The sequence below is a fragment of the Epilithonimonas sp. genome, from assembly GCF_032054305.1.
GTDB lineage: Bacteria > Bacteroidota > Bacteroidia > Flavobacteriales > Weeksellaceae > Epilithonimonas.
On sequence record NZ_DAMBSX010000001.1, the window covers coordinates 346,030 to 395,190 of the forward strand.

The window sequence follows — 49,161 nt, forward strand, 5'->3', positions numbered from 1 at the left end:
AAGTTTTATTTTGCCTTTGCCAATTATTTTGTCTTTACCAACGGGGATTTTCGGAGCATTTTTATGCCTTTCACTTTTCGGATTAGAGAATAACATTTATGCACAGGTTGCAATGGTAATGCTCATCGGATTACTCGGAAAGAACGCCGTTTTGATTGTCGAATTTGCTGTTCAGAAAAAAGCGGAAGAAGGGCTTTCTACAAAAGAAGCGGCTTTGCAAGGAGCATCTTTAAGATTCCGTCCTATTTTGATGACATCGTTCGCATTTATTGCTGGATTGATTCCTTTGGCTTTAGCAACTGGACCTGGAGCCGTGGGTAACAGAACGATTGGAACTGCAGCAGCAGGAGGAATGCTCATCGGAACTATTTTCGGATTGATGATAATTCCAGGATTGTATTACATTTTCGCCAACATCGCAGCTAAGTCCAAACTGACTTACTATGAAGAAGAAAATCCTTTAACTGAACAAACTGAACCTTACCAACACGATGGAAAATTTGAAGATAAATAGAAGAAATTTTAGAATTTCTAAAACCAAATGAAAATAGTTTTTCTCGCTGATTTTAAGGATGAGGCTGATTTTTCAGCATTGTTAATCTGCAAAATCTGAGTAATCAGCGAGAATTATAAATCAAAAAATAACAGTATGAATAAATTATTTCATAATCATAAAAGTATAATAACCACAATTGCTTTCTCGCTCCTTTTAGCAAGTTGTAAAGCACCAATGGCGACCAAAATTCAGGATAGAGTAAAAGAAACCATTCCTCAGAATTTTGAGAATCAGACTGCTTCGGAAAACAACTCCGGAATTACGCCTTGGAAAGAGTTTTTCACAGACCCCAATCTCGTGAAATTGATTGATGAAGCTTTGAAAAATAATCAGGAATTAATGATTACGCTTCAACAAATCGAAATCGCAAAAAGCGATGTGATGTACAAAAACGGAAAACTAAGTCCGACTGTTGCTGCAAAATTAGGAGCTGGAATTGAAAAAGTCGGCCGTTATACAAGTACAGGAGCAGGTGATGCTTCCACAGAAATAACCGATGGAAAAGAAGTTCCTGAGAATTTAGGAAATTTCGAAGGTGGATTGGTAGCCAACTGGGAAATCGATATCTGGCATAAACTGAGAACCGAAAAACAAGCGGCTGTTGCTCACTATTTGTCAACCGTTGAAGGAAAGAATTTCGTTTTATCAAGTCTGATTGCCGAAGTTGCTGATAATTATTATGAATTATTGTCGCTGGACAATCAACTGGATATCATCCATCAGTATATGGATTTGCAGAAAAAAGCACTTGAAGTGGCTAAAATCCAAAAGCAGGCAATGGCTGCAACGGAATTGGCTGTGAAAAAATTCGAGGCTGAGTTGGCAAAATCCAATGCGACTGAATATGATTTGAAACAACAGATCACTGAAAAGGAAAATCAAATCAATGCTTTGCTTGGACGTTATCCGCAACCGATTGTCAGAACGAAAGAAAGTTTTATGTCGATTGTTCCGCAAACGGTTTATACAGGAATTCCGTCACAATTATTAGCCAATCGTCCTGACATCAAGCAAGCAGAATTGGAATTACAATCTGCCAAATTGGATGTAGAAGCAGCAAGAAAAGAATTCTATCCAAGTCTGGAAATCAATGCGGCATTAGGTTTGGAAGCGTTCAAACCTTCTTATCTCGTGAAACTTCCAGAATCTATGGCTTACAGCCTGGTTGGAGAACTGGCTGGTCCGCTAATTAATAAAAGTGCGATTCAGGCGAATTTCAAATCAGCTGATGCAAGACAAATCCAGGCTTTGTATGAATATGACAAAACCATTCTGAGCGCTTATCTTGATATTACCAATCAAATGTCAGCGATTAAAAACCTCGATAAATATTACGAAATGAAATCTCAGGAAGTCAAAGCGCTTGACCAAGGAATCGATATTGCCAATCAGTTATTCAGAAATATGAGAGCCGATTATCTCGAAGTTCTGATGAATCAGCGTGATGCCTTGGACGCCAAAATGGAACTCATCGAAGCTAAAGAAAGGCAGCTAAGCACAGTTGTCAACATCTACAAAAGCTTAGGTGGCGGTTGGAAATAAACATTCATTATTCTCTCTATACGCGATGCTCTCAGAAATTTTTCTGGGAGCATTTTTTTATGACATATTCAATATTCAGAATATAAAAGATATTTTTTTGAAAAAATATTTACATAAATTTACTGGTTTATAAGTCAATCAGTCAGTTTCGTTTTGAAATTAATTTTAGCAATTTTTCTCGCATTCGGTACAATCATCAAAGCACAAAATAGCCGAGATGCGGAAACTTTGTTCTTAGAATGCAAGGATTTACTTTATAAAAAACCTTCGGAATCTGCTGTTATTTCAGAATTTCTTTTCAAGAACAGTTCTTATAATAATGACAAAATCAAAGCGCTGCTGTTGTTGACTGAAAGTAATTTATTAAGAGGCGATTATAATACAGCAACTGAAAAATTATTTCAATGTCTGGAACTTTCAAAAAAATCCATTCGCCCAGAAAATGAATTTCAAATTAATTATCTATTAGCTAGACTTTGTGACGAATTGGGAATCCAATTTTCTCAATTATATCTCATCAAAGATGAAAAAGAAATCACTCAGAATTATTTTGAAAAAGCAATAAAATCTTACTCGGAATCTAACTGGAATCAAACCATTAAGAATTTAAAACTATTCGAAAAGCAAAAAAACAAAGCCTTTCCAGAACTGAGCAATTTCTATTATGCACTCTCTTATTCTAATCTTGGAAAGCTGGATTCAGCGCAATATTATGCTCAGAAAATTCAGCGTTACGAGCCTTATTATTTTTACGCAAAAGCAAAGATTCAATCTTCAAGAAAAGAATCTGATAAAAATATTGATTACGTCGAATCTTTGAAACCAATCAATAAAAAAGTTCAGGATGTTTGGCTGAGAGAGGAGATTTATAATTTGGCGGTAAAAAATAACGAATCAAAAGACCAAGAAAAATATAGGAAGTTTTATCAACTTCAAACTGCCCTGCAGGATTCTTTGAGTTCAGTAAAAGAAAATGCCAGAATCTCTTTTTTAAATAAAATAGGTCAAAAGCAAGATGAAATTTTAGAAGGAAAATCCGAACAACAGGCAAAGATAATTTACTTCATCGCCATTGCGATTTTGCTTGTGTTCATCATTGGATATTTTATCAATCGGAAATTAAATCAAAAACAAAATGATTACGAAAAATCCAAACAAGAAGCCGAAGAAAGAGAAAAATTCATTGCGGAAAACAAAGCATCGGAAAGTGCCGGAAAAATTGTAATTCCAGATAAAACAATTACTTTCTTGTTGGAAAAATTGGAAAAATTCGAGTTGAATAATGACTATCTTGACCCAGCAATTTCGCTCAATCTTCTTGCTGAAAACTTAAACACCAATACCAAATATCTATCTGAAATCATCAATACTTATAAGAATAAAAATTTTCACACTTACATCAATGAACTGAGAATCAATTACATTATCAACCAATTAAAGACCAATCCGGTTTATTTGAAATACAAGGTCAGCCATCTGGCTGAAGAAGCCGGATTTTCTTCACATAGTTTGTTTTCTACTGTGTTCAAGCAGGTTACAGGGCATTCGCCAGCCTCATTTATTAAAATTATTAAAAGTGAATAAAATGACAGTTTTGAGAATTTTCTTTGTGATGATTTTTGTTATTTCTGCAAATTCACTTTTTGCACAAGAAGGCAATAAAGAAGTTGACAGTCTGATTGGTTCTGCCAATTCTTTTATCTTCAAAAATCCGCAAAAAACCATTGATATTGGCAAGGACATTTTGAAGAAAAAAAACATTGATTCTCCTTATAAAATCTCATCTTATATTTTGATTTCCAACGGTTATTCGGGTTTGAATGATTATCAAAAATCAATTGAATTTGCTTTGAAAGCCAACGAATTATCTGAACAGACAAAAGATATTGCCAACCAAATCAGAACTTTAGGACTCATTGGAAATCAATACATTCGTATAGAAATGCGTGATGAAGCCTGGCATTATCTTGACAAAGCAGATAAATTGTCACAAACCGTTTCTCTGCCTGGATCTAAAAAATATCTGATTGGAAATATCAATCTTCTGAAAGGATTTCTGTACAAAAGAAGTCTGGATTGTGGTTATGCGATTAAACATTTTAACAAAGCTATTAACGAATTCAAAAAAGATAAAGACAACGGGTTTGCCAAAGCTAATCTCGGGCAGGCTTATAACCAGAAAGCTTATTGCTACCTCAAAATCAACAAAGATTCTGCGCAGGTCAGTTTTGAAAATGGATTAGCCGACGCCAGAAAAAATGGTGCAAAATCTCTGGAATGTAATGCGTTGATTGGTTTATCTGAAATCAAAAGCTCCAGAAAAGATTTTGACAGTTCTAATGAAATGTTGCTATCAGCACTTCCACTTTCTAAAGAAGCTCAGCAAATCGAAATGGAAAGCAGGATTTACAAACTCTTGGCAGAAAACTTCATCGAGCTGAATGATTTTGAAAATCATCAGAAATATCAAAAACTATTTGATTCTACTCAATCTAAATTTGCTTTGGAAGATGTAAAATCTGTTAACGAATTGATTCAAAAAAGAAACGAATTCAAGCAGAAAAATTTTGAATCCGAACAAAGAAAATATGTAGTTATCATTTATGTTCTTCTTGGGATTTTAATTTTATCAAGTGTAATTTTATCTTATTTTTTGGTCAATAAGTCGAAAAAAATCAATAAAAACGTCAAAAATAAAATTTCTTAATCTAAAATTAATTCAGTAAAAATTACCTGATTTTCAATTAATTAAAATTAAAAAACTTTTGTTTTCTTGAAATTTTCGGATATCTAATAGCATATCTCTGCGCATTCTGAAATTAAGGATCTAATTTTACTTAAAAGAAATTATCTATATGAAGAGTAAATTTATCCTTGCGGCATTATTGGTATCATTTTTGGAAATCAATGCTCAGCAGACGCCAGTCTTTAAATTGGTCAAAGACATTAATCCTACGGGCGATTCTTTCCCGGAAAATCTCATCAAAGTAGATTCGAAAATATATTTTTCTGCAGATGACGGCGAACATGGAAAAGAACTATGGGTCACCGACGGTATGGAAACCAAACTGGTCAAAGACATCAATCCAGGAAGCAATGGTTCTGATATTTATAACTTTAAGGTTCTGAATGGAAAACTTTTTTTTACCGCGACTGATGAAGCTAACGGAAACGAGCTTTGGACATCAGACGGAACTGAAGCCGGAACAGTCCTTGTAAAAGATATGTATCCGGGAAGTGGCGGTTCATATGCTTTTGAATTTGTGGAATTCAACAATGCTTTATACTTTAGGTCAGAAGATGGTGTTCACGGAACCGAGCTTTGGAAAACCGACGGAACAACGGAAGGAACCGTAATGGTAACAGATTTGCGCGAAGGTGAATTTGGTTCTAATCCTTCTTATTTTACCGTTCTTAATGGTAAACTTTACTTCAACGCGCTGGATGGATTTGATTTTGATAACGGTCAGCACGGTTTTGAACTTTGGGTAACAGACGGAACTGCGGCTGGAACACAATTGGTAAAAGATATCCACGCAGAAAGTTCCAATCCTTCCAACCTGAAAGCTTTTGGTAATAAAATCTATTTCAATGCCGATGACGGAACAAACGGCATCGAACTCTGGACAACGGATGGAACCAGCGCGGGAACCCATATGGTTAAAAACATTAACACCGATGGAAACGGCAACTCTTTACCATCTGATTTTATCGACTTTAATGGAAAGTTATTTTTCACAGCATACAGCAGTGACACAGGAAGAGAAATATGGACAACAGACGGTACCGAAGCTGGTACTAAAATCCTAAAAGATGTCTATGAAGGAATTGAAAATGGCGTAATTCCACAGTTTAAATATATCATTTATAACAATAACTTATTTATGACATTGAGAGATGCGGAACATGGCGGAGAAATCTGGGTAACTGACGGAACACCAGAAGGCACTCAATTATTTATGGATGTTTTGCCTGGTCCTGGTGATTCTATGGGCATTACTATTTCGCCAATGCTTTTCCAGGTGATGGGCGGTAAACTATACTTCAGAGCTGTCAATAATGAAGAATATTATCAGTTATGGAAATCTGACGGAACACTGGCTGGAACTCAAAAAATAACAGCAGATCCGCAGAATCCGTCGCAGGATGCATTGGGTTACACGCCTTACTTTACGGCGATGGGGGACAAATTATATTTCACGGCAAAATATAATGACAGCGGTTATGAACTATGGACTGTAGCTGCTGATGAAGCAATGGCTGTAACAGATTTTAGTAAAAATCAATTTTCAGTTTATCCAAATCCGGCTGTTGATTTCATCAATATTTCCGGAGATTCTCAGATTTCTTCTGTTCAGATTTATGATTATTCCGGAAAATTATTATTGAGTAATCCTGCCAATTCGAAAAAACTGCAACTAAACGTTTCTTCTTTACCAAAAGGAAATTATGTAGTCAAAGTTTTATCTGAGCAGAAAAGTAGTTCTTATAAAATCATCAAGAAGTAAAGTTTTTCAATTTTTAAGTTTAACCCGAGAGTTTTTTGACTTTCGGGTTTTTTATTTGAACAAAAATTATTTCTGAAAAAACTATTTTCTGTCTAATTTTACAATGCAAAACTTAAAAACTTGATTTATATTCAACAGATAGTCCGTAATTTTAAAATAATCTTATTTATTTTTTGTTCTTCTACAATATCAGCGCAAGGCGAGATTGAAGTGGATAGTCTTTTGGTGACTGCGTCAGAATCAATTTACAAAGACCCAGAATTATCAGAAAAGATAGCCAAGCTGGTCTATGAAAAAAATACAAGTTCTGATAAAAAGTCAAGAGCATTGTTTCTACTGAGTCAGATTAATTATCTAAAAACCGATTACAAATCATCTCTCTCCAATCTCTACGAGATAGAATCTTTGAATAAAAACTCTTATAAACAAGCCAATTGGAGTGTAAAAATTAATTTTTTCCTTGCCAGAATTTACCGTGATTTACAAATACAGAATTTGACAGAATTACATTTTCAGAAAGCTAACAAAGCATTTACCCAAATCTCCAATCCAGACAAAGAATTATATTCTATTTACAATTATGAAAATGGACTGAGTGAATCTCAAAAGAAGAACTATCAAAAGTCTAACACATTTTTCAAAAACAGTTTAAGCCAATCAGAAACTGATTCTCAGTATCGATATCTTAATTATTTAGGATTAGGAGGCAACTTTGATTTTGAAAAGAAGCAAGATTCGGCAGTATTTTATTTTTCGAAAATCCCTAAAGACAATGAAATCTTATATGCACAAAGTCAATTGGGCTTGGCTGAGATCGCTTTATCAAATTCTGATTGGAAAACAGCTGAACCATTATTATTAAAAGATTATCATTCCGATATTCTTACACAAAAACAACGCTTCAATTTGCTTTCTCAGGAATATCTGAAGTTGGGAAACATTGAACAGCACGAGTTTTATAAAAACAAGACCGATTCTTTGGAACTTAAAATCAACCAGAATCAGGAAGCCGCCAAAAACTTTGTCATCCAGCATATCGAAGAACAGGAAAACAACCATTCGCTTTGGAAAAACCGAGTATTAATAGTCATTGGTTTAATTATTCTATTATTAATTCCGATTGTCTATTATTATTTCAAAACCAAATCCGATTATCAGAAATACCTTTTGGTTCTGAATGAGATCAAACCTGAAAAAGTCTCAACAGCAATCATTCAAAAAGAAAAACAAATTCTAATCCCAGAAAAAGCAGAACAAACTTTGCTCAAAAAATTAGCTAAATTTGAAGAAACGGAAGCTTATCTCAATAGTAAAGTTTCATTAACAACCTTGGCAAAACAATTGGAAACCAACACCAAATATCTTTCCGAGGTTATTAATAACAGTAAAGAAAAAAAATTCAATTCTTACATTAATGATTTAAGAATCAATTACATATTAATGAAATTAAAAACCGACAACAAATACAAAAACTATAAAGTAGCATCTCTTGCAGAAGAATGTGGCTATATTTCGCACAGTACATTTGTAGCGGCTTTTCGCGCTGTGACCGGACTTTCCCCTGCATCTTTCATTAATTTTTTGAAACGTGAAAAAAGTCTATGAAAAAAAATCTGCCTCGATTCTTGAATATTTTCTTTGTTTTCCTAATCTGTTTTGTTTCGGGACAACATCCTGATGCGGCCAAATTAATACGAGAAGGTAATCATCTCATTTTTAAAAATCCAGCTAAGGCAAAAGAGATTGCTAATGACCTTTACAAAACGTCGGGAGAAAGTATTCCTCAAAAAATCAATGCTCTACTCATTTTAGCTCAATCTGATGCGTTGTTGGCGAATTATGATAGCAGCCTACAATATGCCTTGGAAGCAAAAAATCTTTCCGAAACTTTATCCGACGAAAGTTTCAAAATCAGAATCTATGCTTATCTGAGTTATCATTATTACAGACTGAATGTCAACGACAAAGCTTGGAGCTATATCGACAATGCTGAGAAAATATTGAAAACTTATAAACTACCAGATTCATTAGGTTATTTGAAAGGCAATATTTTTTTTACTAAAGCATCAATGTATCAAAAGGAATTGGATTGCACTTATGCCATCAATTATTTCAATGAGGCTATCAAAGCTTATAATGAGTCCATCAAAAATGAATATGCGAACACCAATCTCGGACTCGCTTACAGTCAAAAAGGTTACTGTGAACTGGAGCTAAGCCAATTATCCGAAGCTCAAAACAGTTTTAAACGAGCGATTTCAAATTCTGAAAAAAACCACGACATCAGAAATAATATCTATGCCGTGACAGGTTTGGCAAGAGTTGATGCCTTGAGAGGGAATTTTGCAGAATCTAACAGAGTACTGCTCCAAGAATTACAAAAAACAAAGGAGGGAAATCTGAAGCATCTTCAAAATGACATTTATAAATTCATTGCTTACAATTATCTTAAACTGAAGGACACCAAAAACTATGAATTCTACGACAAGCTTTATAAAAACAGTCAGTCAGAATTTAGCAAAACAGAATCTGGTTCCATCAATCACATCATCAATGATGCTTCCAAAAATAAGGAAGAAGATACGCATCCCAAATATTTAATTGTAGGGATTATTATCATTTTTGTACTTGTAATTTTAATTATTTTCATCATTTTTAGAATCAGAAATATGAAAAAAAGGATGAAAAACACTCAAAGTGATTCTTCCAGTATTAATTAGAAAATTAAATTTAATTAATTAAAAATCAATCAATTAAGTTAATTAAATTTATATCAAATTCTTGAAATATTTCTAAAATCCGTTCATTCTTTCCTTTCAATTGGTAAATGTTGGGGCTAAATTGCAGTGTAATTATAAATTTAACTCTAACTAATTTTTATCAATGAAAAGACTTTTATTATTTGTCCTTACTGTTGTGATGATTTCTGTTCAGGCTCAGAAACAACAAATCTACTTTACAACTTTTCCTCAAGCTAATCCTCCTTCCGGATGGGAAAGAGAAATTCTTTTAGGAGAATACAACTGGTACTATGGCGAAATGGTTTTGCCTGGTTCTACGCTTTTTAGCAAACCTGCTGCGGTTTTTAATGATGACATTACTGGCGAAGAAGGAAATCAAGCAACTCTGACCTCTCCTAGTTGGAATGTAGCTGGTTATGACACTGTTTGGTTGACTTATGAATATGGCCTTAACCGTGCTAACGAAGGCGGAACACTCGCAGTAGAAGTTTTCAACGGTTCATCTTGGCAACAAGTGGCATTTTATGACCAAAATCAAGCGCCAATTACAATTGAACCCATCAATGTTACAGCTTACAAAAACGAATCGTTCAAAGTACGTTTCACTTTTGATGATGAGTACACCTACTCTATGGGCGCTGGGATAACCAATTTCCTGATAGAAGGAACAGCAAGCGTAGCACCTAACTCAGAATGTTGGAATGCGGTTTTACTAAACTGCGGCGCAACTGGTGGAGGTTCAACTGTTAATGCAACTATTAAAGATGAATTGGCACCATTCGGAACTCTTAATCCTAATGGTTCTCACGGGGTTTGGTACAAATATTCTGATATCGGTAATCAGTCTAATGTAACTTTCAGCTTATGTGATACAACTGCAGTTTTTGATAGTAAAATTATTGTTTATCAAGGTGCTTGTGCCGATTTGTTCCCTATTGCGGGCAATGATGATACTTGCGGAACTTTGAGTGAAGTGACTTTCCATAATGATGGAAGTTCAACTTACTACATTCTGGTTTTTGGTGCGGAAGAATCTACAAGTAATTTTTCTTATAAATTCAATTGTCTGAGTAATGCTCCAGCAAATGATGATATCGAAAATGCTATAGATGTCAATCTTTTCGAACAACCTTATACAGACCCAGCAGTATCATTAATAGAAGCTACAGTAGAAGCTGATACAGCAGATTTCTTAGAAACTGGTTGTGATATGAGTGGCGGTTGGTACCCGAATGTATTTTACAAATTCACTGCTGAGAAAAACGGTACAGCTACAGCTACTTTTAAAACACCTAATGAAGGTGGATTCCAACTTATCGCATTCTACAGTGCTCCAAATAAAAATGCCGCTATCAAAGATCTTAGTTTCGTAGTGCAGTCCACTAGTGGATGTAATCAAATGAGCGAAACAAAATCTATCGATATTACAGCTGGGACAACTTATTATGTCGTGATGATGAGTCCTTACACCAATTCTGATATTGTAATTGATTTACAGTACGAAACAATGGCGGTAGATGAAAACAAGCTTTCAAAAACGATAATTGCTCCGAATCCTGTTAAAGATATAGTTAACCTAAATTCAAAATCGACAATAAACAAAGTTGAAGTTTTTGACTTAGCTGGAAAATTAGTTTACAATAATACAATTGGTAAACAACAAACACAACTTAATCTGTCTTTCCTTGCCAAAGGAGCTTATATTATGAAGCTTAAAACAGATAAAAACACAGAAACTTTTAAAATCATCAAAAAGTAAAAATTTCAAATTATTAAGTTTAACCCGAGAGTTTTTTGACTTTCGGGTTTTTATTTTTAAATAAATTTATAAAATATACCAATTGGTATATGATTTATCTATCTTTGCAGTGTCAATTCAAATTTAAAATGTCAAAAGCAGAAAAAACAAGACAGTTCATTATCGAACAAACCGCAGAACTCTTCAACAAGAAAGGTTATGCCGGAACGTCTTTGTCCGACATTACTTCTGCAACGGGATTGACGAAAGGCAGCATCTACGGAAATTTCGAAAATAAAGACGAAGTTGCCAAAGAAGTTTACCGCTACAATGCCAAAAGATTGCAATCCAATTTCATTAATGAACTTAATGATGCGATGACAACCCGCGAAAAGCTTTTTGCCATCGTCGATGTTTATAGAAAAACCTGGGAAACTAATATCTCTCGAGGTGGTTGTCCGCACCTCAACACAGCTGTAGAAGCCGATGACACAATGCCTATTCTTAAATCTGAGGTCAACAAAAATTTTCAAAATTGGGCCAACATGTTTGTCCAAATTCTGGAAAAGGGGAAAATTAAAAACGATATCACAGAATCTGTTGATTCATCACAATATGCCTACCAGTTTATCGCATTGATAGAAGGTGGAATTTTGCTTTCGAAAACAATGAACAATAAAACTCATCTTATCAACACATTACAAAGAATCGAAACAATCATCGATAACGAACTTATCAAATAAATTTTTTTAAACAAAAATATACCGATTGGTATATTTATAAAATAAACACGCTCAATTATGACACGGATTTTTCTCATTATCGTTGTTATCTCGGTCGCAATTATGGAATTGATTGACATCTCCATAGTGAATGTTGCGCTGAATTATATGAGCGGAAATCTCGGCGCAACTATTGAAGACACATCTTGGGTTGTAACGGCCTATGGTATTGCAAATGTAATTGTTATCCCGATGACAAGTTTTCTGGTAAACAATTTGGGAAGACGGAATTATTATATCGGTTCGATTATTTTGTTCACGTTTTGTTCGTTTATGTGTGGCAATTCATCGAATATTTGGGAATTGGTCGGGTTTCGATTTTTCCAGGGAATTGGTGGAGGTGCTTTGCTTTCGGTTTCTGCAATGGTTGTTTACGAATGTTTTCCAAAAGAGAAACAAAATGTGGCAAGTGCATTGTTCGGAATTGGGGTTTTCATTGGTCCGACAATAGGCCCGACTTTGGGCGGATTTATTACTGACAATTATTCCTGGCCCTGGATTTTTTACATTAATATTCCGATTGGGATTATTACAACAATTCTGTGTTTGCGATTGCTCCCAGAATCCCCTTTTAGGCAAAAAGTTAAACAAATTGATTATCTCGGTATTTTGCTCCTGATTATCGGCATAGGTTCTCTACAGACCGTTTTGGAAAGGGGAGAAACAGAAGATTGGTTTGCTACAAATTACATTGTTTTCCTTTCGATTTCTGCAGTTTTGGCACTACTTCTTTTCGTTTGGCGAGAACTTGTTACGCCACATCCCGTTGTGAAATTATCGATAATGAAAAATCCATCGCTGAGCATTTCTGCAATTTTGACCTTCATCACAGGCGTTGGAATGTTTACTTCAATCTACCTGACACCAGTGTTGTCTCAGCGGCTTTTGGGATTTTCTCCTGCACAAGCCGGGTTGCTGCTTTTGCCGGGTTCTATTGTTGCAATTTTCGCGCTGATAATCACAAGAAAATTATTACAAAATGGCGTTTCTCCTGCACTCATTGTTTTACTTGGATTTTGCAGTTTCATCTATTTTAATTTTGCGATGTCTCGGGTGACTTTAGAAGTTTCATTTGGGACAATTTCCTGCAATTTGATTTTCCGGGCAATCGGGATGGCACTGCTCACAGTTCCGCTTTCTACACTGGCGATTTCTTCTTTGTCTTCGCAAGATATGCCACAGGGAACAGCCATTAATAATATGATGAGACAACTTGGAGGCTCTTTCGGAATTTCTATTATCAACACGTATGTCACCAGAAGAACTGCAGAACACAGGATGATTCTGGTTTCTCATATCACAGCCGACAATCCTACAGCAATGGAACGATTACAAAAATACACGTCCTTGTTTTTGAGCAAAGGTTATTCAGTTTCCGATGCTTCACAAAAGGCTTTGGCATTGATAGAAAAAAACATTGTGAAACAATCGCTTTTTACGAGTTATCTGGACGCATATCTTTTCATAGGAATTGGCTTTGTTTCGGTTTTGCCGCTGCTTTTTTTCTTCATTCGGAAGAATAAAAACAAAACGATAATCATTGCTGCATCTGACCATTAAAAAAAATCATCATCAATAGAAAAAATACCACAATTGGTATTACAATTAATAAATATTTTAAAAAAATGTCAAAAACAATTTTAATTACAGGCGCTTCCAGAGGTTTTGGAAGATTATGGGCAGAAGCCTTTTTGAAACGTGGCGATAAAGTCATTGCTACTGCAAGAAACATTGAAACGTTAGATGATTTGTTGGAAAAGTATGGGAATTCAGTTTTCCCGGTCCAGCTGGATGTCAACAATCGTGAAGCTTGTTTTGATTCGGTAAAAAAAGCCTTCGACCATTTTGGGGCAATCGATGTATTGATTAATAATGCGGGTTACGGATTGTTCGGCGCAGTTGAAGAAACTTCCGAAGAAGAAGCGAGAGCTCAAATGGAAACCAACTTCTTTGGAACTCTGTGGATGACACAAGCCGTTCTGCCGATTATGAGAGAACAAAAAAGCGGTCATATTATACAAGTGTCGAGTTATCTGGGCTTAGTGACTTTGCCGGTTTTAGGATTGTATAATGCTTCTAAATTTGCCGTAGAAGGATTCAGCGAAACCCTTGCAACAGAAGTAAAGGACTTTGGTATCAATGTATCGCTCGTGGAGCCGAATGGTTTTGCTACGGACTGGGCTGGAGCTTCCGCTTTTCAGACAAAATCAATTGAGGCTTACAACCCTGTGAAAGAAGCGTTTCAAAAAATGGCAACGCCCGATATTTTCGGAAATCCCGAAGCTACAGCAGGCGCAATTATCAAATTGGTAGATTCAGAAAATCCACCACTTCGATTGTTATTGGGAAAAATCGCTTATCCTTCTGTTAAAAGTGCTTACGAAGAAAGACTGGCCAATTTTGAAGAATGGAAAGAAGTTTCCGAAGAAGCACACGGATAAATTAATGTCAACAAAATCATCAATAATTAATCAAAAATCATCATTATGAAAACAACCAACAATACAGTATTGATTACCGGCGGTTCAGCCGGAATCGGATTAGAAATAGCAAAATTATTGTCCGAAAATGGCAACAAAGTTATCATCACAGGCAGAAATGAAGCACGTTTACAACAAGCCGCTTCACAATTGAAAAATGCCAGCACTATCGTTTCGGACGTCAGCAATGCAGAAGATGTAGACAATCTAGTCAGCCAAATCAAAACCGAATTTCCAGAATTGAATATGGTCATCAACAACGCCGGTCGCGCGCTAGTTTACGACATCACACAAGAAAACGCCAACGCCTTCGAAAAAGCAGAAGACGAAATGTTGACCAACTATCTCTCCATCATCCGTCTCAACGAAAAATTGCTTCCGATTCTGAAAACCAATGACCAGCCAACCATCGTGAACGTATCGTCCGTCGTGGCCTTCGTTCCGGGCGCTTTGGCGACCTATTCTGCGAGCAAAGCAGCCTTGCATTCTTATACAAGATATCTGCGTTTGGTTTTGAAAGATGCCAACGTGAATGTCTTTGAATTGATGCCACCTTTGGTCAACACTGAGTTTTCTGCGCCAATTGGTGGCGAAAATGGCGTTCCCGCTTCCTTCGTTGCCGAGCAGTTGTTGGGAGGTTTGGAGCAAGACAATTACGAAATCCGCGTTGGACAGACGGAAGATATCTACAGATTATACCTTTCTTCACCAGAAAATGCATTGCTGGCGATGAACCAGAGCAGAACGCAGGAAGTTGGCGAGTAAATAATTTTAATAATTGGGGCAGCTATTTCCGCCTGTAATTTATCCTGAGCTTGTCGAAGGGCATCCAATCTTTTTTGCAAGACTATTTCAGATTAAATAGAACCTGAAGTACACGCAAAAAAGGATTTCCGTTCAAGTCGGGCTGCAGGTTTCGGCATCAAAACAAGAGTCCACATTATTAGAACCTTTTCCATCTTTACTAATCAATAAAATAAAAAATTATGATACAGAATCTGCCAACATACATCGTCATCATCTTTATACTGACAACAGTTGTGACTTTGCTTTTGTTCTTTGGAATAATCAGAAACTCCGATTCAGAGAAGATGAGGAAGAAATCAAAACCAATTCTGATTGGCTTAATCATCTGGCTGATGGCACAAATGGTTTTGACATTGAATCATATTTACAGCGAGAATTTGTCCGCATTTCCGCCAAAGCTGTTCATTTTCGGGATTCTGCCACCACTTTTATTGATTATTTTATTATTTTTAACAAAAAGAGGAAGAGAATTTATAGACAGCTTGCCAATTAAAAATATCGCGTATCTTAATACTATCAGAATCCCTGTGGAGTTGGTTTTGTATTGGCTTTTCATCCAGAAAGCAATTCCTGAACTGATGACATTCGAAGGCAGAAATTTTGATATTTTATCAGGAATCTCAGCACCAATTGTGGCTTATTTGGTCTTCACAAAAAGGACATTAAACCACAATTTTCTATTGATTTGGAACTTTATCTGCCTTGGGCTTTTAGTTAATATTGTGACCAGCGCATTACTTTCCGCACCATTTCCGATTCAGAAATTGGCTTTTGAGCAACCAAACATTGCTATATTGCATTTTCCTTTCAGCTGGTTGCCGACCTTCGTGGTTCCGGTAGTGCTGTTTGGACATTTGGTTTCCATTAGGCAATTAATTATAAAAAAAATTTAAATTATGGATAGATTAGCACATTTGCAATCATTAATAGGACAAGAATTCAAGGATTCACCTTCGCCATTTATGCGCTGGCTGAAACCGATTGTCGTCTCTGCAGAAAAAGGACATCTGGAATTCCAGTACACCATTCGGCCGGAATGGCTGAACCCAATAGGGAATCTTCACGGTGGTGTAACAGCTGCCATTATTGATGACGTTTTGGGTGCAACGATGTTTTCTTTGGACGAACCAACTTTTTATACCACCATCAACAATGTCATCGATTATTTCTCAATCGGTAAAGAAGGCGAAAATATCATTGCTGAAACACATATCACAAAATTGGGAAAACAATTCATCAACGCCACTTGTGAAATCTGGAACGCCGATAAGTCCAAGCTGATTGCAAAAGGCACATCCAACTTATTCAAAACACAAATTACAAGATAATGAAACGAGTCGTAATCACAGGAATGGGAGCCGTAACTCCTTTAGGAAACGATGTTAAAACTTTCTGGAATAACATTCTGAAAGGCGAAAGCGGTGCTGACAACATCACACATTTCGATGCTGAGAAATTCAAAGTTCAATTTGCCGCTGAGGTCAAAGACTTCAAGCCGGAAAAATATCTGGACAGAAACGAAATCAAACGAAGTGACCTTTTCACACAATATGCCATTTATGCAGCTGCCCAGGCAATGGAAGATTCCGGATTGAATTTTAAAGACTTCGACCCATTCGACATTGGCGTCATCTGGGGAACAGGACAAGGCGGAATGGAAACTTTCGAAAACGAAGTCACAGACTATGTTTCAGGAGACGGAACACCAAGATTCAGCCCGTTTTTTGTTCCGAAACTCATTGCCAATATGGCTTCGGGAATGATTTCGATGAAATATGGTTTACGAGGAATCAATTATACCACCGTTTCTGCTTGCGCCACAGCGAACACCGCGTTTATGGATGCTTTCAATTATGTCCGTTGGGGAAAAGCAAAAGTCATCGTCAGCGGAGGTTCCGAAGCTCCGATTACGCCAGCATCAGTGGGCGGTTTTTCATCAATGAAAGCAATGTCCACCAGAAACGATAATCCCAAAATCGCCAGCCGACCTTATGATGTGGAACGTGACGGTTTTATAATGGGCGAAGGTGCTGGCGCACTGATTTTGGAAGAATACGAACACGCCAAAGCCAGAGGTGCCAAAATCTACGCAGAACTGATTGGCGCAGCGATGACCGCCGATGCGTATCATATGACCGCCCCACATCCGGAAGGAATTGGCGCTGCAAAATCTATGGAATTGGCTTTACAAGACGCAGAAATTCTACCAGAACAAGTCGATTATCTGAATCCACACGCCACTTCTACTCCATTGGGAGATTTGGCCGAACTAAACGCCATCACGAAAGTTTTCAAAGGAAGCCCCAATCTTGACATCAGTGCAACCAAATCGATGACCGGACATTTGCTGGGTGCTGCTGGCGCAGTAGAAGCGATTATTTGCATCAAAGCGATTCAGGAGAATGTAATTCCGGCAACCATCAATGTTTCAAAACTCGATGAGAATATTCCTGACGGCATTAATATTATTACTGAAAACAAAGAAAAACCTATCAACATTGCGATGAGTAATGCTTTTGGTTTTGGCGGTCATAACTCGACGGTTATTTTTAGGAAGATTTAAAATTAAGAAAAACACTTCGACTCCGCTCAGTGTGACATTTCTAATACTAAATTCTCTAATTTTGGCAATGTCAGTCTGAGGCTCTCGAAGACATAAAAAATAGAAAAGGCTTAGTTTTTACTAAGCCTTTATTATATGTTGAAATTGTAATTATTTCTGTGTGTGATTGATATCGTTTCTGTGTTCCATAATCTCAAGATTAGAATCTACAAAGTAAGCACTTCCAAATCCGTTCACATAAGCACCTTTTACAGGATGAAGAGCAATTAGAATAAAGTCGGTCATTTCATTCAAAACATCTACGATTTTTCCGTGTCTTTCTTTTAGTTTTCCAACGATATTGTTCCAATCATCAGAATCTCTTTCTATTTGAGAAGTTGAAACCTCAACCGTCAATCTTTCTCTTGCATAGACTTGTTTTGTAGCAGACTCGTCCTCGATGAACATTGCAGAAACTTTTCTACCTTCAGCAAGATTTTTGGTGTGCTTCGCCATAAAAGAAACCAAAATATAGAATTTGTTATTGATTTCTACAAATGGTGCATAACTAGCGTTCGGCGTTCCTTCTGCATCTACAGTAGCCAAAGTCACACTTAGTATTCTAGCAATTAATTCTTTTACTTTTGGAGCAACCGGTTTGGCTTGTCTCTTTGCTTCTTCTGTATGTTCACTCATGATATATTTTTTTAGATGTTACAAAAATAGTTATTTAGATTTAAACTAAATAAATTTTAATGATGTAAATTGTCATAAATCGCACACAATTTATGGTTTTTGTTTTTTAATTATATGTTGTATTTTTGCACTTTGATTTAAACATATCATAATTATAAATATGAGTACAACAACACAATACGTTCCTTACAAAGTGAAGGACATCTCCTTAGCAGAATGGGGAAGAAAAGAAATTACTTTGGCTGAAGCTGAAATGCCAGGTTTGATGGCAATCCGTGAAGAGTATGGACCATCTCAACCTCTTAAAGGAGCAAGAATTGCAGGATGTCTTCACATGACCATCCAAACTGCAGTTTTAATTGAAACCTTGGTAGCTTTAGGTGCTGAAGTGACTTGGTCTTCTTGTAATATTTTCTCTACTCAGGACCACGCTGCTGCTGCAATTGCTGCTGCCGGAATCCCTGTTTATGCTTGGAAAGGTCTTAACGAAGAAGAATTCGATTGGTGTATCGAGCAGACTCTTTTCTTTGGAGAAGACAGAAAACCATTGAATATGATTCTGGATGACGGTGGAGATTTGACCAATATGGTTTTTGATAAATATCCAGAATTTACAAAAGATATTAAAGGACTTTCTGAAGAAACCACCACTGGTGTTCACAGATTGTACGAAAGAATGAAGAACGGAACTTTGGTAATGCCAGCAATCAATGTCAATGATTCTGTAACTAAGTCTAAATTCGATAACAAATACGGTTGTAAAGAATCTGCAGTAGATGCGGTAAGAAGAGCAACTGACGTAATGTTGGCTGGAAAAAGAGTTGTAGTTTGCGGATACGGCGACGTAGGAAAAGGAACTGCAGCATCTTTCAGAGGAGCTGGTTCTATCGTTACTGTAACTGAAATTGACCCAATTTGCGCGCTCCAAGCAGCAATGGACGGTTACGAAGTGAAAAGATTAGACACTGTTGTTGATAACGCAGACATCGTAATCACGACTACAGGTAACTTCAACATCGTAAGAAAAGAACATTTCTTAAAATTAAAAGATAAAGCGATCGTTTGTAATATCGGTCACTTCGATAACGAGATCGATATGGCTTGGCTGAACGAAAACTATGGTCACACAAAATCAGAAGTTAAACCTCAGGTTGATATCTACACCATCGAAGGTAAAGAAGTTATTATTCTTGCTGAAGGTCGTTTGGTAAACCTTGGTTGCGCAACTGGTCACCCATCTTTTGTGATGTCTAACTCTTTCTCTAACCAGACTTTAGCTCAAATCGAACTTTGGACAAATTCTGCAGCTTACGGAAACGAAGTTTATATGCTTCCTAAGCACTTAGATGAGAAAGTAGCAGCTTTACATCTTAAGAAACTAAGCGTAGAGCTGGAAACGCTTTCTCCGGAACAGGCTGAATACATCGGTGTTTCTGTTGAAGGACCTTTCAAACCTGAGTATTACAGATACTAAATAACGGAAGTCAGAAGTCGGCTGATGGACGAGGAAGATATAATAATATGAACGCTTCAGATTTTCTGGAGCGTTTTTGTTTATATTTACAACATTTTAAAAACTAATTATTATGAAAATCAAATTGATTTTTTTATTGATTTTATTTTGTGCTTTTTCTTTTGCACAGAATGAGTTTATCACTTTGTGGAAACCAAGCAATGGGTCAAATGACCATAATACACCTATTAGTACAGATACACAGATCTATTTTCCTGGTATTGGAACTAACTACAATATATATTGGGAAGAAGTTGGAAATGCATCTCATAATGGAAACTTAACCAATGTAAACTCATCAATCTACAATCCTTTATTGATAGATTTCGGAGTTGGTGCAAGTTCTGATGCACAATATATTTTAAAAGTAACCAATGGTAATTGTACTTTTTCAAGCATCGAAAGTGATAGAGGCGACTATGAAAAAATTTTAGAAATACGCCAATGGGGAAACATTAAATGGACAACGATGAAGTATGCATTTATGTTTTGTTTAAATTTGGATGTTTCTGCTACAGACATACCAGATTTAGCAGCTGTAACGGATGCCTCATTTATGTTTTCAACATGCCAAAAACTAAAAGGAAATCCAAATTTTGCATCATGGGATACTTCTACGCTTACAAATATATTCGCAATGTTCTATTACTGCGGAAATTTTAACCAAAATATTGGTAATTGGAACACCGCCAAGGTTACGGATATGACAGCAATGTTTAATAACGCAACCAATTTTAATCAAAATATTGGTAGTTGGGACACTGGTAATGTTACAAGCATGTATCTTATGTTTGCAGAAGCTACATTCTTTAATCAAAATATTGGTAATTGGAACACCGCCAAAGTAACGAATATGAGTTATATGTTTGCACAGGCGAAAAACTTCAATCAAGACATAGGAAATTGGGATACCTCGAGCCTCAAAAATACATCTGGAATGTTTCACAATGCCGTCAGTTTTAATCAGGACATCGGAAACTGGAATACTTCTAATATTACCAATATGAATTGGATGTTTTATCTTGCCTCTAACTTCAATCACGACATAGGACGTTGGGACACATCTAATGTTACTGACATGGGGAGTATGTTTGTTGCTGCAAAAAAATTTAATCAAAACATAGGCAATTGGGACACTTCAAAAGTTGAGAATATGAATGTTATGTTTGCTTTAGCAACTTCTTTTAATCAGGATTTGGGAAATTGGAATCTAAAAAATCTAAAAGGAATTACTAATATGTTTTACAATTCAAATTTATCTTGTATAAATTATGACAAAATATTAATCGGCTGGGCAAACAATATCGAAACTCCAAATAATTTACAATTTACAGATAATTTTAATACAATTTATTCATCTCAAGAAGCAGTTAACGCCAGAAACTATCTCATCAATACAAAAGGCTGGACAATCACAGGAGATAGTTACAATCCAAATTGCGCTCTTGCAATAAATGAACTCCAAACCAAAAAGATACAAGTCTATCCAAACCCCGCAAAAAACTTCATTTTAATTGATAATCTTAAAGACAATGTAGAATTCGAAATCTATGACATCCAAGGAAAATTGGTAAAAAAAGAGAAATATAAAAACTCTCAAATCTCACTTAAAAATCTAACCAAAGGTGTTTACATCATTAAGATTCCATCAGAGAATTATTCACAAAAAATAATTTTAGAATAACCTGAAATAAATAATTTTGAAACTCTTCTCAGATTTGAGAAGAGTTTTTTATTATAATCATTGCTTCAATCTTTCAAAAAAATTTGACCATAAGTCTTGAACTTAGAAAAAACAAAAGTGATGATTAGTGCTACAAAACATCCGATACAAACGCAAATCACACGCTCAATAGGAATCAGCCAGTCATGCGCCTGATTTTCCTCGATCAAAACAATAACCATTGCGGCTAAAGCCGAACGAAGCGTATTATCAAGCTTCAAAGCAATTCCTACAAGAATCGTCAAGGCGACACCGATACAAATCAATAAAATATTGGGAATCGGAATCAGAAATAAAACCATTCCTATAGAGGCACCTAAAAGATTGGATTTAATTCTGTCATAAGCCAGTTTATTACTATTATCTGGTGAGAAGACAATCACAACAGAAATCAAAGCCCAGTAAACAGGATATTGAGGAAGAAAAATATAAAACAGATAACAGATTGCTGCGCCAATCACGCATTTTATCAAGTAGATCCATTCTGAAATAGAAACTCTTAATCTTAAAAATCTGGAAAATCGCTGTATAAAATTCGACATCAATAATTTTGCTAGAAACCGAGTTTCAAAATTATAAAACATATAATGAATCTAAGATTCCTGAAACATTATTTATGTCATAAAGATTTCATTTTCCTTTCATAATTAGTAAATTGCCACATCAAAAAATTTCAAAAAAATGGAATATTCACAACTGGAACCAAAAGTGATCTGGAAAAATTTCGCAGCACTAAATTCGGTTCCGAGGCCATCAAAAAAAGAAGAAAAAGTTATACAATTCATAAAAGAATTCGGGGAGAATCTGGGATTGCCAACAACGGTTGACGAAGTTGGAAATGTTATCATCACAAAACCCGCAACTCCTGGAATGGAAAACAGAACGCCAATCGTCATGCAATCTCACCTGGATATGGTTTGCCAAAAAAACAATGATGTAGATTTTGACTTCGAAACTCAAGGAATCCAAATGTATGTGGACGGCGATTGGGTAAGAGCAAAGGGAACAACTTTGGGCGCTGACAACGGTTTAGGTGTTGCAACAATTATGTCAATCTTAGAAAGTAATGACATTGCACATCCAGAATTGGAAGCACTTTTCACGATTGATGAAGAAACAGGAATGACTGGTGCTTTAGCTTTGAAACCCGGACAATTGAAAGGTCAAATTCTTCTTAATCTTGACACCGAAGAAGATGACGAAATCGATATCGGTTGTGCTGGTGGTGTGGACGTAACGGCTTCTGCACAATTTAATCTGAAAGACACAAAAGGTGAAACTTTCAGAATTGAGATCAAAGGTTTGCAAGGCGGACACTCTGGAATGGATATTCACAAAGGTTTCGGAAACTCGAATAAATTATTGGGAAGATTTTTATTCTTAGGACTGGAAAATCAAATTCAGTTAATTTCTATTGACGGGGGAAGTTTGAGAAATGCGATTCCGAGAGAAGCAAAAGCAATTTTTGCAGTTAATCGTTCAGAAGAGTTTGCTTCAAAAACTGAGCAATTGAAATCTGAAATTCTGGAAGAATTTGCTTCCTTAGAAAAAGACCTGGTTATCAATATCGAAAAATTAGATTCATCAGAAAAAGCTATTTCAGTAGATGATTCGAAGAAAATAATCTTTGCAATCAACGCAGCACATAATGGTGTTTTCCGAATGAGTCCGGATGTTGAAGGTTTGGTAGAAGCTTCCAACAACGTCGCAAGAATCGAACTGAAAAATGGAGAAATCAAGATTCTAAATCTGACACGTTCTTCCGTAGAATCGACAAAATGGGAAGTTGCCAATCAATTGAAATCAGCTTTTGAAAGTAATTCTTTGAAAACGGAATTTGGAGGTTCATATCCAGGCTGGAAACCAAAACCAGAAGCGGAGATCATCAAAGTAATGACTGAACTTTATGAAAATAATTTTGGAGAAAAACCTTTGGTAGTTGCTTGTCACGCAGGATTAGAATGTGGAATCATCGGTGCCAATTATCCAAAAATGGAAATGGTAAGTTTCGGACCGACAATCAAAGGCGCACACTCACCAGATGAAAGAGCGAATATACTATCCGTTCAAAAATTTTGGACGTACACAAAAGATATTTTAAAGAATGTTCCAATTAAGAAGTAATTATTCGATCAATAAAATCCAGCTCAGATTGCTGGATTTTTTATTTATAATTAATTTCGTTAAAATTTTACCATTATCACTCATGTTTAAATCAATTATCATTAAAAATTTACTAAATTCGCATTGAATTTAATACCTAATACATGAAGAAAGAACTTTTACGAATTGGTATTTTGTGTAGTGTCGTTGGATTTACCCTATCCGCGAACGCACAGGAATACATTGACAAGAAAATTACCGAGAAGAACGGGAATGTTAGTTTAGTAACGTTTAAGAGTGATGCGAATTTAAAATCAGCTTCAAAAGCTGATTTATTTAAGGAGATTTTAAAACTTCCTGCTGGTGCAGAACTTAGACTTGCTAAATCGGAGAAAGATGCGAAAGGCAATTTTTTGGATGAAAAGTATCAATTGTACTACAACAACGTAAAAGTTGAATTTGGAACTTACAATCTGCATTACAAAAACGGAAATCTTACAAGTATGAATGGTGAGATCTTCGATACAAATAATGTTAATATTTCTCCAAAAATCTCTTCACAATCTGCATTAGACAGAGCGATTCAAAACGTTGGAGCGCAAAAATATATGTGGGATGATGCGGAAAGCAATGTAGATAACTACAAAAAACCGACTGGAGAATTGGTTCTTCTTCCAATACAGCAAGTTGACGAAAGTTATAAATTGGCTTTAGCATACAAATTCGATGTTTTTGCCTCTCAACCGATGAGCAGAGATTATATCTATGTAGATGCTGCAAGCGGACAGATTTTATTATCAGATGCAATCATCAAGCACGCCAACGGGAGTAAACACAACGTTTTAAAAAACGAACTTGACACTGACAAAATCGTTTCTGAAGTTAAGGATTCTGAGCTTAAAGAAACAATTTCAAAATTGGCAACTGGCAACGCAGCAACACGTTACAGTGGAACTCAATCCATTGAAACCTCATTAAATACAGCAGGAACCAACTATATCTTGTTTGACACCACTAGAGGAGCAGGCGTACGAACTTATAACTTGAAGAAGAATACAACTATAACCAATACTGATTTTACAGATGCAGACAATGATTGGACTGCTACAGAATTCGACAATTCTACTTGGGACAATGCTGCTTTGGATGCCCATTTCGGTGTTGAAAAAACTTATGATTATTTTAAAGATTTTCATGACAGAAATAGCTATGACAATAATGGTTCACTATTAAGGAGCTATGTACATTATGGAAGTAATATCAATAACGCTTATTGGTCTGGTTCTTATATGCTCTACGGAGACGGTGACAGGAGTAGCACTTTCAACGTATTGACAGCGTTTGATGTTACAGCCCACGAATTAGGTCACGGCGTTTGTGCTTCTACGGCAGCATTAGCATATCAGAGAGAATCGGGAGCTATGAACGAAGGGCTTTCTGACATTTGGGGATCTGTTGTTGAAGAGACATATCTTCCAAATAAGGAAGCTTTCACAATCGGAGAAGACATCACATTATACTCGCCTTATTACTTAAGGTCGTTGAGCAACCCAAAATCTGCAGGGCAACCTGATACATACAGAGGTATCAACTGGCAACCGGCTACTGCTGCAGAAGGTTGTACCACACCTGATCGAGATGCGAATGATTATTGTGGTGTTCACACAAACAGTGGTGTTTTGAATCATTGGTATTATGTTCTCGTACAAGGAAAAACAGGAACCAATGACATTGGAAAATCATACAGCGTAACTGGAATTGGATTCGAAAAAGCTTCTAAAATTGTTTACCGTTTGGAAACAGCTTACCTTTCTTCCAACTCCACTTATACCAACGCCAGAAACTTTGGAATTCAGGCAGCCGTTGATTTGTATGGTGCAGACTCTCCGGAAGCAATTGCTACTCAGGATGCTTTCTATGCTGTTGGCCTAGGTTCAAAATACAATCCTAACGGACCAGATACAACGGCCCCAACTAATCCACTTAATCTAGAGGCTACTTCTACAACCAATGTTTCTACCTATCTTACCTGGACAGCATCTACCGATGATTTTGCTCTGGATGGCTATAACGTCTATAAAGATAATGTATTATTAGGCACAACTTATAAAATATCCTACTATGTAACAGGATTATCCGCTTCTACAACTTACAACTTCAAAGTTGAGGCAAAAGATGAAGCAGGAAACAAATCTGACTTTAGTAATGTCGTTCCTGTAACTACATTAGCTACAGGTAATACATACTGTACTTCCCAAGCTTCCAATACAAGCTTTATGAAAATACAAAATGTAAAACTCAACACCATTGATAATGCAAGTACCGGAAGCACAGGTTATGAAGATTTCTCTTACTTATCTACTGATGTGACAAAAGGAAGTACTTACACAATTACAATAACTCCACAATGGTCCGGCACTGTATATCCATTGAGATATAGATTGTACATAGACTACAATAATAATGGTGTTTTTACTGATACCGGGGAAACAGCCTGGTCACAAACTACAGCTACAAGTGCTGCGACTGTTACAGGAACATTTACAATTCCGACAACGGCAATAACAGGCAGAGTCAGAATAAGAGTGCAGGCCGCTTATTCTCAAACACCTACATCATGTTCTACTATCAATTATGGCCAAGTAGAAGATTATTCCTTGGACATTCAGGAATTGCTGGCAGTTTCTGATGTTAATAACAAAAACGGAGTTTCTATCTATCCGAATCCAGTGAAAGATGTTCTTAATATCAAATCAAATGAAAGTGGAGATTCTACTTACAGAATTTTCAACGTGGCGGGTCAATCTGTTGCTAATGGAAAATCTGTAGATAACAAGATTGATGTGAACAAACTTGCTACAGGAAATTATGTTATCGAACTAGTGAATAAAAAAGGAGAAAAATCAACTCAAAAATTCATTAAAAAATAATAACAAATTTTATTTCTAATAAAAAAGCTCCCAAATTTGGGAGCTTTTCATTTTATTTCGAGTCAAAACTATTAATGTCCGGAATGACCATCAACACCATGGGCATGACCATGAGCCAATTCTTCTTCTGTTGCTGGACGTGTGTTCAGAATTTCAACATCGAAAAACAAACTTCTTCCCGCCATTGGGTGATTCAGATCTACTATAACCGCTTCCGACGTTACTTCCAGAACTACAGCTTGGAAATTGTTCCCTTGATTGTCAGAAAGTGGTAAAACTGCTCCAACTGGAGGCAATTCCTGACCTTGGAACATATCCACAGGCAATTGTGTAATTGCTTCCGGATTTCTTTCACCATAGCCTTCACTTGGTGCAATTTCGAAAGAAGTTTTATCTCCAACAGCCAGATTTTGAATTTCATCTTCAAACTTTGGAATCATCATTCCTACACCGTAAAGAAAAGTCATTGGATTTTCTGCAGATGTTTCTTCTACGAAAACTTTCTCTCCATTCTCATCATTGGTGTGCAGAACATATTTTAAGGTTACTACATTGTTTTTTTCTAATGCCATTTTTGTATGATTTAATTATTTTTTATAGCATCTTTTCTGATGCCACGTCAGCAAAAGTAAGCTTTTGAAAATTAAGAGTAGAATATTTGAAATAAAACTTCTTTCCAAATATTTTCTTTTCGGGAATTTTTCTGGAACTTAGCAGAATGGCAAAACTCAAAACTCAATATTTCTGTCAAAACTGTGGCGCACAATATTCCCAGTGGCATGGGCAATGCAAAACCTGTGGAGAGTGGAATACACTTGTGGAAGAAATTGTAGAAAAATCGACTAAATCTGTTGTAACAAAATCCAAATCTTCCATCATCAACATCATCGAAGTTGAAACCAATGAAGAACCTAGAATCAAGACACCTTCTGAAGAACTTGATAGAGTTTTGGGTGGCGGAATTGTTTTAGGTTCTGTAACCTTAATTGGTGGCGAACCCGGAATTGGAAAATCGACTCTCCTGCTTCAATTAGCTTTGAAAATGAAGAAGAAAATTCTATATGTTTCCGGAGAGGAAAGTGCGTCGCAAATCAAAATGAGAGCCGACCGTTTAGCCGAAGTTAAAAATCCAAATTGTTTTCTTTTTACAGAGACTAATGTTGAAAAAATCTTGCATGAAGCTAAAAAGCTTCAGCCCGATTTTATGATTATCGATTCAATTCAAACATTACAATCTCAATTGATAGAAAGTTCACCAGGAACGGTTTCGCAGATCAGAGAATGTTCGAATGAGATCATCAAATTTGCCAAAGAAAATAACATTCCCGTCTTCTTGGTTGGTCATATCACAAAAGATGGTCAAATCGCAGGACCAAAAGTTCTGGAGCATATGGTAGATGTAGTTCTGAATTTCGATGGTGATAGAAACCATCTTTTCCGATTACTACGAGCCAATAAAAATCGTTTTGGCTCAACATCTGAAATTGGCATTTACGAAATGATTTCGCAAGGTCTAAAAGAAATCAAAAATCCATCCGAAATTCTCATCACCAAAAAATCGGAAGAATTATCAGGAAATTCTGTCGCAGTAACATTGGAAGGAAATCGACCTATGTTATTGGAAATCCAGGCACTGGTTTCAACTGCCGTTTATGGAACTCCGCAGAGAAGCTCAACAGGATTTGATTCGAAAAGATTGAATATGCTTTTGGCAGTTCTGGAAAAAAGAGCTGGTTTCCAACTGGGAGCGAAAGATGTTTTTCTTAACATAACCGGCGGAATTAAGACCGATGATCCTGCCTTGGATTTAGCCGTTGTTGCTTCCATTTTATCTAGTAATGAAGATATCGCAATTTCCGAACATTATTGTTTTGCCGGAGAAATTGGTCTAAGTGGCGAAATTCGCCCAATTGCTCAAGCAGAACAAAGAATTACCGAAGCAGAGAAATTGGGTTACGAAAAGATATTCATTTCAAATCTTAATAAACTTCCAAAAAGAAAATTCGGGATCAAAATTGAGGAGATAAGTAAAATTGAGGATTTTGTAGAATTGCTTTTTTAATTTTATTCGTGATTCAATAATTTGTAAATTCACTTGATGAATTATCTAGCCCACTCTATTCTATCTTTTACCCACGGACAACTCGTTGGGAATATGATTGCGGATTTCATCAAGAATAATGAGCGGGAAAATTTTCCTTTAGAAATCCAAGAAGGAATCAAACTTCACAGATTCATTGATACTTTTACAGATTCCCATCCCGCAGTTTCCGAAGCTAAAAAAATATTCAGTCCGCTTGTAAGGCTATATTCCGGAGCTTTTGTAGATGTAGCTTTTGATTATTTTGTAGCACATTCCTATCCTTTGGAAGATCTGAAACAACATTCCCTAAAAACTTATAAAATCTTATGGGAAAACGAAAACTGGCTCCCAGAAAATTATAAAAGAATGCTAGTAAGAATGGAGCAAGATGATTGGCTCACGAACTACAGACAGGATCAGGGAATCAAATTCAGTATGCAAAACGTATTGAACAAAGCAAAGTATTTGGACAAGGATATTCCTGTTTTTGGTATTTTCTTAAAACACAAAGAACAATTACAAAATCATTTTGACGATTTCTTCCCTGATATTTTGAAAGAATGTCAACAAAAATTCAAATTGTTATAAGAGCCATTACGTATTTCTTACCAATTTGGGACTAATTACTATTTAAAAGTCCAATTATAATTAGATAGTATATGAATTTTTAATATTTTTGTAGCTACATCAAGGCTGTGGAATTCAAAAAAAAATTAATATTAATTCTCATTATTATTTCGTGTTCAATAAAAACGAAAGCACAGCAATACACTCCTGAAAAAATTGACAGATTGATTGCGATCTCGTTCCAAATGGCAGATCGCGAAAAAGCCTTAAAGCAAAATATCAAGACCTATGATATTGCTGATGAAATAGGTTACTACAAAGGGAAAGCCAAATCTTTAAAAGGGCAGATCAATTGTTATCTTGGGTTGGGTGAGCAGGAAAAAGCTTTGGAAGCCGCAGAAAAACTTTTGAATATCGCTACAAAGGAGAATGATAATTTCCACATTTCACAAGCACTTATTGCGAAAACATTGGCATATGCCTATTTGGGGTTTTTTGAAAAAGCATACAGCACAAGTGATCAAGCTGAAAAAGAAAGCCAAAAGATATCCGACCATGATGAGCGATACATCTCTCTAGGACAGGTCTATTCTGGTAAATCCGAGATCATGAATCTAGAATACCAACCTCCCGAAAAAACAATAAAATACGACCTAAAAAGTGTAGAATATTACAAAAAGATAAAGGATCCGAAAAAAAGGAATGGCTGGCTGGGAATCCAATATTCCAGTCTTGGTTATACTTATATCGACCTCGACCAATATGACCAAGCCATCTATTATAATAGAAAGGCTTATGAATTATCAAAAATCGAGAATGATTCCATCAATCAAGCTTTTGGACTGTATGGTCTTGGAAATGCATATCTGGAAATGAATATTGCGGACAGCTCTATCTATTACTACAAAAAAGCACTTCCAATTTTTGAGAAAGCCCAGGACATCTACAGAATGCAATATATTTACGAAGATCTTGCAACTATCTATGAAAAGATGGGTGAAGATAAAGTTTATAGCTATTATTCCAAAAAAGCTAAGGAACTATCTGATATTGCAAGAAAAAAAGAAAAAATCGAGACAGACAAAATCGCCAATAATATCCTGGAACAGGAAAAGCTTAACTGGTACAAAAATTTTTATATCCTTATAGGAACTATTATTGCGCTGATCATTTTATTCATATTTCTTGCACTGAATTATTTTAAAAGATATCAGACCGAAAAAGAGCAGAAAGAGAAAACAGAGATCGATCTGATAGAAAAGGAAACAGAATTGAATCACTTGGAATCTAAAATGAACGATGCTTTTGCCGAATTATTGGAACTTGCCAAAAGTAATGACTCTTCTTTTCTCAGCAGGTTTATGGATGTTTATCCGAGTTTCTATAATAGATTCACAGCAGAATATCCGGACATGACGAGTGGACAATTAAAATTCTGTGCATTGTTGAAACTTAATTTTTCTACCAAAGAAATTGCACTTTTCAGTCATATTTCCGTCAGAAGTGTTGAGATGAAAAAGAACAGATTAAGAAAGCAATTGGGCATTTCTTCTGAAGTTGACCTCAATAATTGGATGATGAATTTCTAAGACGACCACCTAATAAAATTTTAACATACTGAAAATAAAAACACTACAAATCTGTCGTAGATATGTTGTAGATGATTTCTTGCATAATATGATATCAAAGTGCAATCTTTGTCATGAAAAAAAGAAAGGTTCATTAAACAAAAGAAAAAAATTTATTGTCCTATATCATTTTCGTAAACACGAGATTCTAAAAGCACAAAAAGTCGAATCTGGTCTGTAGCTATTTCAATTTTTCAGACTATTATCAGTTGTTTGTTTTACTATTTAGTTTCATATCAAATCGCTGGTAAAATAACGACACTGCTCTGGAAAGACATCTGGAGCTTTTTTCATTTTAAAGTGCTACCTATCTGTGCTGATCTATCAGAATTTTATTTCCGTCAGGATCAACAAATTCTATATAAGCAGGGCCTTTTGATTTTTCGTCAGCTTCTTTACTAAGCTTTATTCGGTCATTTTTTAATTTTTTCTGAATGTCGCGAACATCTGTAAAAGGATTTGTCTCTTTCGCATTCTCATCCCAACCCGGGTTGAACGTGAGAATATTCCCCTCAAACATTCCTTGAAAAAGGCCAATAATTGTTGTTCCATTCTTCATTATAATATACCGATGTTTCATATCGCCTCCCATTTGAGAAAACCCAAGTTTTTCATAGAACTCTTTTGATTTACTTAAATCTTTTACATTAAGACTTACCGAAAAAGCACCGAGAGGCAATTTATCTTTCTCCATATCTTTTGAATTAGTTTGTTGGGAAAATAGCATAATTGGCAACAACGCCATCAAAATAAAGATTTTTTTCATATTTATTTATTGAATTTGAGCTTTGTTTATTTCATACTATTCCACCTGGGAATGATTGCTAATAACCCAAGACCAACGTAAAGGAAAAGCACTGTGATGTCTGAATAAAGATAGGTACTTAGAAAATAATTATGTAAACTAAAATGAATCATTACGAAAAAAGGAAATAGGATAACACCTAATTTTCTATAAAATAAAATCAATATCAAACTTAGAATTACAAGAACATCAACGCTTAAAGTATAATAGAAAAAACCTGAAGGAATATTAATGTCCCTATGTTGAGAAAGCTCGGCCAAATCTGTATTGATACTCAGCATATAAACTAAGATAATAAGTCCGAAAATGATATAGTGATCTTTATTATTTTTAAAACTTTTGTCTATAGCTTTCATGTTATAAATGTACAAAAAAAGAGCTTAATAAATAAGCTCTTTACTATAGAAATTTCTATTAACTAACTATATACTAACCGCATTTATAAGACGGTTCTTATCACTGATGTACTCTTCCATAGAGATCATACTTTCTGTTCTCATGACATCCTGGATATCATCTATCTGGTAGATGATCTTCTTAGCATCCTCTGTATTTTTTGCTTTCATTTTGCAAAAGATATTATATTTTCCAGATGTTACACTTGCCTCTACCACATTTGGGATCAGAGCCAACTGCTTCAAAACCTCTTGAGTATGGTTTGATTTTGTAAGTAAAATACCGATGAAAGCAGTAAAGTTATAATCTAACTTGCCATAATCGATGTTAAGGGATGAGCCTAGAATAATTCCCGCATCTTCCATTTTTTTCACTCTTACGTGGATAGTTCCTGCGGAAACATCCATCTGCTTAGCAATTTCTGTGAAAGGCATTCTTGTATTCTCTACTAGGAAATCAAGGATTTTTTTATCGATATCGTCTAATTGATAGTTCATTGTATGATTTTATTATTTATTTAAAATATATCTAATTTTTTTGCAAATTTAAAAAAAATATTTTAAATAAAAAGAAATATTAAAACATTAACAGCTTTTAACAAAATCAACATTTTTCATGATAATTATCATTTATTCGACTCGTTTCTTAAAGAATCTACTTTATTTTGCTCTATAGCCGCCGAGTCTGTTTTTAACCTTTTACGTCTTTTGAACATATATTTGAAAGAATCAAAACTTTTACTATACACAACCCCAACCCCATAGCTTTGATTATTAGCACCCGCTGTTCCCAATCCCAAATTAGAAGGTTTGGAATAAGCCCTCAGTAACCTGCTTCCATTATTATTTCTACTCCAGTCATACTCTATAGTTCCTTCAGCGGAAAGATAGTTTGCATTGGTATTCTCTGTTCTTGTAATTGGAACTCCCAAACCTGTCTTTAATTTGATTCTTGGAGATAATGCCAGACTAACATTTGTATTGGCACGGTCAGAGGTGTTAGAATTCGGATCACCGCTGATATAATCAAGATTGATCTGAAAAGCACTACTTATTGTATTAAGAACAGACCCCAGTTGTTTGAAGGCCATACTATATCCTGTACTTACAGCAGCTTGGGATACATTAATATTCAAACCTCCCGAATTAACAACGTTGAAATTGTTAAGGACCAACACCGATCCAAATTGAATAATTTTCTCATCCTCATTACTTAGTTTAGTCGCCAAAGTTTCTCTTACCTGCGAAGAAACATCAGGCGCCGAAACCCCAAATTGAATATCCGGTTTGGTAAGAGTTTCGGTGATCTTGGTTGTCAAAACTACATTGATCGGTTGAGTAAGTGACATCCCGAGATACTCTCCGGCATTGGTAACAGTTCTTGTATAATTTGCTGTGATATCCAGATCTGGCGTCATTGGATTACCACTCCATTGGATATTACTGTTCCTCGCTATTTGGAAAGTTCTGTTAAGAATTGCCTTGGAAACAAAAGTTCCATTATCCACAGTATATTTCCCATTCATGAAAATATTACCGCTTCTTTCCATCTTGAACTTCAAATTCCGGGCATCACCCCTAACAGAAATATTCCCAACATCATCTCCAACCAAAACATTGACCAATGATCCTTTATCAATTGTTACATCAAAATCAATAAGCATATTGGCACCAGAGCGCTTCTTCTTTTCTACAGAGACCTTACCTTCATCGTCCCGTTTCAAAAATCTTAGGATCTTGAATTCCTCAATGTTTGCTGTTGATGCACTGTTAAAGGTAAATGTACTATTATTAAGAACCCGAAGCCCGTCATTAGGAGTTGAAATGGACAATCCGGAGACCGGTCCACTTACATAGACATCTCCCTTAGCAGTAACCCTTCCCCAAAAAAGGTCGTTATCGTCTTGTGTAGAATTGAGCACCAGAAGATTATCGGCTTCCATGATCAATTCGACAGACATGGAGGAAAGGGTTTCAAAATAAATACCTCCCGATATTCTGCCTTTGGAATTTTCCCTACCATCTTTTATACCAATCCCAGAAAGCAATGCCTGTCCTTTGGAAAGGCTTATCACCGTATCATCAAATGAGTAATCTACGCCTGTGAACAATAGTTTTAGTCCGAAACCTTTCAAGGCGACATCTCCACTATAATCTATATCGTTTGTAGGTCCAGATACTCTAAGGTCTCCAGAAGCCTTACCTCTAAAATTCCCAAAGATCTCTTTCACAAATTGTTGGACAAAACCAAGATCGAACTCATTCATTTTGGCATTCAGATCAAGAACAGGAGAAGGATGATTATTATCAATCGTACCTGTAACATCGAGGGTATTCTGACCCAAAAGACCGGAAGATAAAGCTTGGATACTGACATCAAATACGTTTGGCTTTTCACTTTTAGTGATTCTGGTTTCAACGTCTCCCATCTCATTGCCATTCATGAAGATATCATTCACATCCAGATCCACCAGAGGTTCCAGATTGTTCCCCGATTTTTTCAGTTGAATACTTCCGTTCGCTGTTCCTTTGATGTCCATGGCATTTTTATCCTTACCAAAGGCCAAAAGTTTCGAGATATCAAGATTTTTAACCTCAGCATCGGCTGTGAACTCTTTCCCCGATTTGAAATCTGCACTTTTTATCAATAGTGCACTTTCATCAGAGTAAATTCTTAGATTTTTCACCAAGAAATCTTTTTCTTTTTTTCTATAAGTTATCGAGTGATCTAACTCTGGCCCTGTATCTACACTCCAAGCCACATCATTGAATTTGATCGTAGTAGGCTCAAATCTCAAAACATAATCTCCAGCAGTATTGGTCGTTTGATTAATGTTGACAATATATTCCTTCATCTGCTTCTCAGTCTCGTCTTCCAAACTGCCTAATTTGAAAATCGTTCCGATATGCAAAACCTGCGAATTTTCATTATTAGCCGTCAATTTCACATCCTGAAGAACATTATTGCCATATTGTCCTCTTTTGATGGTCGCCAATAATTGTTGACTGAGATTAGCCGTATTCACTCTCAAACTCAAACTATCAACCATAGCACTGTCTTTGACTTTGTTTAGGTCTGGCTGGTATGTCGCATCAGTTTCAGCTAAGAATTTTTCGGCTTCGGTCAGTTCTTTTTTGCTGGTCATCACATATTTGATTTGAGCTGCATCGGCATTCAGAATCAAATCATTGGTTGCTCCGACATAACTTCCGGCTACTTTTGCACCGTCCGGCAATTCCAGATCGGGAACAAAGAAAGAAACCAAACCTTGCTTCACATCAAAATCGAAATCGAAATTCTGTCCGTTGTAAGTTTTTTTCGGAGGGTTACCCACTAGAATTTTGTTGATACTATTCATCACCATGTTTCCGATGTCTTCCAAATCAAATCTACCGGAAACTCTTCCTGTAACCGCTCCTGGCGCATCTACAGAAACAATTCTGTTTCCATTTTCAAAAAATGCGTTGAGTTTGGAATCCGGAATATGTAATTTTTGTGAACTTGAATTGAGAGTCAATCCTTTGATATTGGTATCGAGGTTAAGGTCATTCAGATTGGTCATAGAAACTTTCCCGACCAAATGTCCACTTACAGAATTGGTATCACCAGCCGAAATACCAAAATATTTCAGATTCACATACTGGATATTAGCATCAAAATCCGCAAACAATCTTTTGGTGCTGAAGTCCACAATTCCTTTGAAATTTCCTTTTACATTTGCATCGTTGGCTTTAACATTTCCTGTGAATCTTCTTTTATTCAGAACACCATCGATCTCAATATTATTAAGGCTTTTGCCCATCAAATCAATATGATTGACATCCGAATTGGTTTTCACATACATCGTATTTACATCAAAACCTTCGCCTTGAACATTGAATTTACCCGAAATCAAACCAACTTGTTTGTTCTTGGTCAAAGCAGTTACATTCAAATCTTTGACATCTACGTAACCTCTATATTTTGGGCGTTTGGTGCTGTAATCTACAAGATTGAAGTCTTTCATTTTCGCCTGTCCAATTCCTGTAATAACATTTCCTGTAGCGAAAATCTGTTTTGGATTGACTTTTACAGAACCATTATATTTTAACCTTCCAAAATCATCCGCAATATTGCCCAACTTCGAAGAGATAAATTTCGGAAGCGAGGCTTTCAGACCTTTGTACGTGAAATCAGCAGAAACATCTTTACTTTCAATGAAAAACTTCTTGTCCAAAACACTGGAAATGGTCATCTTTTTGGTATTCAGATTGATTTCCTGCGAACGGATTAAGAAATTATTCAAAGTAAAATTATTCAACGGTCCGGTCATTCTTCCAGAGATGTTGATTGGCGTGTAATTGTCCCAATCCGGAACAAAATAACTCAAATCATAACCACTAATCTGACTTCCCGGAACCATTCTCAAATCCCAGTTCACTTTGTTGCCAAAATCTGCAAATTTCGTTTTTGGGTCAAGATTCAGAATCGCTTCACCCTGCAAAAGAGAATAATTGGTATTGAAGGTCAGATTCCCCAACTTCAAATGTTTTTTGGTCAGTTCAAAATTGGTGGAAAAAGTATCTACGATATGTTCTTTGCCGTGACGTTTTGTGATGAAATTAAAGTTTCTGATATCCGCAAAAACATCAGCGCCTTCCACTTTTAGAGAAGTGACATTCAGGTTGACGTTTCTTGCATCCAGCCATCTTCCTGCTTCGCCCGGACTATTTTCATTGACGATACTTGCAATCCCATTGATGATATCGAATTTCATTCCCATTTTAAAGGGTCTTCTTTTCGGGTCACGCGGTTTTCCATCATCAAAATTATCCACGTATCGGATAAAATTACTGATGCTGTCACCTTTATAAGTAATCACTCGGATGGTTGGCTCAATGATTGTCGCTTGGTTGAATTTGATATCTCGTGTGTTGAAAGCCAAAGCAAACCAATCGGACTTCACTCTAAGCTCCTTTGCTTTTACAAATTCATAATTTTTATAATCTTTCAGCGTCAATCCTTTTATCGTGACATCGCCCAGAAAATTAACATCAATATCCTTGATAGACATTCCCATTTTCAGGTCTTTGTTCAGAAAATCAATAGCTTGATTAGCGATATATCTTTTGGTAATAGGAAGGTTGATGATAACCAATACCAAAGCCACCAAAGCAATAATCCCGTAAGAAACAGTGCTGAGAATTCTTAGAAAAAGAGGTCGCTTTTTCTGGCTGACAGGTTTGTCAATATGTGGTTCTTCGTTATTTGTATTTTTATTTTCTAACTTTGCCATCTATTATGAGTGCATCAATTATTTTAGGTATAGAATCTTCTTGTGACGACACTTCTGCGGCCGTTATCAGCGGTAGCAAAATCCTTTCCAATGTGGCTGCCAATCAGGAAATCCATAACGAATATGGTGGCGTTGTCCCCGAGTTGGCTTCCAGAGCGCATCAGCAAAACATCATCCCTGTCGTAGAAAAAGCATTCTCAAAAGCAAATATACAACAAAATGAGATTTGCGCGATTGGTTTCACGAGAGGTCCGGGACTTTTGGGCTCACTCTTAGTAGGAACCTCTTTTGCCAAATCTCTGGCAATGAGTTTGAACGTTCCACTGATAGAAGTCAATCATTTACAGGCTCACATTTTGGCGCATTTCATTGATGATGCCAATCCAACGCCGCCCACTTTTCCGTTTTTATGTCTGACTGTTTCTGGTGGTCATACGATGATAGTTTTCGTTAAGGATTATTTCGACATGGAAATCATAGGAAAAACTATAGATGATGCGGCAGGCGAAGCGTTTGACAAAATCGGGAAAATTTTCGACCTCGATTATCCTGCCGGACCAATTGTGGATAGATTGGCAAAAGAAGGAAATCCTGACGCTTTCAAATTCAATAAACCGAGAATGGAAGGTTATGATTATTCTTTCAGTGGGATTAAGACCTCTGTTTTGTATTTTATTCAGAAAGAAGAGAGAAAGAATCCTGATTTCATTAAGGATAATATCAATGACCTTTGTGCTTCTGTCCAAAAATCAATCATTGAAATTTTGATGGACAAACTTGAAAAAGCAGCGAAAGAACTTAACATCAAAGATATTGCGATTGCCGGCGGTGTTTCTGCCAATTCTGGTTTACGACAATATATGGAAGACAATCGTGAGAAACTCGGTTGGAACATCTTCATCCCAAAATTCGAATACACAACTGACAATGCTGCGATGATTGCAATGGTTGCCAAACTGAAATACGAACGCGGCGAGTTTACGGATATTAGGACAACGGCTACTGCTAAGTATGATTTGTAGAAAGTTAGAGTTAATTAGACCATAAATGATATTTTGCAATGAAAATATTCAAAATTATATTCTTCGTTTTCTTTGGAATTCTAATTATAACATCGATAAAGACTTTCTTTTTTCCTGATTGGACTTTTACAGATAGATTGAGTTACAATCTCTTTTGGGCAATTCATTATTCATCATTTGTATTATCCTTTTTCAGCTTTTTATTAATTTTCCTAAAACAAATTACACCGAAAATTTTTTGTTCAATAGTCGCAATTATAATTTCTTTTTTCATTTTTAATTTTCAATTCAATCCCATAGATACAAGTAAATATCCTATTGATAAAAAAGTTCTGGGTAAAAGTGGAAATGAAAAAATTGTTGTTAGAGAAATGAATAAAGGAAAATCAAATGCAATAATTAACGACACCATTAAAGTAAATGATATTATGATTTTCCGAAAAATCATAAAAGATTGATTGAAATTTTAATATCGTGTAAATATATTTCCACTAGACGTTTTAGTAAGCTAGCCCAACTCAAAGTAAACCCAATGAAAATACTACTTGAAGAAAAAATACTCGGAAAACAATCTAAAAAAAGTTCAAAATTTTACTGGATTTTAGAAACGATAACGGGAAAAACCGAAATGGCAGAAGAGTCAGAAGATTTTGACCTAATAAGTTCCGAGACAGGTTATCTTCAGGATATCAAAGAGGAAATTCTTGAAAAAATCAATTCTGAAAATGTTTTTAGCTTTGCTTACGAACCAAAAGAAGGAGACTATCTTTCCATAAAAAATAACCTGAGAAAACAGGAATATCTCAATCTGATTTTCATCAATAACACTTGGGTAGAAGAAATTTACGTGTGTTCTTTGCGGGAATGCGACACAGATATCTACACTACGATTAAAACTGGTGTTGCTTTCATCAGCGAGAATGAAATTGCGTTTCAAAAAATCAAATAAAAATAATCCGGGCATTAACTTTAACCATTGAATTTTAAAGTTTAAAACTTATTTTTGTATTAAAATAAAAAGTTATGGCTTCAGGATTCTTTGCAATCTTAGATGATATTGGCGCATTGATGGACGACATTGCGGTAACCAGCAAATTAGCAACGAAAAAAACTGCCGGAATTCTAGGTGATGACCTTGCAGTAAATGCAGAAAAAGCAACCGGATTTTTATCGTCTCGCGAGATTCCTGTTCTTTGGGCAATCACCAAAGGTTCTTTTATCAACAAGTTGATTATTCTTCCCGTCATTTTCTTACTTAAGTGGTTATATGAACCCGCCATCAACTATATTTTGATTCTTGGTGGGATCTATCTGGCCTATGAAGGTGTTGAGAAAATTATTGAATATATCTTCCACAGAGGTAAAAAAGGCCACGAAGTTGTACAGGAAAGCGTTTTGCAAGAAGATGATGAAAATTCTGAAAAATCGAAAATCAGTTCCGCTATCAAGACAGATTTTATTCTTTCTTTGGAAATTGTCATCATTGCTCTAGGAACAGTTATCGAAAAACAGCATCCGTTAATCGAGCAAATCATTGCCGTTAGTATAGTTGCATTCATTGCAACAGTTGGTGTTTATGGTATTGTAGCTCTAATTGTTAGAATGGACGACGCAGGTTTTTTCTTAATGAAAAAATCTGGAAACAAAGGCTTTTTTTCCGGTCTTGGCCAATTTTTGGTTAAAGCTTTACCAATCGTGATCAAAATTCTTGGCGTTGTAGGAACTATTGCTTTGATCTTGGTTTCTGGCGGCATTTTCCATCATCATATAGAATACATCCATCATATTGTTCCAACGAATATTCCCGAGCAGATTCCACAATTTGGGTTGGGAATTGTTTTTGGTTTGGCGGCCGTTTTGGTGATGACGATTGGTAAGAAGATTTATAAATTTGTAATACCTGCTAAAAAATAACATTCACTTTTTGTCATTCCGTAGGAATCTTAAGAGCCTGAATTCCTACGGAATGACAATAATCTGTAAAATTTTTGATACAAAATGAAACTTTTCTTTGGACAGATTTTCCCTGATTTAATTATTGATTCTGATGAACAACAACACATCACAAAAGTTCTCAGAATGCGAGAAGGCGAAGAGATTTTCGTAACCGATGGCAATGGAAATCTGACTAAAGGAAATCTTGTTTTCGAAGGTAAAAAAGTTTCATTGGACGTTACTGAAATCAAAGAAAATCTTCCTAATTTTTCTCCGAAGCTTCACATTGCGATTGCGCCAACAAAAAACATTGACCGAATCGAATTTTTTGTTGAAAAAGCTGTTGAAATGGGAATTTCTGAAATCAGTTTTATATTAACAGAAAAAACAGAACGCAAAAATATCAGCATTGATAAATTGAGAAAACAAGCTATTTCAGCTTCAAAGCAAAGTCACAGATTTCATTTTCCGAAAGTTAATGATTTGACCAAATTTTCTGATTTTATGAAAAACTTAGATTCAGAAAATACTTTTGTTGCCCATTGTAATGAAAATTTGGAAAGGATTAATTTGAATGCGCTTCGAGAGCCTCAGCGTGACAATGCCATCAACCAAATTACTTTCCTCATTGGTCCCGAAGGCGACTTTTCTGATAAAGAAATTCAATTATTAGCAGATAAAGGAATCAAAGCTGTTTCACTCGGTAATCAAAGATTGAGAACGGAAACTGCCGGAATTTTTGTAGCCGCTTGGAATTACGATAAGATGTTTTGATTTTTCTTAAATTTCCCGAATGAAAAACATTTTGCCGAGCATTTGGGAAACCGAAACTTTTTATAGAAAACGAGATATTGCAATCATCGGTTCGGGATTTACAGGACTTTGGACTGCTATTTCTATCAAGGAAAAACATCCTGAAAAATCAGTTTTGATTATCGAACGAACTTCTGTTCCGACTGGCGCCTCAACTCGGAACGCAGGTTTTGCTTGCTTTGGAAGTTTGACCGAGATTATTTCTGATTCTGAAAAAATGGGTTGGGATAAAACTTTGGATTTGGTCAAAATGAGATTCGAAGGTTTGGAGAAAATCCAGAATTATTTTACTAATGATGATATTGATTTTGAATTGTGTGGCGGATATGAAATTTTAAATGACGAATCAGCTTTGGAAAAATTGAATGAAGTCAATGAAAAACTTGCTCCCATTACAAAAACAGAAAATACTTACAGAATTGCGAATGAAAAGATTGCAGAATTTGGTTTAGGAAAATCCGATTTTTTGGTTGAGAATCTCTGTGAAGGAAGTTTACATTCGGGAAAATTATTGAACCAACTTTTAGAGAAATGCCATGAACTGAAAGTTGAGTTCTTAATTGGAACCGAAATAGAATCAGTTTCAGAAAACAATTATGAAATCGAAATTAAAATCGATAACAATCTTATTCTGAAATCTGAAAAAGTCATCTATTGTACGAATGCTTTCAGTTCAAAATTTCTGGAATCCGAAGAAATCATTCCTGCAAGAGGACAAATTATACTTACAGAACCGATTGAAAACCTTAAACTAAAAGGAACTTTTCACTGCGAGGAAGGTTTCTATTATTTCAGAAATTTAGGGAACAGAATTCTTTTAGGCGGTGCAAGAAATCAGGATTTTGAAACGGAAAAAACAACAGATTTTGACACAACAGATTTTCTGCAAAATCATTTGGAACAATTTTTAAAAGAAGTTATTCTACCTAACCAAGACTTTAAAATCGCAATGCGTTGGTCAGGAATCATGGCAATGGGAACGGAAAAAACTCCGATTGTGAAACGAATCTCTAAAAGACAATTTTGTGCTGTGCGACTTTCCGGAATGGGCGTTGCGCTGGCTCCGAAGATTGGAGAGATGGTTTGTGAGTTGGTTTCTTAAAATTATTTTGGCCTTTTCTTCGTATCCTGAAGCGCATTAAAAACCGCTTTTACCAAGATTGTATCTCCAGAAACTCGATAGAAAATGATATACGGGAATTTACGCATCGTCAATCCTCTGAAATCTTTATAGTAGATTTGAAAATATGGACTTTGCTTTATTCTTCGATAGTTTGCTCGTAATCTTCAATGAATTTTCGAGCTACTTTGTCAGATACTTCTTTTTTGTAATAAGACGCAGCTTCTCTTACATTTGATTTTGCAGCAGTAGAAACAATGACTTTAAACGCCATATTCTTTCTTCAGCTCCGCTACAAAACTGTCATTATCTTCATAATCCGACAGCGAAAAATCATCTTGACTATCCAATATCCTCTTTTGCTCATCAGACAGCTCAAAAGCATCTTGTTTTTTCTCGTACTTTGCTCCAATAAGCTCCAAGAATTCTCGAAAAAAAGAATCTTTATTATCCGGTATAGAAACATTGTAAGTGGTCATAATTAATATTTTATAATCAAATATACTAAGATTATTGATTCTCTCTCAAATACTTTTCCAAAATCATATCACCACTTGGGATAGAATTCTTCGCCCAGCGGATTTTCATTCGGAGTAATTTTTCCTCGGACAGTTTATAATCAATATCAGATTTCAGCAGTTTTTGTTTGAGTTCATACATACAGATTGCTGCAGCAACAGAAACATTGAAACTTTTTGTAAAACCGTACATTGGAATAGCTAAAGTTTCATCGGCAAAGTCGAGCAATTCATCTGTTGTTCCTTCCCACTCTGTTCCAAAAACCAAAGCCAAAGGTTCTTCGATTTTGTAGTCTGGTAACATTTTCGCATTGTTTTCTGCCGAAACTGCAACGATTTTGTAGCCTCGATTTTTGATGTTTTGGAGAGATTCTATCGTTCTCGGCATTTTCTCCACCTCGACCCAAGTATCTGCGCCTTTTGTTACCTTTAGATTCGGTTCAAAGTAATTCTCCTTTTCCATCGCCACCACCTTATGAAATCCACAAGCTTCTACGGAACGAACAATGGCAGCTGCATTTCTGAACTGGTAAATATCTTCCATCACAGGCAAAACAAAGTCTGAGCTCTCTTTGGAATAATGTTCGATTTTCTGCAGACGTTCCGGCGTTAAAAAAGACTGAAGGTATTCGTAGGTGGATTCTAAATTCATTGAGGACAATTTCTTTTGGCAAAAATAAAAAAAGCGGTAAAAATTACCGCTTTAAATGTTATTTCTTTTTGTTTCTGGCTTGCTCCTGAGCTTTCTGCTGCTCTTGCGCTTTCTCCATCATCTCTCGCATTCTTTTCTGGAAAGTTCCTTCTTTCTTCGGTTCTTTCTTTTTGTTTTCCTGGATCTGAGCATGGATTTTTTTCTCATCCAAAATGAAATATTTAATCACTAAGATAATCACGATATTAATCGCATTCGATACAAAATAATACCAGGAAAGACCAGATGCAGAACTGTTCAGGAAGAACAGGAATGTGATCGGGAAGATATACATCAACACCTTCATATTCGGCATCCCTTCTTGTTGTGGCTGCTGAATGTTACCTGAAGTCATAATCGTGTAAATCAAAATCACAATCGTACACGCAATAGCAAATACACTCAGATGATTTCCTAACAAAGGAATGTTGGTTCCCCAACTGATGATATCGTCATAAGCTGTCAAATCCGGAACGAACCAGAAGCTTTTTCCTCTCAGATCCAGCATATTCGGGAAGAAACGGAATAGTGCGTAGAACAATGGAATCTGTACCAGCGCCGGCAAACAACCCGCCATCTGATTCACGCCGGCCTTTCGGTAGACCGCCATTGTTTCCTGCTGTTTTTTCATCGGGTCCGCATCTTTGAATTTGGCATTCACCTCATCAATCTCCGGACGAATAACCTTCATCATTGCACTTAGTTTGTGCTGCTTGAACATTACCGGAGACAAAATCAATTTCACGATGATAGTCATCCAGAAAATGGCCCAACCTGCGGCGATTCCCCAACTGGAAAGTAAATCATACAAAGGCATAAATACATATCTGTTCAATGAACCAATGAATGACCAACCTAATGGAATAATCTCGTCAAAGTTCTTATCAAAAGATTTCAACAAATCCATATCCAATGGCATAAAATACCAAGTGAAGTCTTGATTCAATTCGTTTCCTGCCAAATTAACCTGACCGTCATAATTGAATTTCTTCAAGAACTCGCCTTCCGGAATAGCTTCCTGATTTCCTTTTGATTTTGTAAATCCATTTTTAGCTTCGATAACTGCTGCGAAGAACTGCTGTTTTACACCAATCCAGTTCAGTGTTTCGTCCGGCTCATCCATATCAGAACGAGCGTCGTAATCGTAGTCTTTATAATTGTTGAACGCATAAGAAAACTCGGTGTGAGTCTCTTCTTGTGAACGTCCTTTTTCTGCGCTTCTTACGTTATAATTCCAAATGAAATTAGCTTTACCATCGTTCACAACACTAGCCAGGCCTTGTGTTTTCACCTGGAAATCAACAGTATATTTTGCTTTCAGTGTATAAATGAATTGGATAACTGCGTTTCCGACTTTAGAATTAAGAGTTACTACATTTCCTGCAACTTGCGGTGTAAAAACCAAATCTTTGGTATTGAAAACTTTCCCAGATTTATCCGTAAACTGGAATCCGTAACTCGCATTATTATTGCTGAAAAGGTACAATGGTTTTCCGCCAAACGCTTCGAATTTATTCAATTTAACAGAGCTTAATTGCCCACCAACGCTAGAGAATTCCAAAGAAAGCTCGTCGTTTTGAAGGTTAACTTTTTGAACAGAATTGGGTGTTACAGTTGCTGCATTTAAGTTGGTTGCAGCAGGTTTAGATTTTGTAGTCTGCTCTGTTTTCTTAGCTTCCAGAGCTAATTTTTCTTGTTCGGCCTGCGCATTTCGGTTTTGGAAATAAAACATAAAACCGATAAGAATCATAGAAAAAATACCGAAGCTAATCAGTTGTTTTTTATCTAATCCGTTGTTTTGTTGCATTATAGAAATAAGTTTAAAGTTTAAGATTAATGATTTGAATGTCTTCGAGAACCTCAGACTGACATTTCAGAAACCTACATCATTTTGGTCTGCAAAAATAGGTTTTATTTTTCAGATTCCGTTATAAAGACGGTTGGCTCAGAGAAATACTTTTTTTCTGCTGTATAATGTAAAAAGTATAATGTACAGTGTATTTCTTCATATCCAGAATCATACTTTGTACATTATACTTAATACTTTTTTTCTACTTCTTAACCGTTGCGCTGATAAAAGCTTTGAACAATGGATGTGGTGTTGCAACCGTACTTTTATACTCTGGGTGATATTGAACACCGATGTAGAACGGATGGTCTTTCAGTTCCAAGGTTTCAACCAGATCCGTTTCCGGGTTCAGTCCGCTTGGTGTTAAGCCTTTATCTTCGAAGTCTTTTTTATAATCACTATTGAACTCATACCTGTGACGATGACGTTCCGAAATGGTTTTTGCACCGTAGACCTCAGCTAATTTTGAACCTTGTTTCAAAACACATTTCCAAGCACCAAGACGCATTGTTCCTCCTTTGTCTACTACATTTTTCTGTTCCTCCATCAAAGAAATCACAGGGTCTGGCGTAGAAGTATCAAACTCCATACTGTTGGCTTTTGCTAATCCTAAAACATTTCTGGCGAATTCTATCGTCATGATCTGCATTCCCAGACAAATTCCCAATAACGGAACCTTATTTTCTCTCGCATATTTCGCAGCCTGAATTTTTCCTTCGATTCCTCTGTCTCCGAAACCTGGCGCAATCAGGATTCCATCAACGCCATTCAATAGTTTTTCGGCACCTTCCTGTTCGATATCGCCACTGTAGACCCATCTTACCTTCACCTCGGTTTCCATATCAGAACCTGCGTGGATAAAAGCTTCGGCAATGGATTTATAAGAATCCTGAAGCGAAACGTATTTCCCAACCAAGGCTATTTCTACACTGCGTTTCGGATTTTTATATTTTTTAAGGAATGTTTTCCAGTCTTTTAGATTAACGTCCTTTCCTACAGGGAGATTCAGTTCTTTTAGAACCACCTCGTCAAAATTCTGTTTCTGAAGATATAATGGAACTTCGTAAATTGTGTCCATATCGATACATTCTATAACGTTTTCTAATCCGACGTTACAGAACTGTGCCAGCTTGGAACGCAAATCTTTCGGAATGGTGTGCTCCGTTCTGCACACCAAAACATCCGCCTGAATCCCACTTTCCATCAATTGACGAACAGAATGTTGGGAAGGTTTCGTTTTCAGTTCTCCACTTGATGATAAATAAGGCAACAATGTCAAATGAATGACCATAGAATTGTTTTTGCCCAGTTCCCATTGCAACTGGCGAACACTTTCTATGTAAGGAAGCGACTCGATATCGCCCACAGTTCCTCCAATCTCGGTAATAATGATGTCATAATCCTTTTTGGAAAGCATCTTTATTCTACGTTTGATCTCGTTGGTGATGTGCGGGATCACCTGAACTGTTTTACCAAGAAAATCGCCTTTACGTTCCTTTTCAATAACGGTCTGGTAGATCTTTCCAGTTGTAACGTTGTTGTTCTGTGAAGTTGGAGAATCCAGGAATCTCTCATAATGTCCCAGATCAAGGTCTGTTTCTGCGCCGTCTTCGGTCACATAACATTCGCCGTGCTCATAGGGATTAAGCGTTCCGGGGTCGATGTTGATATAAGGGTCAAGCTTTTGTATGGTAACTTTGAAACCGCGGGATTTAAGAAGAAGTCCCAAAGAAGCGGAAACAATACCCTTACCAAGTGACGATGTTACACCTCCTGTTACAAAGATGTATTTCGTTTCTTTTTTACTCATTAGATTAGGTTTGTGCAAAGTTAAAGCATCTCGACCTAAAAAACAATTTTACCGGAGATAATTCATGATATCATATTTTAAGAATACTAAAATGAAGTTAGAATCTTTCAATAAAAGAGTATCAAGCTATCACGATCTCCTACATCCGACCAATATTAAATCATAACTATATGAGACCATCTATCTTCATTTTTATTATCCTATTTTCCCTTAACACCACTCTTGCACAAGAACAAAAATCATCTGTCCCGCAACCCTTAACCGAGGAAGTCATTGTGAATCAGGTCAACGACCTCGTAGGTAAACAATATAGCATGGACGCCAAACAATTAGAAGTCGTGTTACTTAATTTAAAAGCAAAATCTGAAAAAATAGGCTCTGAAAAAGGAATTTTGGGAAGCGGTCGTTTTTTAATGAGTGTATTTGATAAACAAGGCAAGGACAAGGAAGTAGTTGAGCTAGGAAACCAGTTAATAAAAATAGTTCAAAATAAAAAAGAGGACCCTAAAGGAATAATAACCGATATTTATCAACAAACAGCACAAGCCCTGATGTATCTTGGTCTGGATGACGCTGGTAAAAAAGATCTTGAAATGTCAATTACTTTTGCGAAAACCATTGAAAATCCTGACAAAAAATACTTTAGACTGAGCCAGAATTACATCGCTTTACACACATATTATAATCATAAGACCGATGTGTCAAGTGATAAAAAATACAGAGACTCTACCATATATTATATAAACCGATCTTTGGAATCTGCAAAAAAATAAGTGATAATAGTACAATGAAGAATGATGTGAAATATGCTGCAATTGCTAACGCATATACTCGTTTGGGTATATTTTATCTGGAATATGCCGATGAAAAAGGTAATCTGGAACTTGCATAAAAAATCTTCTAAAAGCCGAAGAACTTCACAAGAATAAAGAAGGTTTACCACCAACCGCAACTAATACGCTTCTAAATCAATTAAGCTGGTTATATATGGAAAAGAAGGAATACCAAAAACCGATCGATTATGCAAAACGCGCCTTGGAAATAGAAAAGCAGTATAAGAATCCGGCGAACGGAGTAGAATCCTACGAGTTTTTGGCTACGTGCTATACAGAATTAGGAGAGAAGGAAAAATCAAATTCTATCTCCGAAATTATACCAATCTTAAGGATAGTCTTAGCTATGCGAAAAAAGAGAATACTGATATTGCGATGAAAAAAACAGTTGCAGAAATGAATAACGACCACAAAGAAAACAATGAAAAGCAATGGATCATCATGGGAGTCTTAGTGTTGCTTGTGACAGCAGCCACTATCATCTTTTGCAGGAGAAAGAACAAATTGCTTCGCAAAAACCATGACCAAATGATAGAGATGCTAAAGCAAGGAACGCTAAATGAAAGTAATCCCATAACCAAAACCCCAACTATCAACCAAAACTCTATCTCCAGTGATACGGAGAAAAAAATATTATCAAAACTGGAAGCCTTTGAAACATCTGACAGCTTTATCAAAAAGGACCTTACCATCAGCTACCTATCCAACCAGTGGAATACCAACCCAAAATATCTCTCAGATGTGATCAGGAGAAACAAGGGCACGAATTTCACGAACCATGTCAATCAATTAAGAATTCCTCACATCGTCCAAAAGTTATACAATGAACCAAAATATAGGGACTATAAAGTAGGTTATCTCGCAGATGAATGTGGATTTAACTCTCCTCAGGTTTTCATTATTGCCTTCAAAAAACTTTATGGTGTCACGTCTTTCTATTTCATCCAACAATTGAATAACGGAGAGGTCGGATAAAAGAAATGCTGCTTGATAACTCAAAGTGAAAATAATAAGATTATGAAATGTACTATTTGACAATTTGAGAGAAATGGTTTATTTTGATATGCTTTAAAAACAAAAAACCCTTCAAATTGCGGAATTTGAAGGGTTTTATCAGAAATTATATTATTTCTTAGTGGTTTCTCCAGGGATCGA

At 36.1% G+C, this 49,161-nt stretch carries 42 protein-coding genes and 1 tRNA gene (2 of these 43 cut by a window edge); 30 read left to right on the plus strand and 13 right to left on the minus strand.

From position 1 onward, the window contains the following. The 15 genes from RTX21_RS01650 to fabF all read left to right on the plus strand — a co-directional run. Nucleotides 1-514 carry the 3' end of an efflux RND transporter permease subunit gene (locus tag RTX21_RS01650; RefSeq protein ID WP_312764973.1) on the plus strand. It extends 2,678 nt beyond the left edge of the window, so the window shows 514 of its 3,192 coding nt (coding positions 2,679-3,192); its start codon lies beyond the left edge, outside the window; it ends in the stop codon at nt 512-514. 135 nt (nt 515-649) lie between these two features. Further along, nucleotides 650-2,098 carry a TolC family protein gene (locus tag RTX21_RS01655; protein ID WP_312764974.1) on the plus strand — a complete coding sequence of 483 codons (1,449 nt, stop codon included), beginning with the start codon at nt 650-652 and terminating at the stop codon, nt 2,096-2,098. A 153-nt stretch (nt 2,099-2,251) separates the two neighbouring features. Next, the gene (locus RTX21_RS01660) at nt 2,252-3,682 is read left to right on the plus strand and encodes an AraC family transcriptional regulator (RefSeq protein WP_312764976.1); all 1,431 of its coding nucleotides are present in this window, start codon (nt 2,252-2,254) and stop codon (nt 3,680-3,682) included. A 1-nt stretch (nt 3,683) separates the two neighbouring features. After that, nucleotides 3,684-4,805, plus strand: coding sequence for a hypothetical protein (locus RTX21_RS01665; RefSeq protein ID WP_312764977.1), 1,122 nt, complete (start codon nt 3,684-3,686; stop codon nt 4,803-4,805). A gap of 148 nt (nt 4,806-4,953) precedes the next feature. After that, entirely contained in the window at nt 4,954-6,606 is a 1,653-nt protein-coding gene (locus tag RTX21_RS01670) for an ELWxxDGT repeat protein (RefSeq protein WP_312764978.1), read from the plus strand. A gap of 210 nt (nt 6,607-6,816) precedes the next feature. Next, complete coding sequence (locus RTX21_RS01675; RefSeq protein WP_312764980.1) at nt 6,817-8,211, plus strand: AraC family transcriptional regulator; 1,395 nt, start codon at nt 6,817-6,819, stop codon at nt 8,209-8,211. Continuing rightward, a complete protein-coding gene (locus RTX21_RS01680) occupies nt 8,208-9,326 on the plus strand; it encodes a hypothetical protein (protein ID WP_312764982.1) in 1,119 nt (372 codons plus the stop codon). Before RTX21_RS01675 ends, RTX21_RS01680 begins: the two co-directional genes overlap by 4 nt. Nucleotides 9,327-9,489: 163 nt before the next feature. Next, a complete protein-coding gene (locus RTX21_RS01685) occupies nt 9,490-11,106 on the plus strand; it encodes a T9SS type A sorting domain-containing protein (protein WP_312764984.1) in 1,617 nt (538 codons plus the stop codon). 128 nt (nt 11,107-11,234) lie between these two features. Continuing rightward, entirely contained in the window at nt 11,235-11,828 is a 594-nt protein-coding gene (locus RTX21_RS01690; protein WP_312764986.1) for a TetR/AcrR family transcriptional regulator, read from the plus strand. A gap of 57 nt (nt 11,829-11,885) precedes the next feature. Continuing rightward, the gene (locus RTX21_RS01695) at nt 11,886-13,427 is read left to right on the plus strand and encodes a DHA2 family efflux MFS transporter permease subunit (protein WP_312764988.1); all 1,542 of its coding nucleotides are present in this window, start codon (nt 11,886-11,888) and stop codon (nt 13,425-13,427) included. A gap of 65 nt (nt 13,428-13,492) precedes the next feature. Next, a complete protein-coding gene (locus RTX21_RS01700) occupies nt 13,493-14,308 on the plus strand; it encodes an oxidoreductase (RefSeq protein ID WP_312764990.1) in 816 nt (271 codons plus the stop codon). A gap of 45 nt (nt 14,309-14,353) precedes the next feature. Then, complete coding sequence (locus tag RTX21_RS01705; protein ID WP_312764992.1) at nt 14,354-15,112, plus strand: SDR family NAD(P)-dependent oxidoreductase; 759 nt, start codon at nt 14,354-14,356, stop codon at nt 15,110-15,112. Nucleotides 15,113-15,333: 221 nt separating this feature from the next. Then, the gene (locus RTX21_RS01710) at nt 15,334-16,047 is read left to right on the plus strand and encodes a hypothetical protein (protein ID WP_312764993.1); all 714 of its coding nucleotides are present in this window, start codon (nt 15,334-15,336) and stop codon (nt 16,045-16,047) included. A gap of 3 nt (nt 16,048-16,050) precedes the next feature. Then, nucleotides 16,051-16,482, plus strand: a complete 432-nt coding sequence (locus RTX21_RS01715; protein WP_312764994.1) for a PaaI family thioesterase — start codon at nt 16,051-16,053, stop codon at nt 16,480-16,482. Further along, entirely contained in the window at nt 16,482-17,717 is a 1,236-nt protein-coding gene (gene fabF / locus RTX21_RS01720; protein WP_312764995.1) for a beta-ketoacyl-ACP synthase II, read from the plus strand. The genes RTX21_RS01715 and fabF overlap by 1 nt, the downstream gene beginning before the upstream one ends. A gap of 150 nt (nt 17,718-17,867) precedes the next feature. On the opposite strand, the gene RTX21_RS01725 is transcribed toward fabF, so the two are convergent. Then, the gene (locus RTX21_RS01725) at nt 17,868-18,392 is read right to left on the minus strand and encodes a pyridoxamine 5'-phosphate oxidase family protein (protein ID WP_312764996.1); all 525 of its coding nucleotides are present in this window, start codon (nt 18,390-18,392) and stop codon (nt 17,868-17,870) included. Between the two features lie 160 nt (nt 18,393-18,552). On the opposite strand from RTX21_RS01725, the gene ahcY reads away from it, so the two are divergent. Beyond that, entirely contained in the window at nt 18,553-19,866 is a 1,314-nt protein-coding gene (gene ahcY, locus RTX21_RS01730; protein WP_312764997.1) for an adenosylhomocysteinase, read from the plus strand. Between the two features lie 112 nt (nt 19,867-19,978). Next, a complete protein-coding gene (locus RTX21_RS01735; protein WP_312764998.1) occupies nt 19,979-21,589 on the plus strand; it encodes a BspA family leucine-rich repeat surface protein in 1,611 nt (536 codons plus the stop codon). Nucleotides 21,590-21,654: 65 nt separating this feature from the next. Here the strand turns inward: RTX21_RS01735 and RTX21_RS01740 are convergent, their stop codons facing one another. Then, complete coding sequence (locus RTX21_RS01740; protein ID WP_312764999.1) at nt 21,655-22,170, minus strand: FUSC family protein; 516 nt, start codon at nt 22,168-22,170, stop codon at nt 21,655-21,657. Nucleotides 22,171-22,309: 139 nt separating this feature from the next. Here RTX21_RS01740 and RTX21_RS01745 point away from each other — a divergent pair, with 139 nt between their 5' ends. Together RTX21_RS01745 and RTX21_RS01750 are read left to right on the plus strand one after the other, a co-directional pair. After that, on the plus strand, nt 22,310-23,752 hold the full coding sequence (locus tag RTX21_RS01745) for an aminoacyl-histidine dipeptidase (protein ID WP_312765000.1): 1,443 nt from the start codon (nt 22,310-22,312) through the stop codon (nt 23,750-23,752). 143 nt (nt 23,753-23,895) lie between these two features. Further along, nucleotides 23,896-26,661, plus strand: coding sequence for a M4 family metallopeptidase (locus RTX21_RS01750; protein WP_312765001.1), 2,766 nt, complete (start codon nt 23,896-23,898; stop codon nt 26,659-26,661). 71 nt (nt 26,662-26,732) lie between these two features. Here RTX21_RS01750 and RTX21_RS01755 read toward each other — a convergent pair whose 3' ends face one another. Next, nucleotides 26,733-27,233 carry a peptidylprolyl isomerase gene (locus RTX21_RS01755; RefSeq protein WP_312765002.1) on the minus strand — a complete coding sequence of 167 codons (501 nt, stop codon included), beginning with the start codon at nt 27,231-27,233 and terminating at the stop codon, nt 26,733-26,735. 146 nt (nt 27,234-27,379) lie between these two features. Between RTX21_RS01755 and radA the strand changes: the two genes are divergently transcribed. The 3 genes from radA (at nt 27,380) to RTX21_RS01770 (ending at nt 30,900) form a co-directional block, all read left to right on the plus strand. Further along, nucleotides 27,380-28,723 (plus strand): DNA repair protein RadA, encoded by a 1,344-nt coding sequence (gene radA / locus RTX21_RS01760; RefSeq protein WP_312765003.1) that lies wholly within the window; start codon nt 27,380-27,382, stop codon nt 28,721-28,723. Between the two features lie 36 nt (nt 28,724-28,759). After that, entirely contained in the window at nt 28,760-29,332 is a 573-nt protein-coding gene (locus RTX21_RS01765; protein ID WP_312765004.1) for an ACP phosphodiesterase, read from the plus strand. Nucleotides 29,333-29,556: 224 nt separating this feature from the next. Continuing rightward, entirely contained in the window at nt 29,557-30,900 is a 1,344-nt protein-coding gene (locus RTX21_RS01770; RefSeq protein ID WP_312765005.1) for a tetratricopeptide repeat protein, read from the plus strand. A 346-nt stretch (nt 30,901-31,246) separates the two neighbouring features. On the opposite strand, the gene RTX21_RS01775 is transcribed toward RTX21_RS01770, so the two are convergent. The 4 genes from RTX21_RS01775 to RTX21_RS01790 all read right to left on the minus strand — a co-directional run bounded on the left by RTX21_RS01775 (nt 31,247) and on the right by RTX21_RS01790 (nt 37,415). Beyond that, complete coding sequence (locus RTX21_RS01775; RefSeq protein WP_312765442.1) at nt 31,247-31,618, minus strand: VOC family protein; 372 nt, start codon at nt 31,616-31,618, stop codon at nt 31,247-31,249. A gap of 113 nt (nt 31,619-31,731) precedes the next feature. Further along, nucleotides 31,732-32,100, minus strand: coding sequence for a hypothetical protein (locus RTX21_RS01780; protein WP_312765006.1), 369 nt, complete (start codon nt 32,098-32,100; stop codon nt 31,732-31,734). Nucleotides 32,101-32,166: 66 nt separating this feature from the next. Continuing rightward, nucleotides 32,167-32,637, minus strand: a complete 471-nt coding sequence (locus tag RTX21_RS01785; RefSeq protein WP_089871628.1) for an Lrp/AsnC family transcriptional regulator — start codon at nt 32,635-32,637, stop codon at nt 32,167-32,169. Between the two features lie 128 nt (nt 32,638-32,765). Continuing rightward, nucleotides 32,766-37,415, minus strand: coding sequence for a translocation/assembly module TamB (locus RTX21_RS01790; RefSeq protein WP_312765007.1), 4,650 nt, complete (start codon nt 37,413-37,415; stop codon nt 32,766-32,768). Nucleotides 37,416-37,420: 5 nt separating this feature from the next. Between RTX21_RS01790 and tsaD the strand changes: the two genes are divergently transcribed. The 5 genes from tsaD to RTX21_RS01815 all read left to right on the plus strand — a co-directional run bounded on the left by tsaD (nt 37,421) and on the right by RTX21_RS01815 (nt 42,287). After that, nucleotides 37,421-38,437 (plus strand): tRNA (adenosine(37)-N6)-threonylcarbamoyltransferase complex transferase subunit TsaD, encoded by a 1,017-nt coding sequence (tsaD, locus tag RTX21_RS01795; RefSeq protein WP_312765008.1) that lies wholly within the window; start codon nt 37,421-37,423, stop codon nt 38,435-38,437. 532 nt (nt 38,438-38,969) lie between these two features. After that, nucleotides 38,970-39,386 (plus strand): hypothetical protein, encoded by a 417-nt coding sequence (locus tag RTX21_RS01800; protein WP_312765009.1) that lies wholly within the window; start codon nt 38,970-38,972, stop codon nt 39,384-39,386. Between the two features lie 74 nt (nt 39,387-39,460). Next, entirely contained in the window at nt 39,461-40,351 is an 891-nt protein-coding gene (locus tag RTX21_RS01805) for a DUF808 family protein (protein ID WP_312765010.1), read from the plus strand. 84 nt (nt 40,352-40,435) lie between these two features. Then, complete coding sequence (locus RTX21_RS01810) at nt 40,436-41,146, plus strand: RsmE family RNA methyltransferase (protein ID WP_312765011.1); 711 nt, start codon at nt 40,436-40,438, stop codon at nt 41,144-41,146. Between the two features lie 19 nt (nt 41,147-41,165). After that, nucleotides 41,166-42,287, plus strand: coding sequence for an FAD-dependent oxidoreductase (locus RTX21_RS01815; RefSeq protein ID WP_312765012.1), 1,122 nt, complete (start codon nt 41,166-41,168; stop codon nt 42,285-42,287). Between the two features lie 157 nt (nt 42,288-42,444). Here the strand turns inward: RTX21_RS01815 and RTX21_RS01820 are convergent, their stop codons facing one another. The 5 genes from RTX21_RS01820 to RTX21_RS01840 form a co-directional block, all read right to left on the minus strand. Next, on the minus strand, nt 42,445-42,579 hold the full coding sequence (locus RTX21_RS01820; RefSeq protein ID WP_312765013.1) for a hypothetical protein: 135 nt from the start codon (nt 42,577-42,579) through the stop codon (nt 42,445-42,447). Further along, entirely contained in the window at nt 42,569-42,784 is a 216-nt protein-coding gene (locus RTX21_RS01825) for a hypothetical protein (protein ID WP_312765014.1), read from the minus strand. The genes RTX21_RS01820 and RTX21_RS01825 overlap by 11 nt, the downstream gene beginning before the upstream one ends. A gap of 31 nt (nt 42,785-42,815) precedes the next feature. Next, nucleotides 42,816-43,475, minus strand: a complete 660-nt coding sequence (locus RTX21_RS01830) for an RNA methyltransferase (protein WP_312765015.1) — start codon at nt 43,473-43,475, stop codon at nt 42,816-42,818. Between the two features lie 58 nt (nt 43,476-43,533). Next, entirely contained in the window at nt 43,534-45,321 is a 1,788-nt protein-coding gene (yidC, locus tag RTX21_RS01835) for a membrane protein insertase YidC (protein WP_312765016.1), read from the minus strand. A 244-nt stretch (nt 45,322-45,565) separates the two neighbouring features. Beyond that, on the minus strand, nt 45,566-47,173 hold the full coding sequence (locus RTX21_RS01840; protein ID WP_312765017.1) for a CTP synthase: 1,608 nt from the start codon (nt 47,171-47,173) through the stop codon (nt 45,566-45,568). 170 nt (nt 47,174-47,343) lie between these two features. On the opposite strand from RTX21_RS01840, the gene RTX21_RS01845 reads away from it, so the two are divergent. The 3 genes from RTX21_RS01845 (at nt 47,344) to RTX21_RS01855 (ending at nt 48,981) form a co-directional block, all read left to right on the plus strand. Further along, nucleotides 47,344-47,946, plus strand: a complete 603-nt coding sequence (locus RTX21_RS01845) for a hypothetical protein (RefSeq protein ID WP_312765018.1) — start codon at nt 47,344-47,346, stop codon at nt 47,944-47,946. A gap of 214 nt (nt 47,947-48,160) precedes the next feature. Next, nucleotides 48,161-48,385, plus strand: a complete 225-nt coding sequence (locus RTX21_RS01850) for a hypothetical protein (RefSeq protein ID WP_312765019.1) — start codon at nt 48,161-48,163, stop codon at nt 48,383-48,385. Next, nucleotides 48,382-48,981 (plus strand): helix-turn-helix domain-containing protein, encoded by a 600-nt coding sequence (locus RTX21_RS01855; protein WP_312765020.1) that lies wholly within the window; start codon nt 48,382-48,384, stop codon nt 48,979-48,981. The genes RTX21_RS01850 and RTX21_RS01855 overlap by 4 nt, the downstream gene beginning before the upstream one ends. 161 nt (nt 48,982-49,142) lie before the next feature. Here the strand turns inward: RTX21_RS01855 and RTX21_RS01860 are convergent. Further along, nucleotides 49,143-49,161: transfer RNA gene (locus RTX21_RS01860), tRNA-Phe, on the minus strand; it runs 154 nt beyond the window's last position.

Coding starts and splice junctions, on each gene's coding strand:
- RTX21_RS01655 (WP_312764974.1), top strand. CDS start 650: ATGAATAAATTATTTCATAATCATAAAAGTATAATAACCACAATTGCT.
- RTX21_RS01665 (WP_312764977.1), top strand. CDS start 3,684: ATGACAGTTTTGAGAATTTTCTTTGTGATGATTTTTGTTATTTCTGCA.
- RTX21_RS01670 (WP_312764978.1), top strand. CDS start 4,954: ATGAAGAGTAAATTTATCCTTGCGGCATTATTGGTATCATTTTTGGAA.
- RTX21_RS01680 (WP_312764982.1), top strand. CDS start 8,208: ATGAAAAAAAATCTGCCTCGATTCTTGAATATTTTCTTTGTTTTCCTA.
- RTX21_RS01685 (WP_312764984.1), top strand. CDS start 9,490: ATGAAAAGACTTTTATTATTTGTCCTTACTGTTGTGATGATTTCTGTT.
- RTX21_RS01690 (WP_312764986.1), top strand. CDS start 11,235: ATGTCAAAAGCAGAAAAAACAAGACAGTTCATTATCGAACAAACCGCA.
- RTX21_RS01695 (WP_312764988.1), top strand. CDS start 11,886: ATGACACGGATTTTTCTCATTATCGTTGTTATCTCGGTCGCAATTATG.
- RTX21_RS01700 (WP_312764990.1), top strand. CDS start 13,493: ATGTCAAAAACAATTTTAATTACAGGCGCTTCCAGAGGTTTTGGAAGA.
- RTX21_RS01705 (WP_312764992.1), top strand. CDS start 14,354: ATGAAAACAACCAACAATACAGTATTGATTACCGGCGGTTCAGCCGGA.
- RTX21_RS01710 (WP_312764993.1), top strand. CDS start 15,334: ATGATACAGAATCTGCCAACATACATCGTCATCATCTTTATACTGACA.
- RTX21_RS01715 (WP_312764994.1), top strand. CDS start 16,051: ATGGATAGATTAGCACATTTGCAATCATTAATAGGACAAGAATTCAAG.
- fabF (WP_312764995.1), top strand. CDS start 16,482: ATGAAACGAGTCGTAATCACAGGAATGGGAGCCGTAACTCCTTTAGGA.
- RTX21_RS01725 (WP_312764996.1), bottom strand. CDS start 18,392: ATGAGTGAACATACAGAAGAAGCAAAGAGACAAGCCAAACCGGTTGCT.
- ahcY (WP_312764997.1), top strand. CDS start 18,553: ATGAGTACAACAACACAATACGTTCCTTACAAAGTGAAGGACATCTCC.
- RTX21_RS01735 (WP_312764998.1), top strand. CDS start 19,979: ATGAAAATCAAATTGATTTTTTTATTGATTTTATTTTGTGCTTTTTCT.
- RTX21_RS01740 (WP_312764999.1), bottom strand. CDS start 22,170: ATGTCGAATTTTATACAGCGATTTTCCAGATTTTTAAGATTAAGAGTT.
- RTX21_RS01745 (WP_312765000.1), top strand. CDS start 22,310: ATGGAATATTCACAACTGGAACCAAAAGTGATCTGGAAAAATTTCGCA.
- RTX21_RS01750 (WP_312765001.1), top strand. CDS start 23,896: ATGAAGAAAGAACTTTTACGAATTGGTATTTTGTGTAGTGTCGTTGGA.
- RTX21_RS01755 (WP_312765002.1), bottom strand. CDS start 27,233: ATGGCATTAGAAAAAAACAATGTAGTAACCTTAAAATATGTTCTGCAC.
- radA (WP_312765003.1), top strand. CDS start 27,380: ATGGCAAAACTCAAAACTCAATATTTCTGTCAAAACTGTGGCGCACAA.
- RTX21_RS01765 (WP_312765004.1), top strand. CDS start 28,760: ATGAATTATCTAGCCCACTCTATTCTATCTTTTACCCACGGACAACTC.
- RTX21_RS01770 (WP_312765005.1), top strand. CDS start 29,557: ATGGCAGATCGCGAAAAAGCCTTAAAGCAAAATATCAAGACCTATGAT.
- RTX21_RS01780 (WP_312765006.1), bottom strand. CDS start 32,100: ATGAAAGCTATAGACAAAAGTTTTAAAAATAATAAAGATCACTATATC.
- RTX21_RS01785 (WP_089871628.1), bottom strand. CDS start 32,637: ATGAACTATCAATTAGACGATATCGATAAAAAAATCCTTGATTTCCTA.
- RTX21_RS01790 (WP_312765007.1), bottom strand. CDS start 37,415: ATGGCAAAGTTAGAAAATAAAAATACAAATAACGAAGAACCACATATT.
- tsaD (WP_312765008.1), top strand. CDS start 37,421: ATGAGTGCATCAATTATTTTAGGTATAGAATCTTCTTGTGACGACACT.
- RTX21_RS01800 (WP_312765009.1), top strand. CDS start 38,970: ATGAAAATACTACTTGAAGAAAAAATACTCGGAAAACAATCTAAAAAA.
- RTX21_RS01805 (WP_312765010.1), top strand. CDS start 39,461: ATGGCTTCAGGATTCTTTGCAATCTTAGATGATATTGGCGCATTGATG.
- RTX21_RS01810 (WP_312765011.1), top strand. CDS start 40,436: ATGAAACTTTTCTTTGGACAGATTTTCCCTGATTTAATTATTGATTCT.
- RTX21_RS01815 (WP_312765012.1), top strand. CDS start 41,166: ATGAAAAACATTTTGCCGAGCATTTGGGAAACCGAAACTTTTTATAGA.
- RTX21_RS01820 (WP_312765013.1), bottom strand. CDS start 42,579: ATGGCGTTTAAAGTCATTGTTTCTACTGCTGCAAAATCAAATGTAAGA.
- RTX21_RS01825 (WP_312765014.1), bottom strand. CDS start 42,784: ATGACCACTTACAATGTTTCTATACCGGATAATAAAGATTCTTTTTTT.
- RTX21_RS01830 (WP_312765015.1), bottom strand. CDS start 43,475: ATGAATTTAGAATCCACCTACGAATACCTTCAGTCTTTTTTAACGCCG.
- yidC (WP_312765016.1), bottom strand. CDS start 45,321: ATGCAACAAAACAACGGATTAGATAAAAAACAACTGATTAGCTTCGGT.
- RTX21_RS01840 (WP_312765017.1), bottom strand. CDS start 47,173: ATGAGTAAAAAAGAAACGAAATACATCTTTGTAACAGGAGGTGTAACA.
- RTX21_RS01845 (WP_312765018.1), top strand. CDS start 47,344: ATGAGACCATCTATCTTCATTTTTATTATCCTATTTTCCCTTAACACC.
- RTX21_RS01850 (WP_312765019.1), top strand. CDS start 48,161: ATGGAAAAGAAGGAATACCAAAAACCGATCGATTATGCAAAACGCGCC.
- RTX21_RS01855 (WP_312765020.1), top strand. CDS start 48,382: ATGAAAAAAACAGTTGCAGAAATGAATAACGACCACAAAGAAAACAAT.